Annotated in this window: 58 protein-coding genes, 2 pseudogenes and 2 CRISPR repeat arrays (1 of these 62 only partly in view); of the genes and pseudogenes, 42 read left to right on the forward strand and 18 right to left on the reverse strand. The window is 68.7% G+C overall.

Annotated features, from left to right (window positions below; all coding sequences use genetic code 11):
* Positions 1-11, forward strand: the 3' end of a protein-coding gene (locus ACF062_RS37640) for a helix-turn-helix domain-containing protein (RefSeq protein ID WP_392144494.1). It extends 841 nt beyond the left edge of the window; the window shows 11 of its 852 coding nt (coding positions 842-852); its start codon lies beyond the left edge, outside the window; the stop codon is at positions 9-11.
* A gap of 502 nt (positions 12-513) precedes the next feature.
* Positions 514-969: direct repeats of the CRISPR family, unit length 29 nt; unit sequence CTGCTCCCCGCGCGTGCGGGGATGGTCCC.
* Positions 970-2,516: 1,547 nt separating this feature from the next.
* A CRISPR array of direct repeats spans positions 2,517-3,155; the repeat unit is 29 nt; unit sequence CTGCTCCCCGCGCCCGCGGGGATGGTCCC.
* Between the two features lie 557 nt (positions 3,156-3,712).
* Here the strand turns inward: ACF062_RS37640 and ACF062_RS37645 are convergent.
* The 5 genes from ACF062_RS37645 to ACF062_RS37665 form a co-directional block, all read right to left on the reverse strand.
* Positions 3,713-5,398, reverse strand: coding sequence for a hypothetical protein (locus ACF062_RS37645; protein ID WP_392144639.1), 1,686 nt, complete (start codon positions 5,396-5,398; stop codon positions 3,713-3,715).
* 1,378 nt (positions 5,399-6,776) lie between these two features.
* Positions 6,777-7,244, reverse strand: a complete 468-nt coding sequence (locus ACF062_RS37650; RefSeq protein ID WP_392144496.1) for a deaminase — start codon at positions 7,242-7,244, stop codon at positions 6,777-6,779.
* On the reverse strand, positions 7,244-7,927 hold the full coding sequence (locus ACF062_RS37655; RefSeq protein WP_392144498.1) for a RibD family protein: 684 nt from the start codon (positions 7,925-7,927) through the stop codon (positions 7,244-7,246). The genes ACF062_RS37650 and ACF062_RS37655 overlap by 1 nt, the downstream gene beginning before the upstream one ends.
* A 21-nt stretch (positions 7,928-7,948) precedes the next feature.
* On the reverse strand, positions 7,949-9,376 hold the full coding sequence (locus tag ACF062_RS37660; protein WP_392144500.1) for a helix-turn-helix domain-containing protein: 1,428 nt from the start codon (positions 9,374-9,376) through the stop codon (positions 7,949-7,951).
* Positions 9,377-9,529: 153 nt separating this feature from the next.
* The gene (locus ACF062_RS37665; RefSeq protein ID WP_190175236.1) at positions 9,530-9,862 is read right to left on the reverse strand and encodes a GntR family transcriptional regulator; all 333 of its coding nucleotides are present in this window, start codon (positions 9,860-9,862) and stop codon (positions 9,530-9,532) included.
* A gap of 187 nt (positions 9,863-10,049) precedes the next feature.
* On the opposite strand from ACF062_RS37665, the gene ACF062_RS37670 reads away from it, so the two are divergent.
* The 12 genes from ACF062_RS37670 (at position 10,050) to ACF062_RS37725 (ending at position 21,208) form a co-directional block, all read left to right on the forward strand.
* Positions 10,050-10,433, forward strand: a complete 384-nt coding sequence (locus ACF062_RS37670) for a hypothetical protein (protein ID WP_392144502.1) — start codon at positions 10,050-10,052, stop codon at positions 10,431-10,433.
* A gap of 297 nt (positions 10,434-10,730) precedes the next feature.
* On the forward strand, positions 10,731-11,537 hold the full coding sequence (locus ACF062_RS37675; protein WP_392144504.1) for a hypothetical protein: 807 nt from the start codon (positions 10,731-10,733) through the stop codon (positions 11,535-11,537).
* A gap of 247 nt (positions 11,538-11,784) precedes the next feature.
* Entirely contained in the window at positions 11,785-12,042 is a 258-nt protein-coding gene (locus tag ACF062_RS37680) for a WhiB family transcriptional regulator (protein ID WP_392144505.1), read from the forward strand.
* A 75-nt stretch (positions 12,043-12,117) separates the two neighbouring features.
* Positions 12,118-12,291 carry a hypothetical protein gene (locus tag ACF062_RS37685; protein ID WP_392144507.1) on the forward strand — a complete coding sequence of 58 codons (174 nt, stop codon included), beginning with the start codon at positions 12,118-12,120 and terminating at the stop codon, positions 12,289-12,291.
* A 195-nt stretch (positions 12,292-12,486) separates the two neighbouring features.
* Positions 12,487-12,678: a DUF5999 family protein gene (locus tag ACF062_RS37690; RefSeq protein WP_392144641.1), complete on the forward strand. Its 192-nt coding sequence runs from the start codon at positions 12,487-12,489 to the stop codon at positions 12,676-12,678.
* A 522-nt stretch (positions 12,679-13,200) separates the two neighbouring features.
* On the forward strand, positions 13,201-15,024 hold the full coding sequence (locus tag ACF062_RS37695) for a DUF2637 domain-containing protein (RefSeq protein ID WP_392144509.1): 1,824 nt from the start codon (positions 13,201-13,203) through the stop codon (positions 15,022-15,024).
* A 115-nt stretch (positions 15,025-15,139) separates the two neighbouring features.
* Complete coding sequence (locus ACF062_RS37700) at positions 15,140-15,619, forward strand: hypothetical protein (RefSeq protein WP_392144511.1); 480 nt, start codon at positions 15,140-15,142, stop codon at positions 15,617-15,619.
* A complete protein-coding gene (locus tag ACF062_RS37705) occupies positions 15,616-15,924 on the forward strand; it encodes a hypothetical protein (protein WP_392144512.1) in 309 nt (102 codons plus the stop codon). Before ACF062_RS37700 ends, ACF062_RS37705 begins: the two co-directional genes overlap by 4 nt.
* Before the next feature lie 128 nt (positions 15,925-16,052).
* On the forward strand, positions 16,053-18,281 hold the full coding sequence (locus ACF062_RS37710) for an ATP/GTP-binding protein (RefSeq protein ID WP_392144514.1): 2,229 nt from the start codon (positions 16,053-16,055) through the stop codon (positions 18,279-18,281).
* 20 nt (positions 18,282-18,301) lie between these two features.
* Positions 18,302-18,718, forward strand: coding sequence for a conjugal transfer protein TraB (locus ACF062_RS37715; protein WP_392144515.1), 417 nt, complete (start codon positions 18,302-18,304; stop codon positions 18,716-18,718).
* Positions 18,719-18,800: 82 nt separating this feature from the next.
* On the forward strand, positions 18,801-20,942 hold the full coding sequence (locus tag ACF062_RS37720) for a chromosome segregation protein ParM (RefSeq protein ID WP_392144517.1): 2,142 nt from the start codon (positions 18,801-18,803) through the stop codon (positions 20,940-20,942).
* Positions 20,943-21,019: 77 nt separating this feature from the next.
* Positions 21,020-21,208 (forward strand): hypothetical protein, encoded by a 189-nt coding sequence (locus ACF062_RS37725; RefSeq protein WP_392144519.1) that lies wholly within the window; start codon positions 21,020-21,022, stop codon positions 21,206-21,208.
* Here the strand turns inward: ACF062_RS37725 and ACF062_RS37730 are convergent, their stop codons facing one another.
* Entirely contained in the window at positions 21,209-21,370 is a 162-nt protein-coding gene (locus ACF062_RS37730; RefSeq protein ID WP_392144521.1) for a hypothetical protein, read from the reverse strand. It abuts the gene before it with no gap.
* A 220-nt stretch (positions 21,371-21,590) separates the two neighbouring features.
* On the opposite strand from ACF062_RS37730, the gene ACF062_RS37735 reads away from it, so the two are divergent.
* The 5 genes from ACF062_RS37735 to ACF062_RS37755 all read left to right on the forward strand — a co-directional run bounded on the left by ACF062_RS37735 (position 21,591) and on the right by ACF062_RS37755 (position 25,001).
* Positions 21,591-22,082 carry a hypothetical protein gene (locus ACF062_RS37735; RefSeq protein WP_392144523.1) on the forward strand — a complete coding sequence of 164 codons (492 nt, stop codon included), beginning with the start codon at positions 21,591-21,593 and terminating at the stop codon, positions 22,080-22,082.
* 42 nt (positions 22,083-22,124) lie between these two features.
* Positions 22,125-22,916 (forward strand): hypothetical protein, encoded by a 792-nt coding sequence (locus ACF062_RS37740; RefSeq protein WP_392144525.1) that lies wholly within the window; start codon positions 22,125-22,127, stop codon positions 22,914-22,916.
* A gap of 142 nt (positions 22,917-23,058) precedes the next feature.
* Positions 23,059-23,298, forward strand: a complete 240-nt coding sequence (locus tag ACF062_RS37745; RefSeq protein ID WP_392144527.1) for a hypothetical protein — start codon at positions 23,059-23,061, stop codon at positions 23,296-23,298.
* A gap of 196 nt (positions 23,299-23,494) precedes the next feature.
* Complete coding sequence (locus ACF062_RS37750) at positions 23,495-23,899, forward strand: RRQRL motif-containing zinc-binding protein (protein WP_392144528.1); 405 nt, start codon at positions 23,495-23,497, stop codon at positions 23,897-23,899.
* Between the two features lie 664 nt (positions 23,900-24,563).
* Positions 24,564-25,001, forward strand: a complete 438-nt coding sequence (locus ACF062_RS37755; protein WP_392144530.1) for a hypothetical protein — start codon at positions 24,564-24,566, stop codon at positions 24,999-25,001.
* Between the two features lie 344 nt (positions 25,002-25,345).
* Here ACF062_RS37755 and murJ read toward each other — a convergent pair whose 3' ends face one another.
* A complete protein-coding gene (murJ, locus tag ACF062_RS37760) occupies positions 25,346-27,028 on the reverse strand; it encodes a murein biosynthesis integral membrane protein MurJ (protein WP_392144532.1) in 1,683 nt (560 codons plus the stop codon).
* A 266-nt stretch (positions 27,029-27,294) separates the two neighbouring features.
* Here murJ and ACF062_RS37765 point away from each other — a divergent pair, with 266 nt between their 5' ends.
* The 4 genes and pseudogenes from ACF062_RS37765 to ACF062_RS37780 form a co-directional block, all read left to right on the forward strand.
* A complete protein-coding gene (locus tag ACF062_RS37765) occupies positions 27,295-27,837 on the forward strand; it encodes a hypothetical protein (RefSeq protein ID WP_392144534.1) in 543 nt (180 codons plus the stop codon).
* A gap of 356 nt (positions 27,838-28,193) precedes the next feature.
* Positions 28,194-28,616 (forward strand): Pycsar system effector family protein, encoded by a 423-nt coding sequence (locus ACF062_RS37770; protein WP_392144643.1) that lies wholly within the window; start codon positions 28,194-28,196, stop codon positions 28,614-28,616.
* Between the two features lie 172 nt (positions 28,617-28,788).
* Positions 28,789-28,956, forward strand: coding sequence for a hypothetical protein (locus tag ACF062_RS37775; protein ID WP_392144536.1), 168 nt, complete (start codon positions 28,789-28,791; stop codon positions 28,954-28,956).
* Positions 28,957-28,980: 24 nt separating this feature from the next.
* Positions 28,981-29,124: pseudogene (locus tag ACF062_RS37780) on the forward strand (pRL2-8); the annotation flags it as partial.
* 351 nt (positions 29,125-29,475) lie between these two features.
* Here ACF062_RS37780 and ACF062_RS37785 read toward each other — a convergent pair.
* A complete protein-coding gene (locus ACF062_RS37785) occupies positions 29,476-29,943 on the reverse strand; it encodes a MarR family winged helix-turn-helix transcriptional regulator (RefSeq protein WP_392144538.1) in 468 nt (155 codons plus the stop codon).
* A gap of 88 nt (positions 29,944-30,031) precedes the next feature.
* Between ACF062_RS37785 and ACF062_RS37790 the strand changes: the two genes are divergently transcribed.
* The 3 genes from ACF062_RS37790 (at position 30,032) to ACF062_RS37800 (ending at position 32,046) form a co-directional block, all read left to right on the forward strand.
* A complete protein-coding gene (locus ACF062_RS37790) occupies positions 30,032-30,493 on the forward strand; it encodes an ester cyclase (RefSeq protein WP_392144540.1) in 462 nt (153 codons plus the stop codon).
* A 515-nt stretch (positions 30,494-31,008) separates the two neighbouring features.
* Positions 31,009-31,356 carry a hypothetical protein gene (locus tag ACF062_RS37795; protein WP_392144542.1) on the forward strand — a complete coding sequence of 116 codons (348 nt, stop codon included), beginning with the start codon at positions 31,009-31,011 and terminating at the stop codon, positions 31,354-31,356.
* Positions 31,357-31,635: 279 nt separating this feature from the next.
* Entirely contained in the window at positions 31,636-32,046 is a 411-nt protein-coding gene (locus tag ACF062_RS37800; protein ID WP_392144544.1) for an RRQRL motif-containing zinc-binding protein, read from the forward strand.
* Here ACF062_RS37800 and ACF062_RS37805 read toward each other — a convergent pair.
* Positions 32,025-32,729 carry a hypothetical protein gene (locus ACF062_RS37805; protein WP_392144546.1) on the reverse strand — a complete coding sequence of 235 codons (705 nt, stop codon included), beginning with the start codon at positions 32,727-32,729 and terminating at the stop codon, positions 32,025-32,027. The two genes, ACF062_RS37800 and ACF062_RS37805, sit on opposite strands and share 22 nt — an antisense overlap.
* Positions 32,730-33,112: 383 nt before the next feature.
* Here ACF062_RS37805 and ACF062_RS37810 point away from each other — a divergent pair, with 383 nt between their 5' ends.
* The 10 genes from ACF062_RS37810 to ACF062_RS37855 all read left to right on the forward strand — a co-directional run bounded on the left by ACF062_RS37810 (position 33,113) and on the right by ACF062_RS37855 (position 37,327).
* The gene (locus ACF062_RS37810; protein ID WP_392144548.1) at positions 33,113-33,262 is read left to right on the forward strand and encodes a hypothetical protein; all 150 of its coding nucleotides are present in this window, start codon (positions 33,113-33,115) and stop codon (positions 33,260-33,262) included.
* A 194-nt stretch (positions 33,263-33,456) separates the two neighbouring features.
* Positions 33,457-34,068 (forward strand): hypothetical protein, encoded by a 612-nt coding sequence (locus tag ACF062_RS37815; protein WP_392144550.1) that lies wholly within the window; start codon positions 33,457-33,459, stop codon positions 34,066-34,068.
* A gap of 83 nt (positions 34,069-34,151) precedes the next feature.
* The gene (locus ACF062_RS37820; RefSeq protein ID WP_392144552.1) at positions 34,152-34,622 is read left to right on the forward strand and encodes a Pycsar system effector family protein; all 471 of its coding nucleotides are present in this window, start codon (positions 34,152-34,154) and stop codon (positions 34,620-34,622) included.
* Entirely contained in the window at positions 34,619-34,750 is a 132-nt protein-coding gene (locus ACF062_RS37825) for a hypothetical protein (RefSeq protein WP_392144553.1), read from the forward strand. The genes ACF062_RS37820 and ACF062_RS37825 overlap by 4 nt, the downstream gene beginning before the upstream one ends.
* Positions 34,751-34,753: 3 nt before the next feature.
* Positions 34,754-35,188: a hypothetical protein gene (locus ACF062_RS37830; RefSeq protein WP_392144555.1), complete on the forward strand. Its 435-nt coding sequence runs from the start codon at positions 34,754-34,756 to the stop codon at positions 35,186-35,188.
* Positions 35,164-35,544 (forward strand): hypothetical protein, encoded by a 381-nt coding sequence (locus tag ACF062_RS37835; RefSeq protein WP_392144557.1) that lies wholly within the window; start codon positions 35,164-35,166, stop codon positions 35,542-35,544. The genes ACF062_RS37830 and ACF062_RS37835 overlap by 25 nt, the downstream gene beginning before the upstream one ends.
* A gap of 95 nt (positions 35,545-35,639) precedes the next feature.
* Positions 35,640-35,819 carry a hypothetical protein gene (locus ACF062_RS37840; RefSeq protein ID WP_392144559.1) on the forward strand — a complete coding sequence of 60 codons (180 nt, stop codon included), beginning with the start codon at positions 35,640-35,642 and terminating at the stop codon, positions 35,817-35,819.
* A gap of 102 nt (positions 35,820-35,921) precedes the next feature.
* Entirely contained in the window at positions 35,922-36,212 is a 291-nt protein-coding gene (locus ACF062_RS37845) for a hypothetical protein (protein WP_392144560.1), read from the forward strand.
* A 90-nt stretch (positions 36,213-36,302) separates the two neighbouring features.
* Positions 36,303-36,977 carry a GGDEF domain-containing protein gene (locus ACF062_RS37850; protein ID WP_392144562.1) on the forward strand — a complete coding sequence of 225 codons (675 nt, stop codon included), beginning with the start codon at positions 36,303-36,305 and terminating at the stop codon, positions 36,975-36,977.
* On the forward strand, positions 36,974-37,327 hold the full coding sequence (locus ACF062_RS37855) for a hypothetical protein (RefSeq protein ID WP_392144564.1): 354 nt from the start codon (positions 36,974-36,976) through the stop codon (positions 37,325-37,327). The genes ACF062_RS37850 and ACF062_RS37855 overlap by 4 nt, the downstream gene beginning before the upstream one ends.
* A 266-nt stretch (positions 37,328-37,593) precedes the next feature.
* Here ACF062_RS37855 and ACF062_RS37860 read toward each other — a convergent pair whose 3' ends face one another.
* A complete protein-coding gene (locus ACF062_RS37860) occupies positions 37,594-39,237 on the reverse strand; it encodes a caspase domain-containing protein (protein WP_392144565.1) in 1,644 nt (547 codons plus the stop codon).
* Entirely contained in the window at positions 39,230-39,577 is a 348-nt protein-coding gene (locus tag ACF062_RS37865; RefSeq protein ID WP_392144567.1) for a hypothetical protein, read from the reverse strand. The genes ACF062_RS37860 and ACF062_RS37865 overlap by 8 nt, the downstream gene beginning before the upstream one ends.
* A gap of 400 nt (positions 39,578-39,977) precedes the next feature.
* On the opposite strand from ACF062_RS37865, the gene ACF062_RS37870 reads away from it, so the two are divergent.
* The 3 genes from ACF062_RS37870 (at position 39,978) to ACF062_RS37880 (ending at position 42,608) form a co-directional block, all read left to right on the forward strand.
* On the forward strand, positions 39,978-40,619 hold the full coding sequence (locus ACF062_RS37870; protein WP_392144569.1) for a hypothetical protein: 642 nt from the start codon (positions 39,978-39,980) through the stop codon (positions 40,617-40,619).
* Between the two features lie 9 nt (positions 40,620-40,628).
* Positions 40,629-40,823 (forward strand): hypothetical protein, encoded by a 195-nt coding sequence (locus ACF062_RS37875; RefSeq protein ID WP_392144571.1) that lies wholly within the window; start codon positions 40,629-40,631, stop codon positions 40,821-40,823.
* Between the two features lie 906 nt (positions 40,824-41,729).
* Positions 41,730-42,608: an ATP-grasp domain-containing protein gene (locus tag ACF062_RS37880; protein WP_392144573.1), complete on the forward strand. Its 879-nt coding sequence runs from the start codon at positions 41,730-41,732 to the stop codon at positions 42,606-42,608.
* 26 nt (positions 42,609-42,634) lie between these two features.
* Here ACF062_RS37880 and ACF062_RS37885 read toward each other — a convergent pair whose 3' ends face one another.
* The 3 genes from ACF062_RS37885 to ACF062_RS37895 all read right to left on the reverse strand — a co-directional run bounded on the left by ACF062_RS37885 (position 42,635) and on the right by ACF062_RS37895 (position 44,891).
* Positions 42,635-43,138: a hypothetical protein gene (locus ACF062_RS37885; protein WP_392144575.1), complete on the reverse strand. Its 504-nt coding sequence runs from the start codon at positions 43,136-43,138 to the stop codon at positions 42,635-42,637.
* 4 nt (positions 43,139-43,142) lie between these two features.
* Positions 43,143-43,376, reverse strand: a complete 234-nt coding sequence (locus ACF062_RS37890; protein ID WP_392144577.1) for a recombinase — start codon at positions 43,374-43,376, stop codon at positions 43,143-43,145.
* 1,035 nt (positions 43,377-44,411) lie between these two features.
* A complete protein-coding gene (locus ACF062_RS37895; protein ID WP_392144579.1) occupies positions 44,412-44,891 on the reverse strand; it encodes an HIT family protein in 480 nt (159 codons plus the stop codon).
* A gap of 32 nt (positions 44,892-44,923) precedes the next feature.
* On the opposite strand from ACF062_RS37895, the gene ACF062_RS37900 reads away from it, so the two are divergent.
* Positions 44,924-45,469, forward strand: coding sequence for an HIT family protein (locus ACF062_RS37900; protein WP_392144581.1), 546 nt, complete (start codon positions 44,924-44,926; stop codon positions 45,467-45,469).
* A gap of 1,437 nt (positions 45,470-46,906) precedes the next feature.
* On the opposite strand, the gene ACF062_RS37905 is transcribed toward ACF062_RS37900, so the two are convergent.
* Together ACF062_RS37905 and ACF062_RS37910 are read right to left on the reverse strand one after the other, a co-directional pair.
* Positions 46,907-47,839, reverse strand: coding sequence for a hypothetical protein (locus ACF062_RS37905; RefSeq protein WP_392144582.1), 933 nt, complete (start codon positions 47,837-47,839; stop codon positions 46,907-46,909).
* Between the two features lie 493 nt (positions 47,840-48,332).
* The gene (locus tag ACF062_RS37910; RefSeq protein ID WP_392144584.1) at positions 48,333-49,199 is read right to left on the reverse strand and encodes a ParB/RepB/Spo0J family partition protein; all 867 of its coding nucleotides are present in this window, start codon (positions 49,197-49,199) and stop codon (positions 48,333-48,335) included.
* Positions 49,200-49,831: 632 nt separating this feature from the next.
* On the opposite strand from ACF062_RS37910, the gene ACF062_RS37915 reads away from it, so the two are divergent.
* On the forward strand, positions 49,832-50,284 hold the full coding sequence (locus ACF062_RS37915; RefSeq protein WP_392144586.1) for a DUF5959 family protein: 453 nt from the start codon (positions 49,832-49,834) through the stop codon (positions 50,282-50,284).
* Here ACF062_RS37915 and ACF062_RS37920 read toward each other — a convergent pair.
* Positions 50,266-51,023 (reverse strand): annotated as a pseudogene (locus tag ACF062_RS37920) (IS5 family transposase). The gene ACF062_RS37915 and the pseudogene ACF062_RS37920 sit on opposite strands and share 19 nt — an antisense overlap.
* A gap of 456 nt (positions 51,024-51,479) precedes the next feature.
* On the opposite strand from ACF062_RS37920, the gene ACF062_RS37925 reads away from it, so the two are divergent.
* Both ACF062_RS37925 and ACF062_RS37930 read left to right on the forward strand, forming a co-directional pair.
* Positions 51,480-52,745: a ParA family protein gene (locus ACF062_RS37925; protein ID WP_392144588.1), complete on the forward strand. Its 1,266-nt coding sequence runs from the start codon at positions 51,480-51,482 to the stop codon at positions 52,743-52,745.
* Complete coding sequence (locus ACF062_RS37930; protein ID WP_392144590.1) at positions 52,742-53,809, forward strand: ParB/RepB/Spo0J family partition protein; 1,068 nt, start codon at positions 52,742-52,744, stop codon at positions 53,807-53,809. The genes ACF062_RS37925 and ACF062_RS37930 overlap by 4 nt, the downstream gene beginning before the upstream one ends.
* 1,130 nt (positions 53,810-54,939) lie before the next feature.
* Here the strand turns inward: ACF062_RS37930 and ACF062_RS37935 are convergent.
* On the reverse strand, positions 54,940-55,395 hold the full coding sequence (locus tag ACF062_RS37935) for an endonuclease domain-containing protein (protein ID WP_392144592.1): 456 nt from the start codon (positions 55,393-55,395) through the stop codon (positions 54,940-54,942).
* Positions 55,396-55,554 lie beyond the last annotated feature (159 nt).

Genomic DNA, 55,554 nt, shown 5'->3' on the forward strand with positions numbered 1-55,554 from the left:
CGCTGCACTAAAGCGGCTGATGGCAGGCATGACGAAAGGTTCCCTCCCGCCCGAAGGCGAAAGGGGGCCTGTGTCACGGGTACTGGCGGCGGGCGGGTCGAGCGCGGCCTGAGGCGCCGGTGGGTCGCCCGGTTCCGGATCGACTGCTCCCCGCACCCGCGGGGATGGTCCCACCGAACGCCGCCGTGTGCTTGGCCGCGCCGGCTGCTCCCCGCGCCCGCGGGGGTGGTGCCCGGTGCGGCTGGCTCCCTGTGCCGAATTCGCCGCCCGGTTCGTCTCGTGCTCTTCGTGTCGCGCGGGGGAGAGAGACGCCTGGCGTGGGCTTGGCCGGGCCCTCCTGCTGGCCTGGCGATGGCATGCCATTACCCCTGCATGGATAGGGTGTTCAGGTGCCGCGCACATACTCGCTGCACGAACCCCCAGCTCCCTTTGCCCCTTATTGGCGTTATGGTCGAATCGATGAAACTGCTCGAAATCAGCTCTCGGCAGTAACAAACCTGCAGGTCGAGGAGTCTGCTCTCCGCGCGTGCGGGGATGGTCCCGCTCGCGTTCCGCCCGCCATCTGGCCCGGCGTCTGCTCCCCGCGCGTGCGGGGATGGTCCCGAATTCGCGGACATCTCCAAAGAATGGTGGGACTGCTCCCCGCGCGTGCGGGGATGGTCCCCACTCGATCTTCCCCCTGGCTCAATGTGCCGACTGCTCCCCGCGCGTGCGGGGATGGTCCCTGGCCGCGGCCTCGCTCGTAGATCCCGTTGACCTGCTCCCCGCGCGTGCGGGGATGGTCCCACGGTCCGGGCCTGGAGCAGGACCGAGTGACGCTGCTCCCCGCGCGTGCGGGGATGGTCCCTCCGCACCAGCTCGGAATCGAAAGAGGTCCGCCTGTTCCCCGCGCGTGCGGGGATGGTCCCGATGCCGGACCCAACCGTCGTAGCAGGTGCGGCTGCTCCCCGCGCCCGCGGGGATGGTCCCATCAGGTTGACCAGACCCAGGGGCAGGGCGATCTGCTCTCTGCGCCCGAATGCGTCGACCGGCTCGTCTCGTGCTCTTCGTGTCGCGGGGGAGGCGACGCCTTGCGCGGGCTTGGCCCGGGGCTCCCCTGCCGACCTGACGCGGCATGCCAGTACGCCCGCATGGATAGGGTGTTCAGGCACCACGCGTACTCGCTGCACGAACTCCCAGCCTCCCCTTTTGCCCCTTACAGGCGTTATGGCCGAATCGATGAAACTGCTCGAAACCAGCTCCCGGCAGTAACAAACCTGCAGGTCGAGGAGTCTGCTCCCCGCATGCGCGGGGATGGTCCCGCGGCCCGTCTCGGTTTCGTCACGTGACGAAACTGCTCCCCGCATGCGCGGGGATGGTCCCGGAGAGTTGGTCACGGTCTTCGTTCCGGAGACCTGCTCCCCGCATGCGCGGGGATGGTCCCCAGTGACCTCCGGGATTTCACTCCGGTGCTCTCTGCTCCCCGCATGCGCGGGGATGGTCCTATCTACTACGACGCGGGCGGCGCGGCTATCGACTGCTCCCCGCATGCGCGGGGATGGTCCCCACATGTGGGGCCCGCTGCCCAGCATGAACGGCTGCTCCCTGCATGCGCGGGGATGGTCCCGCACTCCAGGCTGTCGCCGGACGCCGCGTCGACTGCTCCCCGCATGCGCGGGGATGGTCCCAACTCGACCGCCTCAACGCTGCGCTGCCTGCCCTGCTCCCCGCATGCGCGGGGATGGTCCCAAGGTCATCGTCTACGACGACGCGGGCCGGGCCTGCTCCCCGCACGCGCGGGGATGGCCCCGGTACGCATTCGTGGAATCGACCAGAGGATCGCTGCTCCCCGCACGCGCGGGGATGGCCCCCACGCACTCACCCACCGGGTTGGTCCCGGCCGGCTGCTCCCCGCACGCGCGGGGATGGCCCCCTCATCCCGCTGATGCGCCGGAACTTTGACGCCTGCTCCCCGTACGCGCGGGGATGGCCCCAGCATCGCCACCGCCTGGCAGGAGTTCCTGCACTGCTCCCCGTACGCGCGGGGATGGCCCCACCGAACGCCGCCGTGTGGTTGCCGCGCCGGCTGCTCCCCGCGCCCGCGGGGATGGTCCCCCGGCAACGGGGTCATCACCTACGTACGGTCCACTGCTCCCGGCGCCCGCGGGGATGCCCCCGTCACCTCCGGCGGCTCCGAGGACCTCGCCCGCCGCTCCCCGCATGCGCGGGGGTGGCCCCGGCATCCAGTCCATGGGCGGCTGGCTGAAAGATGGTCCCCGCACGCGAAGCCGCCGCCCGGCTCGTCTCGTGCTCTTCGTGGCGCGGGGGGGCGACGCCTTGCGTGGGCTTGGCCCGGGGCTCCCCTGCCGACCTGGATGGCATGTTATTACGCCCGCATGGATAGGGTGTTCGGGCACCGCGCGCGTACTCGCTGCACGAACTCCAAGCCCTCTTTGCCCCTTACAGGCGTTATGGCCGAATCGATGAAACTGCTCGAAACCAGCTCCTTGCAGTGAAAAACCTGCAGGTCGAAGAGTCTGCTCCCCGCGCCCGCGGGGATGGTCCCCGCGTGCGCCCCAACGTCCGCTCTGAGCGGGACTGCTCCCCGCGCCCGCGGGGATGGTCCCAACAAGGGCGGAGCGAAGAAGACCACCACGGTCTGCTCCCCGCGCCCGCGGGGATGGTCCCTTGCGGTTCTGGGAATGGAACGACCTTTCCACCTGCTCCCCGCGCCCGCGGGGATGGTCCCTGCTCGGCGCCGGCGAGCTAGTGGCCGTGCGGCTGCTCCCCGCGCCCGCAGGGATGGTCCCTTGGGCCCGGATGAGGACGATGGCCACATCATCTGCTCCCCGCGCCCGCGGGGATGGTCCCGGGATCAAGTCCATGGGCGGGTGGATCAAAGACTGCTCCCCGCCCCCGCGGGGATGGTCCCGCTGTAGCTCACTGAGGGCGGCGAGCCATCGCCTGCTCCCCGCGCCCGCGGGGATGGTCCCGGCCCGCTGGCCTCGCCGCGGCTGATGAGGTCCTGCTCCCCGCGCGTGCGGGGATGGTCCCGTACTGAGCAAGCGCCGCAGTTGGGCCCGCACCTGCTCCCCGCGCGTGGGGGGATGGTCCCTCGACGAGCGACAACACCGCCAAGAGCGGGTCCTGCTCCCCGCGCCCGCGGGGATGGTCCCACCAGGTTGACCAGGCCCAGGGTCAGAGCGATCTGCTCCTTACGCCCGAATGCGTCGCCCGGCTCGCCTTGTGCTCTTCGTGTCGCGCGGGGGGGGGCGACGCCTTGCGCGGGCTCGGCCCGGGGCTCCCCTGCCGGCCTGACGATGGCATGCCATTACGCCTGCATGGATAGGGTGTTCAGGTACTGCGCGCATACTCGCTGCACGACCAGCCCCCTTTTGCCCCTTACAGGCGTTATGGCCGAATCGATGAAACTGCTCGAAACCAGCTCCCAGCAGTAAACAAACCTGCAGGTCGAGGAGCCTGCTCCCCGTGCCCGCGGGGATGGTCCCGGCTGGCTGCACTTGACGAGGGCCGGTTCATCCTGCTCCCCGTGCCCGCGGGGATGGTCCCAAGCTCACCGAGTGGCTCCAGGACTTCCATGCCTGTTCCCCGCGCTGCGGGGATGGTCCCGAATGCGGGGCCAACATGGACGTGCAAGACGTCTGCTCCCCGCACGCGCGGGGATGGCCCCATGCTGCATCAGGTGGCGTGGGGTGCTGTTGTTCCTGGGACCTCACGCCACCACTCCTGCGAGCGCCTGGACCCGGTGGCAGGCGCACACGCTGCGGCTCGGCAGGGCTTCACGGCCGCAGGGGATGTTCCCGTCCCGGCCTGAGCAGACCGGGGTCTCGGACACGCCGGAGGCTACGGGCGCATGGTCGGCAGCCAGGGCGCCAGCTTCCTCGCGGCACAGCTTGCACAGCCCGTCCTCGAGGGCCTGGCCGGTCAATATGATCCGCGCACCGCAGTCGCCGCAGGAACCGCGCGGCGGACCGCCCGGCATCCGCTGCTGCACCACCACGGCCAGGGTCGGCCGGGTGGTCGCGTCATCCAGCTCGCACGCCGTGCAACGCCCCGACGGGCCGAGACGGGTGCCGTGCTCGGGGCATAGGCCCCGGGCGAGGCACTGCTCACGCTGCCGGGCGGCGGCCTTGTCCTGGACGACCTCCGCGCAGATCTCGCACGCGGCGCCGGTCCGCCAGATCACCCCGGTCTCGCAGTCCTGGTACCCGCAGCCCCACCGGGGCAGAGCCACCCCCAGCAGCCAGCGGCCCGGGTCCTTGATGTCGGAGAGCATTACCTTGGCCAGCCGGGCGGTCAGCCGGTGCTGCAGCCGCTTGGGCGAGGTGCCTTCACGCAGCTGGCGGCCCACCTCACGGGCCACCTTCCGCGCCACGAAATCGTTCACCTGCTCCAGTAGCACGTGGACCGGCTCCAGCACGGCGTAGATCTGCGCGTTCATCGCCAGCCGTGGGCCGTCGTACGACCGGGCCGCGGCCCCGTTCCTGCTGCTGCGGTTCTTCGGCTTCGAGGGGGAGGACTGGGTCTGCCCACCCGCGCGAAGCGCGAGACCACCCTCGCCTGCAGCGGCCGCATCTTCACCACCGGCCGGGTTTTCCACAGGCCTAGCTGCCTTACCCACCTGTACCTCGCCTACGGCGGGCGACAAGAGCGCGCGCCCGTCATCAGGTGAGTCAGTCATAGGTACTTCCCTATTCGCGAGGGATCCCTCACCAACCGGGGAACCCGATCCCTCACCAACTTGGGAACTGGCCGTCTCCTCAAAACCACTGTCCACAGCCGCCTCAACGGCCTCCATAGCAGCGCCGCGACCGTCGGCCGGGACGTCCGCGCGGGCCTCCGGAGCAAGGTCGTGCGCGATGTACAGGTTCCGGCCCCGAGCCCCCGCACGCCGCTGCACCGTCATCCAGCGCGCCGCCTCCACTTCGTCCACGACCGCCGAGGCCGCCGTCACCGACAGCGCCTCGCCGGCCTTCTTGCCCGAGTGGTGCCGCAGGCACGAGGCGAGCTCCGCCTCCGTCAGCGCGATCCCCCGCGCCTGCGCGTACGCCACCAGCGCGTACACCCGAAGCTGCCGGGGCGTGAGGTCCTCCGCGGCTGCCACCGGCAGCCACACGAACGCCTCCTCCCGCGCCATCGGCCGCACCGTGCGCACCGCCGACTGCCCCGTCCCGCCAGGCATCGTGCGGCGCTCCGAACGCAGCTCCACCACACCGTCCGGACCCGGACGGCGCAGCTGGGTCATCCCCCGCTCCACCGACGCCGTCGACAGCCCCAGGTACGACGCGATCGTCTCCGTCCGCGCCTGGCAGCCCTCCGGCCGCGACGCCAGCGCCTTCACCTTCACGTACACCGACAGCGCCACGTCCTGATAGGCCGACGACCGGACCAGACTCATCGGCACACGAACACGCTGCCGACGAACCAGACCCGTCGACGCAACCACCGGCTCTATGACAGCACTCACCGGCCCACCGCCCCGGCAGGAGCGGCGGAGACCGCAAGGGCCGAACATCCCAACATCGTCTGTGTCGTCATCGGGCCGGTGTACACGCCAAAGCGGACACCCCCCGCAGCAGGCAAAACGCGCGCTTCGTGATCCATCCGCCGACCATGCACGGGACGGCCTGTGGCCAGAGGCCGTGCCACCGTGAATACCGTCGGCGCTCCCGCTCGACAGCTATTGATCTTGGTGTGGGTCCCGTCAGATGGAATGGAGTCGGCGAGCAGAGTGGTAGAGGTCGTCACATCCGCTACAGGTGTGAAGAACGAGTCCGGTGTGACAGAGCGGGGGGATATATCTGCTTCCGGTACGACTCCCATGGGACGAACCGGGTGAACCGACGTGTGATGTCCCGCTGGATAGGCCGCACGGCTCCGGCGAACCAGGGTGAAACGGGCATAGTTGGACTGGAAAACGGCGCGACGGTACGGCAAACTGGCTCCTGTTGTCGCGGCGGAGCCTCGATGGCATGACGAAGCCCCACCGTGGGCTTCGTGGTTCTGGCAGAACCGAAAATTGAATCGCTCGCAGCCGGCTGGCACCGGGGCGGGCAACTCCTCCGGAGGGCTGTGGCAGGCCGGAACCGGAGATCAGAAGGGGCGCCGTGCTCCGGTGAGTGGCATCACCGAGGGGCCGGGCCCAGCGGCAGGTAGGCCGCTTGTATCCGCTAACTCATTGCGACCCCCTTCAGGGGCGTCGTGTACCCGCAGCCGATCTGGCGCGGAAGGTCAGGAACAGCGCAGAAGCTGTGACGAGTCCGGCAGATCACCGCTGCCGGCGTGGAAGAGGTGACGGCGCGCATACGCGGGCGCCCTACCGGAGCGACGCTCGGGTGTCGCTGCAACAGCGGGGTGGTGTGTGTCCACGCGCGGGTACGGGTACCCTGCATCACGCGGCCGCCTTTCTCACGAAAAGGTGGGTCGCCGGGTCGGGAGTCTTCTCCCGGCCGAGAGCCCCCATGGACTTGCCTAAGGTCCCGGGGGCTTTTTCCTGTACTGCTTCGGATCAAGTCCGCAGCCACCCTACTCCCCTGACACCCCACAGAGTGACGACAGGTGACAACGTGTCGGACCACTACTTGACGCGCTGTCAGCCCCACGAGCCCCGCCAGCGCCCGCGCCCGGCGGACCGTCATGCTGGCCTCCGAACGGTGAACAGCTGATGGGGCCGATCACTTCGAATAGGCGGTCGTTGGCGGGCGCACCCCTTGGTGACCAACGAGTCCAGGTGACGGTCCAGTTGCTAGGCGACCCAATGGCGTACACCTGCTCCGTCATGCGAGGTCCCCCAAGTGCGCGTTGACAGCCTTCGCGGCCGCCGTCAGCTCGGGCAGTTCCACCACCGTCACCCCGCCCTCTACCAGCTGCTCGTAACCGACGCAGTTGTCGACGAACAGGCTCGGCTCGCGCCAGGCGATGACTACGCGCGGGATGCCGGCCTCGAGGATTCGCTGCGCGCACGGCGTACGGGAGGCGCTGCGCTGGGAGCAAGGCTCCAGCGTGCTGTAGATCGTCGCCCCCGCGAGGCGCGGCTCGCTCGGCGGGAGTTGGGCGAGGGCGACTTCCTCCGCATGCTCGCGGGGGCCGGTCGCCCGGGAGTAGCCGGACGCCAACTCGCTGCCGTCCTCGCCGACGATGACCGCTCCGACCGAGTAGGCGCCGGCGGCCGGAGGGCACAGCGCAGCGAGGTCGATCGCGCGCTGTATCCAGCGCAAGTCCTGGGCTCGGTCGGGTGCGTACATCAGGCGGTGCGCTCCTTCGGGGAGTAGCGGACGAAGATGACATCGTCGATCGCCCGGATCTCCATCACCTTCATCCGGGCTGTCGATCCGCCGGGGTAGTCGGCGGCGCCCAGGAATCGCGCCGCCTCCGGCTGGCCCACCAGCAAGGGCGCGATGGCCAGGTGTACTTCGTCGGCGAGGTTCGCGGCCATGAGCTGGGTGTGAATCGTGCCGCCGCCCTCCACCATGAGTCGGCCGACGCCCCGGCGACCGAGCTCATCGAGGACCAGGCCCCAGTCGAGGTCCGGGCCGACACTGACGACGTCGGCGAGGCCGTCGAGCGTGGTGCGCACTTTCTCCACTGCGCTGTCGACGGTGACGACCAGCTTCTCGCCGCCGTGGTGCCAGAAATTGAGGTCGGCGGAGAGGTCCCCGGTCCGGGTGACCGTGACCTTGAGCGGGTAGGCCGGCTTGCCCTCGGCAACGCGCTGAGCCCGGCGTTCCTCGCTGTTGACCAAGAGGCGCGGGTTGTCCTTCCGCATGGTCGTCGCGCCGATCAGGATGGCGTCGGCCTCCGCGCGGACCTGGTCGACGCGGTCGAAGTCGGCTGCGTTGGACAGACGCAGCCGCTCGGGGCTGGCGTCGTCCAGGTAGCCGTCGACCGACATGGCAGCGGAGAGGATGACGTACGGACGCGTGGTCATAGGTGATGTGATCCGTTCTGCTCAGGATTCGTGGGAGAGGGTGCCGTCGAAGTGCGCGCGGAACTCCGCGACCTCGGGCTGGCGCTGCCAGGGCACCAGCGCCTTGTCGAGACGCGCGAGCTCCTGGACGATCCGGCCCGAGCCCGTGTCGTTGGCGACGGTCAGGGCCTGGAGGCCGACCGCGGCGGCCTGGTCGGGTGCACCAGCACCGGCGTGTGCCACGGCGGCCCGAGCCATGTAGACACCTCGGTCGCGGTGGTAGCCGTCGGGCAGTGCCTCGATGGCGCTGGTGAAGATTTCGGCGGCCTCCGCGTGCTTGCCCAGCACCTCCAGGCTCTGTGCCCGGTGCACCTGGACATACTGCTCGTTCAGCCACACGCCCCACGGGGTCGTGTCGCCGGAGACGCGATCGAGAGCGTTGCGTACGTCGTCGATCGCACGCGCGCTGTCGGTCGATTCACCGCGCAACGCGCGCCCGTACGACTCGTAGGTCCGGGCGACGGCGGCGAGCCGGCTGCGGGGGCGGGCCATGCGCTGCGCCGCTTCGGCGAGGTCGACGACGTCGACCAGATCGCGCATTTCGCCGGCGAGCTGAGCCTTGCGGGCCATCACGTACGAGGTCAGGTCGCTGTCCCCGACGGTGTGGCTCCACTGGAACGCCCGATCGAGCCAGAATTGCGCGCTGTCGAAGTCGCCCAGGTCCTGGTAGAGCCAGGAGGCGAATTCCGCGTACTGCGTCTGGAGTTCCATGAGGGCGTGGCGGTCGGTGCCCTTCGCGTCCTGGCGCAGGGCCTTGATGTCCTCGATGTGCTGGCGGGCGGCCGCGATGGCTCGGCCGGGGCCGAGGAGGTTGTCGCTGTCGATCAGCAGGCGGCGCGCACGCTGGAAGTGTTCCACCGGTGTGCCGCTGTAGGCGGAAGTCAATCGGGCAGGCCGTGTCAGGCTCGGGAGGGAGCTGGCGGCTGCCGGTGTCCCCCCGCCCAGTGCAGCTGCTGCGCCAAGCCCCATCCCGCCACGCAGCATCGCGCGTCGATCGAGCGCCACGAAAACCACCGATCCATCCCGTAGACGAGCGGGGACAAAGATCCCCTCATCGTCCGACGTTGCCTGCTGGGATGCGGCCATGGCCAGGTTCACCGATGATTCGGACACATGGAGCCCTGAAACGGACACATGGCCCCGCGGGGAATCATCCGCGCCGATGCGCTCCCACAGCTCGATCAGCAGGCCTTGGGCGTTGAGTACGCGGTCCAGCTCTTCGACCTCGGAGCGGTACCTCGGAGCGCGCTTCGCGTTCTCCCATTTCCACAGCTTGGAGTATGAGCAGAAGGTGGCTTCCGCAAGCCCCCGCAGGCTGAGGCCGCGGCGCTCGCGGAGGTCTCGAACCGTGTAGCCGAAGCGGTCCAGGGGCGATGCCTCCGGGGTCAGAACGTTCGGCTTCTGCCCCACGCTGATCCCCCTCCATGTCTCCTATCGGTGTGTCCAGCGGCTGGACACATGTCAGACCTAGAACCAGCTCCGTGGTCGGGCCTACAACTTTGCTAATGAAGTTGGACCGGCCAGGGAGGGACGAACATGCGCAACGGGACGCGAGGAAGGACGTCAGTCGCTTCGGCCCTTCTCGATCCTTTCGAGGCGTGCGGCGAGGTCGGCGACCTGCTCCTCAAGTGCTCGGAGAGCGCGGGCAGTCGAGTCCTCGCTGGACTCGGAGGCGGTCTCCGTGACGAAGGAGCCGCGCCCTTGGTGCGAGTAGATGAGCCCAGCCGTGCGCAGCTCGGTCAGGGCTCGCTGGACGGTGCCGGCCGCGACGCCGTACTCCTCTGCCAGCTCGCCGATGCTCGGCAGTTTCGTCCCGGCGGTCCAGCGGCCGGAGCGGATCTTGTCGCGGACATCCTGAACGATTCGCTGGTACGGCTGCACGGCCTCGTTGCTCATGAGCGACATCGTAGGTCGACCCCCTCGCCTTAGCTAGCTTCCTTAGCTTCCTCAATCAAGTGCTTGACACGCCCCCAACTCTATCAGCTAAGTTGGCTATGCCGACAAGGCGAGCGGGGCGGTAAAGGCCCCCACCTACCACTTCCTGGGATCACGTAGAGCCCGAACTCGAAGGGAGCACCACCTCATGAACACCACCCGCCGCCCCGCCGTCGGCCTCGCCACCGAGAAGTTTGACGCTGAGACGCTCGCGCTCCTGGAAGCGGTGGAGGTGTCGCTGCCCGACTTCGCCGGCCTGGACCTGGACGTCGCCTTCGGTACACCGCTGGAGATGTTCGAGGTCGGCGCCCTTCCCCACGAGCGGCTGAATGGCCTGGACATCACCGCCGCCGTCGCCGCGATCGAGGCACGCGAGAACCGAATGCTCGCCGCCCGCGACATCCTCGCCACCGACCCGACCGCCACCGAGCTGGTGCGCGAGCGCCTGGTCGACGTGCTCCTCCCCTACGCCGCGCAGCTGCGCATCCCGCGACGGCCGGCCGTCGCGGCGCCTCTGCCGCTCGCGGCCTGACCTCAGCCTCGGCTCTGTCGGCTCCTATCGTCGCCACCTCCGGTGGCGGCGGTTGAAGCGGCCAGATACCGACCGCTTGACCGCAAAACAGCAGGAGCCACTGCCTCTTCGGAGGTGGCGGCAGTGGGGTGAGCCGAGCTCCCCCGGCCTAGGCGCCTGTACTGAATAGCTCCACCTGATCTACCGCGAACAGTGCTTGCTGCGCTGTCTGTCCGCCAGGACTACCCGTGTCGAAAGGCTGGCCTGGCGCGGCAGAGAAGGCAGCACCCGCACCCGAACCCATGTCAGGAGGATTCGATGCCCCGCAAGCGTCCCGGCCGCGTCCGGACCAAGAACACCAACCGCCGTGAGCCACTGCTGCTCAGCAGCATGGCCCCGGAGGACTACAATGTCCGGCCCGGCGAGACGAAGTCGATCGCCTGCCCCGACTGCCGCACTTGGCGCCGGATCATGGGCGACACGGTCCTCAAGATCCGCGAACACTGCATCAGCGACAAGCTGGCGGAAGGCCAGAAGCACACCACCTGCCCCGGCAGCGACCAGCTCGTGGTCGTCGACATCGACGTCCAGTGCTGGCAGGCCAAGCAGGACCGCCTGCTGCGCGACGCGATGCCGCAGGACAACCGCCGCGCCGCCCGCCAGTTCTACAAGCCGCTCCCGGCCCCGGCCGCCCCAGTCTCCCGGATCACCGCGGAGGTCACGCTGGAGACGACCCGCCAGTCCTACCTCGCCCACCGTAAGGGCTGCATCCGGTGCGTCGACGGCCAGCACTGCACGGACGGCGGCGTCCTGGCTCGCCGGTACGTCCTCGCCCTCCAGGAGGAGCCAGCCCGCCGCGAGGCCCGCGAGCAGCTGAAACGCCAGGAGCAGCGCGCCGCACGGAAGCAGTTGGCACCGACCGTCCGCAAGGCGCAGTGGGCCCGGCACGGCGGCGAGGAAGTCGAGAAGGCGAACAACATCTGCACGGCGCGGACTCCGGGACACTCCGAGTTCCGCGGCCCCGGCCTCCCGATGCTGCCGCAGGACGTGGAGGCGCACGACCAACGGCAGTCAGAACTGGGCAGGCAGTACGCCTGGAAGAGCACGGTGACGTCGCCGTCCTGAGCCGCATTCTGGCACGAACGACCACGGCCCTGGCCGCCCCGAGGTACAGGGGCGGCCAGGGCCGTGGCTGCTCGTACGACCAGCCACCAAGGCGACAGCCCCGGCGACTTGGAACCCCCCGGGGCTGTCCAGGACCTGAACTGGAGGACCTGATGCCCACCAGCATCGCACGCCCGATCGCCACCACCGACTCGGACCCGGACATGGACGAGGCCCTGCGCCGCGCCCGGGGCGGGAAGTGACGGAAATGGACTGGCGACACAACGCGGTCTGCCGCGAAGAAGACCCGGACTTGTTCTTCCCCATCGGCAACACGGGCCCGGCCCTGCTGCAGATTGCGGAGGCCAAGGCGGTCTGCCGCCGCTGCCCGGTCATGGAGCAGTGCCTGCAGTGGGCTCTCGAGGCCGGGCAGGACGAGGGTGTCTGGGGTGGCCTGTCCGAGGACGAGCGGAGGTCGCTGAGGCGCCGGGCCGCCCGGAAGCGGGCGGCCCGGCGGCTGGCGTGAGTGATACCGAGCGTCAGCAGCTCGCCGACAAGCTGCACCGCATCAACCGGCGGTACGACTTTGGGCGCCGCTCTCGTGGCTGACGACCTGTACGCCCGCTACATGAAGGCTGCGGCCGCCAGCCGCGCGCACCGCCGGGACTGCACGCAGTGCTCGCCAGACGCGCTGTGCACGACCGGCCGGCGCCTGCATGAGTCGTTCACCCGGCTTCAGGACGCCTACCTCACCCAGCAGAAGAAGAAGCGCTGACCGCCGGACGGGAGAGCACACCAACTCCCGTCCCGTGCAGTGCTGCTTCACCATTCCGGTCGCCCGCATGACGGGCGGCCGGCCTTTCGCACTCCTCCAGCCCGGGAGACCATCCCGGGCTTCCCCCTAGGAGAGCCCATGCGTAGCAGCATCCCGCTCGACACCGCGACGACCGGCGCCATGTTGCCTGACTCGCTGTGCACGCACACCCCGAAGTGCCCGTCGGCCGCCAGCCCGGACCGGGAGGCCGCCGTCGTCGTGGCCGCGCGCCCGGAGCAGGGCTGGAGCCTGCTGTGCAACGCCGTCCTGCTCTTTGAGGACACCGGTGAGCTCCTGCCCGACGGGCAGGTCGTCGCTCCGCACCGCCCCATCGCCGCCTTGGTCTGACGGCTGCCTGGCACCGCCCGCACCGGCTGCCGCTGCCCTTCGCGGTGGGCGGTGCGGGCGATGTCAGGGAGTCGGACAGTCCGGCCCGCAGACAGTAAGGACGATGACCATGCTCTTCTTCCTCACCCGCTTTTCGCGTCGTATGGCTCGCTCCTTCACCCTTGGATGGACGTGCGAGGGCAACGGCGGGTGCGGCGCCACGGACAACGCCGACACCGCGAGCAACTGTGGCGGCTGCGGCCGCTCCTGGGGATGACATCCCGACCTGCCCGGCCTCACTAGGTGACTGTCACTTGCCCGCCCCGCGGCTGTCGTATCCCGGCGGCCAGTGGGGGCGGTGGCGGAGAGCTGGACCTCCGTCGACACGCCCCGCGGTTCCCCGAGAGCTAACTTCGCGCCTGCCCGGCGGGAGCCGCATCGAGTTTCGAGCCCGCCCCGTGACGCTTCGAGAGCACGGCCGCCCGCCCCGCGGGCCGCCGTGCATTTCGTGCGCGCGGGGCGGGCAGAGCCGGTGCCAGTTTCGTGATCAACCGACCGTACCGACCCGCCGCTTCGGGAACGCGTCGCCGCGTTTCGGGAGCAGCCCCCGCCGTTTCGCGGACGTCCGGACGACCCTTCTCGGAGGCCCTCATGACGATCACTGATATGCCGCAGACTGCGGCTCCTGACACCCCCGTTTCGCGCCCGCTGGGCCGCGCTTCGGACACACCGGAGAAGGTTTCGGGTACGGCTCGGGGCGTTTCGGGCCCGGACAAGCGGAAGATGATCAAACCCACCCGCGATCGGCTGATGACCGCGCTGTCGCTCGTCGCCGCGGTCGGCGGCACGCTGGTCGGTGTCATCGGCTTTGCGATGTCCTACAGCACCCTGGCCAAGGTTGCCCTGAGCTGGGGGTTCAGCAAGGAACTGGCCCCCTGGTTCCCGGTCGGCGTCGACGCCAGCATCATCGCGTTCCTCGCGCTCGACCTGTACTTGATTCGCAAGAGCACCCCCTGGCCGCTCCTGCGGATGGCCGCGCACGCCATGACGGGTGCGACGATTTGGTTCAACGCCAGCTCACAGGGCCGGATCGGCACCGACCCGGTGCAGGCCGCCAGTCATGGCGTCATGCCGATCCTGTTCGTGATCGGCGTCGAGGCCGCCCGCCGCCTGATCATCCAGAAGGCCAGGCTGGAGGCGGGGACGGTCACCGACCGGATCCCGCTGCACCGCTGGATCCTCTCCCCCATCGCCACGCCGCGGTTCTACCGTCGAATGCGGCTGCACAACGTCGCCTCGTACCCGGAGATGATCCGGCGCCAGCAGGAGCTCATCGGCTACGAGCAGTGGCTCAAGCGCAAGTACGACGGCGACCTCGGCAAGGCCACTGAAGACGAACTGCTGCCGATGAAGATGGCCGCCCACGGCTACACGGTCGCGCAGGCCCTCGCGATGCCTGAGCAGCAGGAACGTGCTGCTGCGGCCCGCGCGGAGGAGGCGGAGCGCCGGCGCCTGGACGCGGAGACGCGCCGGGAGCTCGCGCGCAAGAAGGCCGAAGCCGACCGGCTGGAGGCGGAGGGCCAGCTCGAGGCCGTCCGCGCCAGGGTGGAGGGCGAGACCGGCCAGGCCCGTGCGCACGCCCGAGCGCAGGTCAGTGCCGCTGAGCGGGCTGCTGAGCTGGAGGAGGCCGCGCTGGAGACGGTTGTCATCGCCGAAGCCCGCGCCCGCGAGGCGGAGGCGGAGCGCAAGGAGGCCCAGGAGTGGGAGGCCAAGGCCGCTGCGGACGTCCGCGCGGCGGAGCTGGAGCGCCAGGCGGCGGAGAAGCGGAGGCTCGCGGCGGAGGCCGACCGGGTCACCGCGGTGGAGGCTCAGGCCATCGAGACGGCGGAGATCGCGGAGGCCCGGCAGCGTGCTGCCGAAGCCGACCGGGTCGCCGCCGAAACGGAGCGGGCTGCTGCCGAAACCCGCCGCCGCGCCGCCGAAGCCGACCGGCTCACGGCACAGGAGAACGAGCGCAAGGCGACCGCCGACGCGAACACGCAGGCGGCCCGCATGCGTGAAGCCGAAACCGAGTACGCCGCTGCCGAAAGGCGGCTCGCCGCCGCCGAAGTCGAGCGGCGTGCGGTCGAAATCGAGGACGCCGCGAAGCTGACGCCGCGCGAGCGGGCGGTCCGCAGGGTCGCGCGCATGGCGTTTGCGGCCGGCGCGGTGTTCGTCGGCCTGGACACCGACGGGATCCACCGCGAGCTGTGCCGGGTCGTCACGATCGCCGACATCCAGCGCGAGTTCGACGTGTCGTCCACCGACACCGCCTCCAAGTACCGCCAGGAGGCCGTCGCGCTCCTCGCCGGCGGCTACCGCCCCTGAACCATCGTCCGGCACACACCAGTGAGGGCCAGCCCGAAGGAAGCGGGCTGGCCCCCGCTGCGACTGCCGGAAGCAGTCCACAGCCCCACCAGTACACCAGGAGGGAATCCCCGCCGTGAACAGCAACAACGACCCGAACTACTCCCCTCTGCGCGACGTCGCGCAGAGCCCGGAGGCAACCGCCCGGTACCTGGCCGACGTTCAGCGGGTCCTGCTGGACATCGGCAGGAACCTGGAGACCCTCGCGCACGAGACCCGCGTGCACCTGCGTGACACGCACGTGGAGGGCGACCGCTGGTACCACGCCAGGCTGCGCGCGATGCCCGTGGAAAAGGCCCTGGGGCAGGTTCTCAAGAACCTCAACAACCTGACCGAGGGCCTGGAAAAGAGCGCCTACAAGCGCCGCGCCCACGACGAGGCCGTTGTGAATACGGCCAAGGGAAGGAAGGAAAAGGAGCTGGAAAGGCGGCGGAATAAGAATCCGCAGACCCTCCAGGCCGCCCCCAATTCGCCACAGGATGGTGCGCGGAGCCGGAATTCCGGCTATGGTGGCCCTACGTCGATTTACGACCTCGGTAAGAGGGAGTCGGCGTGACGCGTCCCCTCAGCAGCGTCGAACGCTCGGTTCAAGGGCGGATCGGATGGCTGCGGGAAGAAGAGCGCAAGGCGATCGAAAGTCGCGGGGAAATCGGCCGGATGGAATTCTGGCTCCGCGTTACTCGGTCTGAAATCGCCAAGGAAGTCAAAGCCGGTCGCGGCGATGTCATCACCGCATTCACGCTGGTCTGCCGCCTCTTCAGGCTGGTTCTGGAGAAGCGGCAGGCGGGCGATGCGCGGCTGTTCGACCACCTCATGCAGTACGCGGACACCGTCCTGAAGCAGCACGGCCCGCGTAGCTGAGCGTCACCCACGAAGGCCCCGCCGGGCTCCGGCGGGGCCTCGCGCGCGTAAAGCGTGCACATGTGCACGTGCACGCGCGTGCACACGAGACCCCACTGTTTGTCAAGTCCCCAGGAGGGGGGGTGCCCGTGTCCGACGACCCCGACGACACCGGCGGCGGAACCCTGGTACACGGTCCCTGGAGCGGTGATTCCACCTACACGCTGCCGCCGACCCCGGATTTCATCGACACCATTCCGCCGCCGGAAGACATTCCGGAAGCTCCTCCGGAGAGCCCGGAGGAGACGACGGCGGAACTTCCCGTGATCCCGGCTGCTCCGGACCCGGAAACGGCGTTGCGTTCCGAAGGAATTACCGCGCCGGAAACCGGTGAAGACGAAGACGAATATGAGGAAGGTGAATACGAGCAGCCTCGTTCTCTCGCTGACCGTCTCGGTGACTGGCTGGAATTCCGGCTGGAGAAGGCGCGGGCGCTTCATGAGGGTGAAGCGCCTTTCCGTGAGGCTGAAATAGCGCGGAAGGCTGCGCTGCTGGAGGGGCGCACCGCGCAGGAAGTCGCGATGATGGAGCAGAACGGAAAGCTCCACGCCGCGATGATGAAAGCGAAAGGTGACAAGGCGGCGGCACGCGGAAAGGCCGATGCCGACCGTACGAAGTCGTCCGCCTCCGGCCTGGGGGCGGACAAGGGCCGCTCGAAGGCCAGCGGCGGGGGCGGGTCCTCGCGCGGTGGTGGCGGCAGCGGGCCGTCCCGCACCAACTCCGGCTCGGCGAACCGGCCCGGCGGCTCACGCGGTCCCAACTCCCGCGGCCCCGGGGTGCGTTCCGGGTCGGGATCGACCGGGGGGAGCGGGGGCGGCAAGGGCGGCGCGAAGAGCTCTCCGTCAGGCTCTGGCGGCCGTGCAGCCGGTTCCGGGCGCAGCGGTCCGTCCGGGGGGCCGAAAGGCTCTCAGACGGGCTCTGGCAGCTCCGGCCGGGGCGGCGGTTCGAAGGGTGACGGCGGCGGCCGGACGCAGAACGGTCCGGCTGCCGGTGCCCGTGTCGAGCGGGCCCGCGGCCGCCAGGAGCGCGCCGGGGCCAGGCAGGCCGGGCGGCAGGAACGGCGCAGCGCCGGGCACGCGGCCGGTGTCGCGGACCGGTCCAAGGACCGTGACCAGGCCCGCGCCCAGAAGCAGCAGGCGTGGGAGGACCGCCGGGCCAAGAAGGCGCAGCGGGCGGAGGCACGGAAGGCGAAGCGGGAAGCCGCGGCGTCGGCCGGTGCCGGTCGCACCACGCTGGGCCAGGCCGTCGGTGAGGAAGCCCAGCGTCGCTTCGACAAGCGCCGCGCCGACGCGAAGGCCGCCCAGCAGGACGCCAAGGACGCTAAGGACGCCAAGGCGGCCGGCACCGAGAAGGTGAACCTGACCAACGACAAGGATTCCAAGGCCAAGGGCACCGCCGGCGGGGACGCCAAGACCGCCAAGGACGCCCCTGATGGAGCCTCCAGCGCCGCGAAGGACGGCACGGCGGGCGATGAACCGGGCAAGGACTCCACAGCCGGTGACGGGGCGTCTGGCGGCGCGAAGAAGCGGCGCCGGTTCCGGCGCCGGCGCACCGGCAGCACGGGCCGGGCCGGTCGGCGCGGACGAACCCGGCGCACCGGTCGCACCGGCCGGGCGGGACGCGGTCGTACAGGGCGTGCCGGTCGGCGCGGCCGTGCGGCGGACAGCCCGTTCGGCGCGGAGGACTCCACCCCGACGGTGGAGTGGCCTGAGCACGATGCCCGCCCGCCCAAGCGCGCCGCCGCAGGCGAGGACGACATCGTCGACGCGGACATCGTCCCCGAACCGGCCGCGGCCGTGACGAGCGGTGTCAAGAGCCTGCCGGCCGCGCCGGAGAAGCACACCGCACGGCCCGGCACCAGCCGGGCTACCAGCACGGAAGGGAGCAGCGTGAGCAGCACGCAGGTCAACAGGTCGTCCAGGCGGAACAATCTCAGCGCCCGGCACCGTACAGACACCACGTTCGACCAGTACCTGATGGCCATGGCGAACACCGCCATCAAGGCCGCCTCGGACCAAGAACGCGCCGAAGCCTTGACCGAGGCCCTCGGCAAGATCGCCGAAGCGTTGCGGGAGATGGCCAGCGACCTCGTCGCCGACCACAACATCGACACGAAAGTCACCGACCTGATCACCGACCTCGCCGACTCCGCGGCCCGGATGAAGCTGCAGGCCGAACGGTGCGCCGAGCAGTGCGACCTCGCCAAGGAGGCCGCCAAGCTCGCCGCCTCGATGGTCGCCCGTGTCTACGGACTGGACATGGCCGCCAAGGAAGACGCCGGGCTCACGCATACCTCGGCCGCCGCTCACCACGACTAACAGCCGGAGGAAACCCGCTGATGAGCAGCGCACCCGCACCCCGCAGCCACACGGTCCCTGCCGTGGCCGACAACGACAACCGGTACAAGGCCGTCCAGGCCAAGCTGGACAAACTCGGCAAGGCGATGGACGACGCCACCATCGAGCTGGAGTCGCTGCGCCGCAGCATGGAGCGCAACGCCGAACAGACCGACAGTCTCGCCATCGATATCGAGAACGCTGACCTGGACCCGAAGTTCGTCGAGCTGACCTACAACGTCGCCACCGCCCTGGACGGTGCTGTACGGGAGGTCCGCAAGCTGTGCGACACCGCGCATGAGACGACCGACCTGACGTACCGGGCCCGGCGCACCCACTCCAAGCTGTACGGCGCGCTGGATGACATCCGCTCCAACCGGCGGGAGAAGACCCCCAAACCCGGGTTCTTCAACCGCTGACCCCACTCCCCCACTCACCCCCGCCACGGGCGGTCCCGCGATCTGCGGGGCCGCCCGTGCTCATTCGCCGAAGGAGAAGCCGGTGGCCGCGCCGCGCAGTGTCGCGCTCGAACGCCTCGCCTACACCCTCGCCGCGCCCGTGCTGGCCGTGGCCCCGAACGTCTACCCCGACAGTCCCGTCAACCAGGTCGTGCAGCTCGCCGGCGCGGCCGGGATCGGCGCCTGGTTCCTCGCCGCCAAGAGCGACGAGCCCGGCGCCGGGCGCAAGATCCTGCGCTGGTCCCCGCTGGTCCTGGCCGCCGCTGTCGACGTCGCCGCCGGGCACACCGGCGGCTTCGGCCCGTACTGGATGGACGGGCTGCTCGCCGCCGGATGGGCGGCGGCCGGCTACCTGGTGATGCCGTTCTCCCGGCACACCCGCCGCCGCCACCGTCCCGCGCTCGCCGCCCCGGCCCCGCGGCCGGCGCCCGCCGAAGTCCTCGAGGAGTCGGTGGTGCCGGACGACGGAGCCGACCTGCTCACCTGCGACGCCCGGGCGCTGTGGGAGCAGGCCGGGATGCCCGGCCGCACCCACATCGTCAAGGCCACCCGGCACCCCGGCATGCAGCACGACATGACGATCCTGCTGCGCGCCTCGGAGACCGGACGGCCGATCACCGGCCTGACCGAGGCTGCGGTCGCCGCGCCGTTCGGCGTCCACTCCAGCGACGTGGTCCTGGCGGAGGTCGCCATCCAGCCCGGCCGCCAGGGCGGCCCCGGCTGGATGGAGGCCCGCATCACCCCCGATGCCAACCAGCGCCGCCGCACCAAGCCGACCGACCAGGAACGCTGGACGGACCGGATCGGCAGCCCGAAGGGCGGCGCCCCCGGCTCCGAGCTGGTCCACAAGACCCGCGACGACGCCCGCGGCGTGACCTTCTACCGGGCGAAGATGGCCGACTCCACCGAGACCCCGCGCATCGACCTGGCCAAGGTGTGCCGCGCGCTCGGGCTGCCCGAGGACGACTCTTGCGTGTTCGTCCTCATCGACGGCGCGGAGTTCCTGATCAGTGCGTTCGACGAGCCGCCGCTCAGCGCGATCTTCCCCGCCACCCGCGAGCTGCTCACCCCGGACGCCAAGGGCATGTACGTGTGCGGGTTCACCATCACAGGCCAGCCGGTGAAGACGATGGTGTACCAGCACGACAAGAATGCCCCGGCACACGGCCTCACCCTCGGGGTCAGCCGGTCCGGCAAGACGCAGTTCTTCGCGGTCAACATGGCCGCCCAGTCCCTGAACGGCCAGGTCGTGTGGCTGTCCACCGTCCGCAAGGACGAGAAGACCACCGTGCTCGGCCGGTACATCGACCGGCAGGGCTCGAACGCGCTGTGGATGGCCCGCTCTCTGCGGGCGGCGAAGGCGCTGTGTGAGATCCGGGCGGAGATGCCCTGGCCGCACGACGGCCAGCCGCACGACTACAAGCCGGGGGACACCCGCTGCCCCTACCGGCAGCTCAATGTGTACGCGGATGAGTTCATGACCGCCGCCCAGGACGGGGACTTCGGCGAGTTCATTCAGAAGGACGGCGAAGACCTCACGGTCACCGGCCTGAAGTACGGCATCGGGTTCAACCCGGCCGGCCAGTCGCCGTTCGCGCACAACGGCTTCTCCACGGAGATGAAGGACAACCTGCGCCAGAACTCCAGGCCGGTCATCTTCAACATGGGTTCGCCCGGCGCCACCCGCAAGGCGGCGGAGGGCACCATGGAGAACGCCTACGACGTGCCGACCATCCCGGCACGCTACTCCCGCAGCGAGGGTTCCGCGATCGAGCGGGCCATGCGCGGCGAGGCCGACCCGGAGAACGGCGTCAGCACGGGCGGCGTCGCGGTCATCGTCCTCGACAACGGCCGCGCCGTGCTGATGCGGTCGCTGTACGCGGATTTCGACACCGACCTCGCGCACCTCTTCCCCGATGAGGTCAACCGGCTCACTGACTACGAGGTCAGCGAGCTGGAGAAGCGTGGCCTGTGGTTCGACTGGAACGAGCCCGTGCGGCCTGGTGAGTTCTGGCCCGAGCCCGACGAGGACGACGAGGGCGAGGACCGCTCCCGTCGCCGCGGCGCAGGCGCCGGCAGCGGCGGCGGTGGCGGCCGCAGCTCCAAGGGCGGCGGCCGCCGCCCTGCGGAGGTCGCTTCTCCCCGCCAGGCACTGGAGGCCATCAAGAGCCTCACCGACGCCTGATCACCTCACCCATCCCCGGGCCGGCCTGCCGAGCGCGGCCGGCCCCACCCGACCCCGTGTGAAGGAGCACCCCCACCGTGGCCCTCTCGATCTCCACCGCCGTGCTGCTGGGCATCATCGTCTTCGTCCTGGTCAAGGGCGGCTACGTCCGCGTCGGCTCCGCGCTGGCCTGCACGCTGTTCGGCTTCACCCTCGCCGCGACCGGCCTGGCCCCGGCCATCAACAGCGCCCTCACCTCGGCCGCCGGACTGATCTCCAGCTTCTGACTACGCCTCGGTCCACGGCGGATCGGGCGTGTAGTTGAGTCCGCCGCAGAAGCGGCAGTCCCACTCCGAGGGCACCTCCCACTTGTCGACCCAGAAGCCGACCTGCTTGCCCACGAAGAAGTTCTCACCCCCGCACCACCCGCACTCGAAGACGAACTCCACCCCAGCCCCTTCCCCGCGCCAGCTTGGTCCGAGGATGCCCCGGGCGCGTGTGCGGTGACTACCCACCCGCCAGCCCCAACCCCCCTGCACGCAACGCCGAAGGGCGCCGCCGGACACACACTCCGGCGACGCCCTTCGCCGTCGCGCGCCCCTCCCCCACGCGCCCTCCCGGCCACCACGGCCAGGAGGGTGCTCCCCTTCGCGTGATCGGAGACGACCGATGGACCCCCTGCCCACCCAGCACGGCATGCCCGAGTCCGAGGCCGCGGCTGAAGCCCGGCGCCTGCTCGACGACTGGGCGGCTCGGCCCGTACGCCACCACCCCACCTCGTTCCGCGACGACACCGAGCCGCCGGCCTTCGGCCCCACCCCGCCCGTGAAGCAGGAGGACCACAGGATCATCCCGGCCTGGGCGGCCGGGATCGCGATGGCCTCCATCGGCGTCGGCGCCGGGGTCACCGGCATCGGCTGCGGTGCCTGGCTCGTGCTCCAGGGCCTGTCCTCCGTCACGTTGAACGGCGTCCTTATGGTCACCCTGCCGTTCACGGGCCTGGCCATGGCCGCCACCGCCATCGGCGGCGCGATCAGCAAGGTCCGCGCGGCGGTCACCAAGAACGTCTTCGAGGGTCCGGTCACCCACCACACCGAGATCCACAACACCAGCACCACGCGCGGGGCGTTCTTCGCCCGCACCCGCAACGAGATCCGCTGACCCGCCCACCACAACCCTCCGGACAGAAGGAGCAGCCACGCCATGGCCCACCACGACAAGCCGGTCAACGGTCAGGAAAACCCGTCCTTCCTCGACGTGCTCAACCAGTTGCCGCCCGTGCCGCCGGGCCCCGAACTGGACGGCAAGCCCGGCACCCAGCGGCTCGCGCGGCTGCGTGCCGCGTGGAAGGAGTCGTGGGAGGAGGGCGGCTTCCTCCACCAGCGGTGGGAGGATGTCGGCCAGGCCCGACACGCCAGCTGGCACGAGGTCGCCAACTGGATCAAGGCGGGCGCGCTGTTCGGCGGACTCATCCTCATCGTGCTGATGCTGGACGCCGCCGGTGACATCGCCTCCGCCACGCTCAAGGGCCTGTCCTCCGTCCCGGCCACCAGCGCCAGCGACGCCAGCGGACTGTGGGCCACGGTCGACCACCCCATCCGCGTCTTCCTCGGCGACCAGGCCGCGCACCTCGCCGTCGCCCCGGCCGCCCTGTACGCGTTCTGGCAACTGACCGGGCTGATCGGGCTGGTCGGCGGGTTCTTCGGCAACGCCGGCGCCCGCATCGCCTGGGTGCTGTTCGGCATCGGCAGCCTCGCCATGATCTGGTCCGCCGCCCCGGCCGGAGGCCGCACCGCCGCCACTGGGCTCGCCGCCCTCATGTGGGCCCTGGTCAGCATCTTCGCCCTGCGCGGGCTGACCCTGCGGCCCATCGTCCACAACCACCCGCCGCAGTACCAGTTCAGCCCCGCGCTCCACCTGCACGCCACGATCCCCGCCCCCACCCCGGCGGGCGACGACTACGGCCCCGACAACGTCCACCCGCTCCAGCGCTGACCGTGGGTCACCCGCCTGATCACCGCCCGCTGACCTGACGCTCTGCCTGGCCCTCGCCCGCCCCGCACCCGGGGCCGGCGAGGACCGGACAGGCCGCCCGGCCGCACGCACCATCCCGCCCACGAGAGAAGGAGACCCCGTCTTGGCGAAAGCCCCGACCGTCATAGGAGTGCTCACCGAGCCCCCGGCCCCGACCTGGTGGAAGGGCAACCGCCACAAGGTCTTCGGCGTCACTGGGCTGCTGATCGGCTACCTGATCGGCACCCACCTGCACGGCGCCCCCGAGCAGCAGCCGGACACGCCCCGGCCGGGTCACACCGCGCCCGCGTCGACCGCGCCCGGTGAGCACCCCACGCGCACGGCCCACGGCCTCGCCGCATAACTCAGCAGCACCACCCGCTGCGCCCCGCCGACACCAGCACGACGTCGGCGGGGCGCAGCGCTGTCCACCGACGACTGGAGGAACTGCTCGTGTTCATCCCCAGCCCCCGCCGCCGGATCGGCCAGCCCCGCCTGCAGCGTCCCGGCCCCCGCTACCCGCACCGCCCGGACCGGCTGCCCGGCGCCTGGAGCAGGTGATGCCGCGCCCGAGGAAGAAGCGCCGCCGTGAGGTGAAACGGGTGCCGCGCAGCGACACGACGCTGCCGGAGTTCGACCGGCGCGCTTGTCCCGAGGGCCTGGTCACCCGGCGGCAGTTACGCGCGCGCGGACTGAGCCCCGGCGGGCACGGCCCGGTCGCGGTGCTGCGCTGCAAGGCGTGCGCCTACCGCCCCGACCAGTCGTGCATCCATCCCACCCGGGCCTGGCTCTACAGCGTGGAGCTCGCCCGGCCGAAGCGGGTGCCGACGCTCGCACAGGAAGAGGCGCTGGACCGGGCGATGGCCGCGAGGTCCACGTGCCTGGAATGCAGGCGCCGGTACTACTTCTGCCTCCAGGCTGCCGTATTGCATCCCTACGGGGCCATGCGCACGCTGTCTCCGTGACCGTCCTGTTCACGCCTACTGGCCGATGGGCCCGGTCTGCACAAGCTGCTACGCGGCAGTGCGTAAACACCCCGGTGCCTGCGTTTAATGCGAACAGCAACGTCCGCTCATCGGTTTCTCCGAAGCGGGGAACGGGATCTGCGGACCCTGCGCCGGGGTCGATCTCACCTACGCGTGCCAGCGTTGCGGCACGAGCGAGAGGACCTTCCGCGAGCGATTGTGCACCCGCTGCTTTGCCACGAAGCAACTGGCCGAGGCGCTCGGTGGAGATGGCACAACAGTCCCCAGACAGCGGCAAGACTTTTACTCGGCTCTTTCCGCCGCCGGACATCCCCGCCGAGTGGCGTATTGGCTGACCTGCGACGGCGTGTCGACTCTTTTGCCCCAACTAGGCGCTTCTCATGCGGAGTTCACCCAGTAACAGCTCGACGGCCTGCCCAACACGCCGACCACTCGCTACATCCGCGACGTCCTCGTCGCCGCTGCGGTGCTGCCACCGAGGGACGACCGACTGGAGGCCCTGCCCCGCTGGGCAGACGCCCTCTTGTCCCAGGCACCACTCCCCCGGCGCAAGTTCCTCACCCCCTTCACCCACTGGTACCTGCTGCACCGCATCCGCCGGGCCCACCGGCACTGCCCGCTACGCGCCAGCACGCAGCACCAGATGCGATCACGGCTGCGCCGAGCCCTGGAACTGCTCGACTGGCTCGACGAACACTGCATCCCTCTCGGGAAGCTCACACAACCAGAACTCGAGACGTGGCTGGAAGAAGGGCCTGAGAAACGTCGTGAAGTGCGTTCCTTCATCACCTGGGCGACAGGCCGGGGCCTGGCCGGCGAGCTCGCAGTCCCCAGGACCCCCGTCGCCGCACCCAGTGTCTTCAGCACGGACGAGGACCAGGCCGAACAACTGCACCGGCGTCTCGACGACGATGCACTGCCTCTCGATGTCCGCACGGCCGGCGCCCTGACACTCCTCTTCGGGCTGCAGCACACCCGACTGCTCGAACTCACCGGCACGACATCATCGACGACGACACGGTGGTGGCGCTCAACCTCAACGGTCATCGTCTTCCGCTGCCACCCGAAGTTGCCCAGCTAGTCCGCGCACTGCGCGACCAGCGCCAGAAACGCTGGCCCCTCGACCAGACGGCCAGCACCACACCATGGGTGTTCCCCGGGCAGGAGCCCGCCCGCCCTCTCGGAGCTACCTACCTCTACTTGAAGCTCCGCCGACACGGCATCGCACCCCTCGCCAGCCGGAACAGTGCTCGTCTCGCGCTTGCCACCGATCTACCAGCATCTGTCCTCGCCGCCTTCACCGGCACCAGCATCAGCAACTCCACTCGCTGGACCGGATATGCCAAGCGGGACTGGCTCGACTACATCGCCAGGCGCGCGCAGGACCGTCCATGAAGCACGCCTGCTTCCATCGTCTGCCTGGACTCAGCGCATCCCGGGCAGGCGACGCAACTCGTTGACCTTCATCAGTCGGGCGAGAAGGAGGTACCCCACGGCTGTTGCCAGCGCCCCAGTAGCCAGCGCGACGGCCGTGGGCCACGTTCCACTTCCCAGGCCCGCACACCCACGCGCTGCAGCCCAGCCCAGCCCAGCCGCCGGGCCCGCGGCGCAGAACAGTTTCACGTAGGTGCGGCGCAGGTCGCCGTCGTCGATGCGGCCCCCAAGCCTCCTGCGCAGCAGATGCGCGGTGAGCGCGAGACCGGCCACGTAGGAGAGGGTGTAGGCGCCGGCCATCCCGACGACCGCCCAGCGGGCCGGCAGCAGCAAATGACACGCGGTGGCCAGGGCGATGTTCACGCCCGCGATCCAGGCCGCCATGAAGAACGGAGTGCGGGTGTCCTCGAAGGCGTAGAAGCCACGCAACAGCAGGTACTGGGCGGAGAACGGGATAAGCCCGAGTCCGAACGCCTGCAGCATGTACCCCAGCGGTCGGACCGAGTTGGCGTCCGCCGCCCCGTGGGCGAACAGCAGCGCGGAGATCTGCGGCCCCAGAGCGAGGAAGAGGAACGCGGCGGGCACGATGACTACGCCACTGATCCGCAGCACCCGGGACAGGTCCGCGCGTAGATCCGGGATGCGCCCCTCAGCGACGGCCCGGCTCATACGCGGCAGCAACGCCGTCACCAGGGACACCGTCACGATCGATTGCGGCAGCATCCAGATGGTCTGCGCGTAGGTGTAGGCCGAGTAGCCTGCGCCGGCCTGCGGCAGCTCTTGGTCGGCGGCATTGGCGTAGTTCGTGACCACCGTCAGAGCGACCTGGTTGGCCAGGACGAACAGCAGCGTCCACTTCGCCGCATGGACGCTCTTGCCCAAGCCGGTGCCCAGCCAGTCGAAGCGCGGGCGGAAACGGAAACCGGCCGCCCGCGCGAACGGGATCAGCGCCAAGGCCTGCACGGCGATGCCTGCCGTCGTCCCGATCCCCAGCAACTGCACCTGGTCGGCGGCGATGTCCTCCACCCGGTCGGGAACCGTCATGAGCCCCAAATAGGCGGCGAACATGCCGACCAGCACCACGTTGTTCAGCACTGGGGTCCACATCATCGCCCCGAACTTCTCGCGGGCGTTCAACACCTGCCCGTAAATGCTGAACAGCCCATAGAAGAAGATCTGCGGTAACAGGAACCGCGCGAACGTCACCGTCAGCTCGAACGCCTCATGACTGCCCGGGGTGTCCCGCATGTACAGGCCCACGATCTGCGGCGCCGCCCATACCGCCAGCGCCGTCCCCACACCCAGCACGCACACCACGAGCGTGACCAGACGCTGCTCGTAGGCACGTCCGCCATCAGGCTGCGTCGTCCTGGCCCGCACCAGCTGCGGCACGAGCACTGCGTTGAGCGCGCCACCGATCAACAGCGTGTACAGGCTCGTCGGCACGGTGTTCGCCGTGTTGTACGTACTGGCCAGCAAGCCTGTGCCCAGCGCCGCGGCCTGCAACACCTGACGGATCAGCCCCGTCGCCCGCGACACCACCGTGCCAACAGCCATCAGCAAAGACGAACGAGCCAGCCCGCCCTTGTCCTTCTTCCGCCGGGCGGCATGCCGCCCCCTCGTCTGCTGCTCCTGCGGCATGGTCTGCGCCGCGGAGTTCGCCCCCTCCACCATGCCGTCAACCTATGCCCCAAGGTTCCTCGGCCCCAATTCCGCCGTCTCGCCGCAGAGTTCAGCGAACGTTCCCCAGCCGTGACCGTGGCCAGGAATACGACAGCAGCGGAACAAGTGCTCTGCGCCAGTACCGCTGCGCACCCAGGGCCGCTGCGACCCCTGCGCGCGGGGCTACGAGCCCAGCCCCGACACGTACTTCGCCTCCACGGCCCCGGTCATCCACCGGCTGGCCGCCTGATCAACGAACCCCTCGAAGGAGAGTCACCGTGGCTCTGTTCACGCACCCCACCTCCGCCCCCGCCCCCGTTCTCGTGGCCGAGACCTGGACGCCGGAGGGCACGCTCGTCTCCCAGCGCTACTGGGCGCTGGAGGGAGCGATCGTGCTCGTCTACATCGCCGACGCCGACCGGGCCTTGGCCAAGCACGCCGTCGCGTGCCTCGGCTGCACCTACGGCGCCGCGACGAACGCCGTGCACAACCCGATGTCCGAGACGGACGCCGCCAAGGCCGCCAACGCGCACGCGGCCGGATGCCGGGCGATCCCGCGCGGCGTGCCCGCCCGGCCCGATGACACCGAGGCCGCCGACATGATCCGCACCCGGCTGTGGGCCCGCCGCTACGGCAAGACTCCGCACCCGGTGCGCATCTGCGACTTCAACGCGATCCGCGTCGACCTCCAGCGCCCCACCGACTGGATCAAGGCGCTGCTGACCGATCTCACGCAGTCCGACGCCGGCTTCCTCACCGCGACGCCCACCAGCTCCGGCCAGGGCATCCGCTTCACCGTCCAGCCCTTCGCCCGGCACTGAGTCGTGCGCGCCCGAACCGCCGCCCTGGTCGCGGCCGCCCTCGCAGCCGACCACTGGCAGCTGTACGCCGAGCCGACCGGCACCGCATCGAGCTGACGCCCCAGCCCCGATGCTCCTGCCCCAACTGCCAGGGTGCCGGCGGCTGGTGGGTGGATGGCGCGAATCCGGAGATGGAGGCGTGCGGCTGCTGGGCGAACCGGCCCGAGCTGCGTATCCGCCTTCTGCCCGTCCCGGCCCGGCCGGACGAGCCACCGTTCTGACCACCCGCCGGGCGGGCCGCGTGGCCCGCCCGGGACCGACAAGGAGATGCAACGTCCGTGACTTCGACGGTCCCCTTTCCCGGCATCGACAAGAACATGGACACTGCCTGCGCCTCGGTCGCAGGTGAGATCAGCCGCACGGACAGCAAGTCCTCGCTCCTGCTCGCCTTCAACGGCGCCGTCCTCGCGGGCCTCGCGTCCGTCGCCGACAAGGACCTGCCCCTGTCCACCAAGGTGTGCGGCGCGGCAGCAGTCCTCGCCCTGGGCGCAGCCGCCGTGCTGCTGCTCCTGGTCGTCCGGCCCCGCCTCAGCGGCGCCGACCGCGCCTCCTTTCCGTACTGGGCAGGTCTGACCGAAGACGAGATCCGCGCCTGCATGGACGGCGACACCCGAGCCGCCCGCATCCGGGTCCTGTCCGCCCTGGCTGTACGGAAGTTCACCCACCTGCGGCGCGCGGTGGATCTGTCACTCGCCGCCCTGGTCCTGCTCGCGCTGGCCGCCGCTGGGCTCGCGCTATGACCGCCGCGGCCCGCACGCGCCTGGACCGCGTACACGCCTCGGCAGCGCCTCGCTGGCCCTCCAGCAGATCGAGGACGACCTGAGCAGCGACGACATCGACCAGGAGGAGCTCGCCGCGATCCTGCGCGAGCTCATCAAGGACACCGACCCGCCCGGCGGGTTCATGGCGGCGGTGGCGCAGCTGCTCACCGCCGTCGCGCGCCATACCGAGCGGATCGAGCCCGACCGCGACGGCGACACTTCCTGCCCGCAGCACGAGGCTGCCGCACTGATCACCGACGACGCCGGGCGGCGCCTCATCTGGGCTGCCCGCACTCTTCATCCACAAGGAGACAGCTGAGATGGCGAATACGAAGGCAACGGACCGCCCCCGGGGCAGTGCACGCAGTGCTGGTTCCACGCCTACGCCAGCCGCGAGGCCTACGCCGGACTCGGTCCGCGTGAGGACTGCCCGCAGTGCGTGGACCACATGAAGAATGGCCACCCCGCCCACATGATCGTCCGCTGACAGCGCTGCACGACGCCGCCCGCTCCCCTCACTGACCACGCCGGGCAGCGCCCATCCGGGTTGCCCGGCCCCCTCACTCTCAAGGAGATCTCGCATGACAGAGCTGATCTGCTGCCCGCCGGTGCCCGAGCACAGCCTGGTGGGGGCGGATCGCGCGCACCTAGCCCGCCTCGCAGGTCCTGTCCCTGGACGCGCTGCGCGAGACCCTCGCGCGAGAGCGGTGCGATTCGCGGACGCCACACCGTCTGGGAAATCCGCTCGGCAGCAACAGTGATGGAGCCCTTGGAATTCGGCCACCCCTGATCGGCTTCGCCTCGGAGATGCTCTGCTTGATTCCCCGGCTGCCCTCTCTCAGCCCCTGTGCATGCGTTCGGTCTGCTCGCTGCCGACTGCGGTGATGCGCTGCAGATACCGCTCGATCACAGTGAGTTCCTCGTCGGTGAAATCGTCGAGAGCCCGGGCGAAGGCCCGGCCGGGTGCCTCCCAGGCGGCTTCGACCTCCGGGGTCCGAGGGGCCGTGAGGGATACGAGCATCTTGCGCCGGTCACCGGGGTCGGGCTGCCGCTCGACGAGCCCGGCCCGTTCCAGCCGGTCCACCAGGCGGCTGGCCGACCCTGAGGTCAGCCCGGTCAGCTCTGCGATTTCGCCGGTAGGCCGCGGCCGGGGCTCCAGCCCGAGCAGGCTCACACACTGCAGATCGGTCGGGTGCAGGCCTAGCCGTTCGGCCATTGCCTGGTTGAACAGGGTGTAGGCAGCGTGGTGCCGCCGGGCGGCCACATTGACGGCGGCCACTATCTCCGCGCGGGTGCGGTTTGACATGAGCTTATCCTCTAGAGGCAAATGTGTGCGTCAAACAGATTATGCGTGACGCAGGGGCATTCATGTTCACGACACACGGGAGACCGTCATGACCTATCAGGCCTCGGAATACTTACGAGCCCTCTACGACCGCTGGAGCGCGATGTGGCGCGGTGACTTCAGCCACGCCGAGGACATCCTCGACCCCGGCTTCGTCGTCCATCAGGCACGCCCCGACGGGAGCGACTCCGAGGCGATCACCGGCCCAGCGCGGCTGCTGCCCGAGATCGAGCAGACCATGGCCGCGTTCGGCGACATCGCCATCACCGTCGACCTCGGCCCCATCGTCGACGGCGACCTGATCGCCGCACGCTGGACCATGCGCGCCACTTACACCGGCGGCATCCCCCACGCCACCGCCCCTGCCGGCACGAGAATCGCTTTCAGCGGCCACGACATCCTGCGCGTGGACAACGGCAAGTTCGTCGAGTACTGGACCTGCACCGACATCCTGGACGGGCTCGCCCAGCTCGGAGCCGTCTCCGGCCCAAACGGCCCCGCCCAGCACTGACGCCCCCGTAAACCGACAGACTTCAACTGACCCGGTCGAGAACGTCAGGCCGCCTCGCGCCGGCTTTGCCACCGGAGCCGGTCGGGCATCCACGCACCGCGCCGGATGCAGGCGGGGCACCGCCTCCGTCGCGGCTGCCGCCTGAGCCGGAACTCCAGGACCCTGATCAGCGGTCTGCCCAGGGGTGTCCGGCCGCCCAGGGTGTCTGGCCACCCAGGGTGCGCGCAGCCATCGCGGGAGCGACGCCGTGAATGGGCTTCCGCGCTGCCCACCGCCTTCGCCCTGGAGGCCCTCGCCAACGGCGTGTCCTACCGGGCCGGCCCGGCCCTGGTGAGCGTCCTCGGTGCGGTGGGCCGCCCGGGCGCCGGGGTGCTGCTCGCCGCCGCGCTCGTCATCGGCGGCGGGCTCGCCCTCGCCGCCCAGCGCCGCACCATGCCGCCCACCTCGCCGACGCCTGCGGCCTATGAACCCCTGCTCCGGACCACCTGCCTCGCACCCGAACCTCTCACGGTCGGGTGCGGGCCGGGCCGTCCGGCCTGCCGATCAGCGCCTCCACCGTCTACACCCTGTGGCAGGTCACCGGCCTGTTCTCCCTGATCGCCGGGTTCATCACCCGCAGCAACGGGATCCGGCTGACGTGGCTGGCATGGGGCTGCGCGGGCGTTGCGATGGTCTGGACGACGACCCCGGATACCTCGTGCACCGTCGCCTCCGCCTTCGCCCTGCGCGGACTGAACCTGCGCCCGCGGGTCTTCTCCACCGTGCACACCGCCGCCCCGCAGATCACGGTCCAGTCGCAGATCCACATCGCGGCCCAGCCCGACGGCCCCGCCCCGGACAACGTCCGCCAGCTGGGCCGCTGATCCGGTCGCTCCGCCTGGCCACCGGCCGCCGCCCCGCCCGCACCCGGCGGGCCGGCTGCCGGTGACCGGACAGGCCGACGGGCTGAGCTTCGCCCGCGCCCGACCGTCCCGCCATCAGGGGCGGCGGGCGCTTGAACGTCCACGCCACCGACGACATGGAAGGTTCATCGTGCTCATCCCCCGGCCCCGCCGCAGGATCGGCCGCCCCCGCCCCACCATCCCCGGCCCCCGCCGCTACCCCGCGCCCCAGCGCCGACTTCCCGGTACCTGGAGCAGGTGATGGCCGGCCAGGACCAGGACCTGGTCGACGTCGACCCGTACGACCCTGGCGACGGCTCCTTACCGGTCTTCCGGTGGAAGCAAGCCGGGCGGGAGAACCTCGCGACCCGCCGCCAGCTGCGGGAGATGGGACTGCGCCCCGGCGGCCACGAGCCCGTCGCCCGGATCGAATGCCGCGGCGGGAAGCGGTGGGCCTGGCTGTACCGGATCGACCTGGCGAAGCCGAAGTTCGCGATGACGCTGGCGAAGGAGGCCGCGCTCGACAAGGCGATGGCTGCTCGCCAGACGTGTCCTGGCCCGTGTGGCCGGCGCTATTTCCACTGCCTTCCCTTGAAGACCTTGGGGTCGTGCTTGGAGTGCTATGACGGCACGCCAGCGTCGCGCGACAGCTACACACTTTCCGCGGTGTAGATCCACACGGGAATGTTGCCGACCTTCGTAGCCGCGTGCGCCCTGCGGAAATCTGGGCGGAATCCGTGAGGCTCGAGGATCCGGAGGCCGTCATAAACCTGCTCAGCCATGGCTACCGCGATACAGACAGTGGGGTCATGCACGGCCTGGCGAAGCGTGTCCAGCAGTCTCACCGCAGTGTTCAAGTCTGCGCCGTACCAGCCCTCGTTCGGCGAGACGGTAACAGCGCCCTGAGAGACCGCGAGGCGCATTATCATTCTCGCCTCATCGAGGGGTTGGTCGGCCGCAAGTCTCTGCACATGCAGCAAGAATCCGAGCAGAGCACCAAGCGTGGCCTGCTCGACGGGGTGAAGAATGAAGAGACTGTCCCCACGATCAGCAATCTGAGCGGCGCCCCTGAGGCCTGCGAAGTCCAGTGCTTCCTCAACATAGGTGTACAGCCTCTGATGCAAGCCCGCTTGTGCCCAGTCTGATGCCCCGCTGAAGCCAGCGATGTCGACGACGACGATCCAGTGTGCGGCTTTCGTAGCAGCATCTGCACCACCCTCATGCGCACTCTCGATCAGACCAGAGGCAATAACAGAGCGGGCGGCGTCGACCCATAACCGGTGAAACCTGTCAACTTCCCGTTCCGGCGAAGTACGCGGTGAGCGGGTGGCCAAGATCTCGACGAGGGCCTCCACGGTCTCCCACGGGGGCCGAGCCGTTCCCGTCAGAGCGTCGTGCAGACTGCTCCGACTAATCGTCTTGCCTACATCCCGGTGCATCAAGGACAGCGACGGCAGCCCTGCGTCCAAGTGCAGCGCGTGCAGAGCCTCGTTGAGGTCCCTCAGCGGCCCGGCGCCAAGCACTGGTCGCTTCAGCTCGCCTGATCGTCCCACCAATCCCCCCTGTGTCCAAAACCGTCCAGGACCGTCCGCCAAGCATGGCAGACCGTCCGCGTCTGTGGCGATCTATGGCTGGCCGTTCGGACAGTCGGAGCCCGGATTGAAGGTGGCTCAAGGCGCTCAATCCGAGACGCCAACTTCGACGGCTGAGGCCCAGCCGGAAAAGAGAAGAGGACACCTTGGAAGGCATCGATCTGCGCACCGCGTTTGTCTTCACCTTGGTTGCAGCCGTTGGCTACATCACCTACCGAAATCCGGAGATCGGCACAGCTGCCGCAGTCGCCCTGGCGTTCGGGCTTTTTGCTGATCACTTCTTGCGCCGTCACTGAAATCCTCGCTGGCCCCGTACATGCGCCCGCCCGGCGAGCACCTCGCTGCCGCGGCCTGAACCCCTCTCCCGCGTCTGCCGGTTGCCTGATCCACCCGCCCGCCGGCGGGTGGTGAAGGGGAGTCGGTGAGCCGGCCCGCCCACGTACAGCACCACCTCATCCCGCAGCCGTCGACCACCGTGAAGGAGAACCCCGTGAGCGAACCCGACAAGCACGAGCCCGACAAATCAGATCCCGTCATCCCGCCGCTGAACACCATCGACGACAACGACCGCATCCCGCCGCCCCGGCGGCCCGCCCCGCCCCGGCCACGCCCTATCAAAGCCGCCGACGACATTCCGGCCGGCGCCATCGCGGTTGCTGCGGTCATTGGCGTGGCCGCCCTGCTGATCGTTTTTACGAAGACGATTCCCCAGGGAATCGACTGGCACCACCACCAGGACTGGGCGTGGTTCACGCAGTGGACCGCCACCGTCGCCGACCCCGTCCACGACTACCTGAGCGCGCACACGGTCGGCTTGCCGCTCACGGCGAGCAGCGCGTTCGTCATCTGGCAGGGCGTCGGCGCCGCCTCCCTGATCCTGTCCTGGATCACCGGCGCCGTCGGTGCCCGGGCTGACCTGGACCGCACACGGCGCCAGCTCGGTGTTCATGGTGTGGAACGCCGCCCCCGCCGCCGGCCGCCCCGGCGCCGCCGCCCTCGCGGTCCTGGCCTGGACAATCGGCAGCTTCTTCGCCCTGCGCGGCCTGTCCCTTCACCCGCTGATCCACCTGCACAACCACAACCATCCGGCTCGCTGATCTGACGGCTGCCTGATCCACCCGCCCCGCCCACGCGGGCCGGGTGGTGACGGGGAGCCGGACAGCCCGGCCCGGATGGGAGTCGCACGTGACCACCGCCCCCCTCACCATCAGCGGCGACCGGAATCTGGACGCCGCCTGCGCCACCGTGAGCGGCGAGATCGCCCGCACCGACAGCAAGGCCAGCCTGCTGCTCGCCTTCGACGGCGCGGTCCTCGCGGGTCTGGCCAGCGTCGCCAACAAGGACCTGCCCGTGTTCACGAAGGCCGTCGGCGGCCTGGCCGTCCTCGCCCTCGCCACCGCGGCGGTCTTACTCCTCCTGGTCGTCCGGCCCTGCCTGAGCGTCCCCGGCCGCCCCGCGCCGGGCACCTTCCCGCAGTGGGCGCACCTGGAGGAGAGCGAGCTCCAGGAGGCGATGGGCCAAGACCACCGCCCCGCCCGGGTGAAGGCGCTGTCGATCCTCGCGGTCCGCAAGTTCCGGCGCCTGGCCCTCGCGGTCGACGTCATCCTCGCCGCGCTCGCCCTGCTGACCGTCACCGTGATCGGAGTGCTGGTGTGAGCACCGCCGCCAGCTACGTCATCAGCTACGCCAGCCTCGCCGGCGCGCTCGCCATCCCGTTCGTGATCGCCGCCGCCCGCCGCACCGCCGCCCGCATCCACGCCCAGGCCGACCAGAAGGAGAAGTAACCCATGGCACTCACCCTGTTCGCCCGCCGCCCCGAGCCCGTCGAAGCGCCGGCCCCCGAGCCGTGGCCCGAGACCGGCGAGACCTGGAAGCCCGAGGGCGTCACCATCGCCCAGCGGTACTACAACCAGGCGCACGCGGTCGTCCTCGTCTACACCACCGACGACGGCCCGTCCGGCACCTACTACTCCGTCGCCTGCCTCGGCTGCCACTACGCCACCCGCGAGAACGGGAAGCGCACCTACAGCACGCGCTACAGCCTCGCCGACGCCGCGACGGTGGCCAACGAGCACGCCACGACCTGCCGGGCGCTGCCCCGCGACATCCCCGCCCGCCGCACGTCGGCGGCCGGGGACGACGCGGTGTCCGCCCGGTCAGCCGAGACCGGACGACCGGCCCTCCCCCGGAGGTCACCGTGTCCCTCGCCCGCCGCTCCCTGATGGAAGCCGCCGCCGCCCGCTTCGGATGGCGCCGCGCCTACGGCACCACCACACAGGTCGACGCGCTGCTCACCGAGCAGACCAAGAGCGTGTACACCGAGGCCGCCGACCACGCGGCCCTGGCGACCGCGAAGAACGCCGACGTCCTGGCCGTGCAGCCCGGCGTCCTGGACGTCCGCGGCCGCGTCCTGGCCGACGTCCTCTACCTCGAGGGCGTCCTGACCGGCGCCCGCAACCGCGGCCTGTCCCTGGAACTCATCGAGCGCCTGGAGGACGCCGTCGACCACGGCCACGAGCTGACCGTGCTGCTCGCGGACACCGTCCGCACCACCGCCGCGCTCCACGCGGCCAGTTGAGTGCCCGGGGCGGCAGCAGGCATCGAACCCGGCCGCCCCGGAGCAACGCCCCCTCCCTCCCAGAGCGCACTGACAGAAGAAGGAGCCCCCACATCATGACCGCAACCCTGCGCCAGAGGGCCAACACCGTCGCCAACTCGATGATCGAAGGTGCCAGCATGTCGTCCGCGCTGATCGGCGGCGCGGCCGGTGCCTACCTCGGCTACCAGCTGGACGCGCTCCCCGACCTCGCGTTCGACCACGCCGAGATCGTGGCGGCGGCCGCGAACCGCTGATCCCTCCCGCGCGAGCGCGGCGTGCCTCCGTGCCGTCCCGGCTCACCGGCCGGGGCGGTCGCGGTGTTCCGCCACGACCAGCGACAGGAAGGAGAGGGCGTCATGCCGCTTCGCTACTTCGAGGTTGACGTCCCGACCAAGCACAACGACCAGCCGGGCATCCACATCTTCGTCGGCCTGGCCGACGACCCCCTCGCTGCCCGCAACGCCGCGCACGACGCGTACGACAAGGCGCGCCTGTTGCACCAGGCCGGGCAGGAGATCCCGCACGAGTTCGTCAGTGGTTGGGGTGCCCGGGGGCTGCGGCCCGACTGGGACCTCGACTGGAACAAGGCGACGGCCGCGCCCTGGGTGATCCCCCACGGCCTGTTCGGCACGCGCCGCACGTTCTGAATCCGCCCCGGGACGGCCGCCAAAGGCCAGAAAACCAGTCGGCCGCCCCGGGCCTACCCATCCCGTACAAGACGAGAGGGAGAGACCAGTATGGCCTCCACCGCGCGCGTACAGGCCCCTTCGGGAAATCGCGCCCTGTTCATCACCACCCTCGCCATACCGTTGACCGGCTGGACCGTGCACGCGCTCGCGCTGCACCGCAAGCTCGCCGCCGCCCGGAAGGACCCGCTCACCGGGCTGCTCGGGCGCGACGGCTTCACCACCCGGGCCCGGCAGATCACCGACCGGTACGGCGACGCCGCCCTGGTCGTCCTGGTGGACCTGGACCACTTCAAGCAGATCAACGACGGGCCCGGCGGGCACGCCGCCGGCGACCGCGTCCTGGCCGCGACCGCGACCCGGCTCACCGCGTGGGCGGGCAGCCGCGGGGCGGTCGGCAGGCTCGGAGGGGATGAGTTCGCCGTCGCGATCGGACCCGCCCGCCGCGAGCTCCGCCTCGCCCAGCTCACGCAGCTGCTCGCGCGGCCGGTGGAGGTCGAGGACGGCGTCCTGGTCGACATCGCCGCGTCGGTGGGCGCAGCCTCCCCCGACGCCCTCGGCACGACGGACCTGGGTCTGCTCCAGCGGGCCGCCGACGCCGCGATGTACGCGGGCAAGCACACCGGCCGCGCGGTCCTGGCCGGACCGCAGCATGCCACGGTGCCGTCCATCAACGGCCGCCGCGCCGGACGGCCGGGCACCAGCATCCTGGGGCGGGCGGCATGAGCGAGACCCCCACCGTCGACCCGGGCACCTGGATCCGGGGCATCACGATCCGCCAGCCCTGGACGACCTGCATCCTCGCCGGGAAGGACGTGGAGAACAGGTCGGCCTCCTGGTCCTGGCGTGGCCTGGTGCTGCTGCACGCCGGGCAGGCCACCGAGCGGGCCCCGATGCGCGACCCGCTGGTCGCCGCCGCGATCCGCGGCCGCGCCCTGCACACCCGGGCCGTCATCGGCGTCGCTCGCCTCACCGACTGTCATCAGGACGCCGCCGGCACTACTGGTAGTTCCGGCTATCAGAAGTTGTGCAATGACCGCCTCGGTGACGCTGTGGGCCACCTGGGCGTGAGGTAGAGATCAGTGGCTGCGCGGTGCGTACATGATCACGGCCATGCTGGCGAGGCAGACGAGGGGCCGAGGCCACCGGCGGCGACCCCCGTCGCATCTGCGACCTGTTCGGACTGTCCGTCGGCGCAGCCCTGCGCTACACCGGCACCATCGACCAGCCCGGCCTCATCGAACACAGCCTCCGCAACGCCGGATCGCCGAGACCAGGGCCCGAGTAGAAGCGGACGAAAGGACCGTCCACTAGGCCGAATAGCACTGACAGGCTTGGCGTGTCACCCGCCTGAGGCAGCTATCCGGCGCATGAGTTCGACCAAGGGTTGGAGCGGCCGGTGTTCGAGGCGGTGTGGCTCGATGGTGAAGAGCGTTGCCAGGTCTTCGTCCTGCGGCTTCTGCAGGGCGATCCGCAGCATGGCTTCCCGAATTTCGTCCTGCAGGCTCACGCGGCTTCCAAGCATGGCGGCGGCCACGCGAGAGAACTCCTCGGCCGTTTCAGGAGGAATGTCCTTCCATCCGACGTCGGCGGGTAGAAGGAGCGGCGGGGGCGGCTCTGGCTTCGAGAGAAGGAATGCCTGGGGCTTCTTCGATCTGGCGTCCTTGGGCAAGAGGAGGCTCAGCCTGGTCCAGTCGGAGTGCCTGCCCGTCATGCCCAGCGCGTAGATCAGGCGGGCCAGTACGGGCACGTCTTCCTGAACACCCTCGAGGGTGATGCGGCCAGCGTAGGCCGCCATGCCGTTGCGGCGCAGCGACTCCTCGGCCAGATGCCGGGAATGTTCTGGCGCCAAGGCCAAGAAGGCCAGCAGCAGCCCGGCCGCCTTGTCCCACCGGAGGTTCCGCATGTCTCCAAGGAATTCAGGGATCCGACTGGGGGAACCCCAGGCCATCTCTGCGAACAGGGCGTAGGAGATATCGGCACCGTTGCGGGACTGGCAGTGCATGGCCACTCGTACCGCATTGAGCGAAGGGCTCTCGATGACGTAACGGATCGCCTTCGCAAGTGCTTCAGCGTGGCCGTTGGTTCGGAGGCTGATCAGCCTCTTGGCCGTGGCGGCCGGGGCCGTCTTCAGCTGGCGTGCAAGAGGTGCGGTGTCCTCCAGCTTCTCCAGGACGTCGCTGCGTACGAGTCCCAGCCCCTTTCCCTGGGGCTTCTTCCTGCTGGTGTCGGTCTTACGCGCGTGTGCTCTATTCCGTGCCAGCGCGATGTTGCCTGCGAAGTTGAAGGTGCGCTGCTGGGGCAGTGGTCGCGACTTCGCGCGCAGGCGTCTGACGAGCTGGTTGAAGCAAGTGGTGAGGTCCAGGATCGGGGGACCTTGCTCCACACCCGTCTCGAACAGTCGCAGCAGTTCCCCTGTGAACCCAGTGTGTCCGTGGCCATCGTCCGCCATGGCTAGCTCCGTTTCGCCGGCGGCTGCGATCAGGAACGTCCCCTCGGCTTCGGCCTGATCTGCCACGCTGGAGCTGGAAGCCGCCATTGCCGGAAAGGCCCGTGCGCCGAAACAGCAGTCGAGGATCACAATCTTCCTCGGCGCCCCCGACCGCAGGATCGGGCTCTTCAGCCAGTCGTAGTACACCGCCGTATAGCCGAGACCTGACTTGGACTCCTGAAGGCTCAGGCAGAGTGCGCCGTTGTCGAAGTCCTTGAAACCGTGGCCCGCGTAGTAGACGAGAAGAGCGTCCTTGGCGGCAGCAGCCGCTGCTTCGATCGGCTCGATGACGTCGGCGGGGCGGGCTGGATTCTGGACGATGATGCAGTTCTCTGACGGCAGTCCCCAGGAGTCCTTGTCAGTCAGCATGCGCTGCATGCTGGCGAGGTTGTTCTGCACCAGAGGCAGGGGGTCCAGCGTCCCGTAGTCGCTCACGCCGACTAACACGGCCATCGATCGCGACGGGTCTGGGAGTGACGCAGCGGTCTTACCCATTGCTGCTGAGCGCCTGGGAGATACGGGCGGTCACTTCCGCGTCAGCCCCTTCGATCGAGACCCTGACCCCGTTCGTCTCGATGACCGCTGTGCGCGGGTTCCTGCGGGTCCTCCTCCAGGTGATGTAGGCGACGGTGAAGTTGGCGGCGCTCCACGCGTTGTCCGTGATGAACTGCAGCCACTCCATCGCGCCACCCGACATGTGACCGGGCGTCGTGGGCTCCGTGTGCCAGGCGATGGTGGCGTGCTGCCGCATAGCGGGGCTTGCTTCCAGCCACTCGCGCAGTGAGCGAATCTCGTCCTCAGCGTCGGCGCCGTCGATCTTGATCCGGAAGATCACTCAACTCCCCCAACTGGCAGTCGTGTTACATGCTGCGAACCTGGGTGAGCGTACACGGACGGGCCCGCTCTCCAGGCCCTCGACGTCCGGGGCCTCATCCCCGCTCGCGTGCGCCCTGCGTGTCATGGCCTGCCCCTCGGTTCGGCGAGCTCGGACGAACCCGAGCCGGATCCGGTACCGCTTTGGACGCACCACCCTCGAGCTCGGCTACGAGCCCTCTTCGGAAAACTCGAACCCACGGCCTTTGGCCATCTCGCTCATCGTGCTCACTCCCGTCGTCACGTCCCCGAGGGCGGGGACACCTCCGACGGTAAACCTGTACCTGAGTACCGGATGCAAGTCCGGCAGTCTGTGGCCAGGACGGAGTGTCCCGTGCTGCGGTGGCCGTGGACTGCTGGCGGTGGGTGATCTCCGTGGCGTAGATGAGGTCCTGGCCGGCGAGGCGGTGCCAGGTGTCGGCGGTGTTCTGGTGGATGCCGAGGAGGCGGCTGACGACGACCGCGGGCAGCTCGGAGGCCAGTTCGATCAGGGCGGTGTTGCGGGCCATACGCGGGCGGATGCCGAGCAACCGGAGGCGGCTGGTGAGCCGGCCGGAGCTGAGGTGCTGGGCGGGGAATCGGCCGGGGAACAGCCACCGCTCTGCTGCGGTGTCCCGGGCCATCGCCTCGGCATGGAGTGTTCGCAGGTAGCCGTCGAGGGGCGGGGGCATCAGGACCGGGACCTTTCCAAGACGGAGGGATACCTCGTCGCCGCGGAACTCTATGTGGGCGGCGGTGAGGGCGGTGATACGGAAAGGACCCTGGGCGAACAACAGGGCAAGCAGGCCAGCCGCCTTGTCGGCGACGGTGATCTCGTCGTCGTGGATGAGACGGTCGACCAGGCGCCACCGGGTGTCCTGGGCGATGAGCTGCCCGGTGAAGGCCGATGCGGGGACACCGACGGTCAGCGCCCAGGCGGGTACACACGAACGTGCTCAGCGAGATGTCGGGCGCCCGGCTTCTCGACCACGCCGACTCAACTTCAGTCTCCCCACGAGACGTAGCCTTACTGCATGAGTGATCTTTACGAGCTCCAGCTTGCTCTTGACTTCCCCGACTCCCTGTCGGCCGCTGATCTCGACTTGCTGCGCTGGCACTTGGGCGAGGACGGGGATGCCGTGCTGGATGGGGCGGGGGATGCGGAGGAGTATCCTCTGCTGTCCTCAAGAGGCCCGGCGAAGTACATCGGCGGGGCAATGGTCGGGTGACCTCTGTCGCAGCCCCCGAGGCTGGGCACTGATCGCTCGGCAAGAAGTGCACCCTGACGAATTCGGTGATCTCCATCGCCTCTTGGCGTGGCTTGCCGCACGAGCGATGACAGTTGGCGCCATCGGTCATCTGCGCTTCTACGAGGCCGAAGTCCCTGACGTACTGATCGCTGATGCGGGGAGTGTCCGTCGAGTGGTCCTACAGCCCACAGGAACAGTTGAAGAACGACTGTTCCCGGCCGATCTGGAGTGAGCACGTTCACCTGTACCTGGCTGTGCGCACCCTGGCCCGGAGGTGGTCCGGACCGGGGTGGGTTGTCAGGTCGGGCGCAGTGCGCGGACTACTCCGTCGCTGGAATCGGAGAGCTGTGACCTGAGCTTTCCGGCGTCTTCTTCTAGTTCGGCATTGCGTAAGGCCAGGATCTGGATCTGGTTGGCGTAGGTCGCTCTGGTGTCCTTCAACTCCCTGACCACGCCGACATCCTCCGCGCCGCCACCGCTCCCACCCTCTGAGAGACCACCAGCGACGCCAGAGCGCCGCCCCGCACGACTTCGAGCCTGGAGGCTCCATGACGCGTTGCGCATCCAAACAAGCAAGGAGCGCAACGGATTTGGACGAGTACTCGCGTGATGTCCGATCGATTCGCCTGCCACGGTGGGGGCATGTGGCCGCGAACCCGGGCGTGGTGCCGTGGCTGGTCTTCGATGAGGAGAGGCGGGCTGTCGAGCCGGTACGCAGGTAACTGATCGATTTCGTCGCCCGGTACAACCGGCCCGGCAGCGTACGCAGCTACGCATTCGACCTGCTGCGGTGGTGGCGGTGGCTTCTCTGCACTTGGCAAGCTGCCGTGCCTGGCAGCGCGAAACCCGTGGCCCGAGGGCTGGAGGTTCCGTAGCGTGTCGGTCATGCCGATGCCCGTCCTGTACTGCCGTGATTCGTTGAACCCTCGACGCGTAGACGAACACTTCGCGCTGGAAGCTCGGGAGGTCCGCGCCTGTGGCGGGGCAGTAGGGCTGATCGACCACGACGCGCTGTTGCAGGGCGACGCGCAGCAGGCAGTTGCACAAGTTCCAGCTGGGCTGGGAAGTGCGTGGTACCGAGGCTGGATGATTCCCAGCGATCGATACACCGCGTTGGCTGGGGCCCTGAGCCGACGTGGCACCGAGCTGCTCGTGACACCGGAGCAGTACCGCACCGCTCACGAACTGCCAGGGTGGCATGCAATGTTCGTCGACGTCACGCCCGCGAGCGTGTGGCGTCCCACGAAGCCCGGTGAGATGCTGACCGCCGACGACCTGGCTGCTCTCTCCGAGCCTCTGTTGCCAGGCTCGGGAATCGTGAAGGACTACGTCAAATCGCGCAAGCACGAGTGGGAGCAGGCGTGCTTCATTCCCGATCTCGCCGACGCCGTGGGTCTGACACGGGTCGTGCAGCGCTTTGTGGAGTTGCAGGAGGAGTTCCTGGCTGGTGGGATCGTTCTCCGCGCCTTCGAGACGTTCTCGCGGCTTGAGTCCGTCGCGGCTGAAGTGCGCGTCTGGTGGCTGGATGGTGAACCCAGGCTGCTGACGCCCCATCCGGATAGCCCGTTTGAGCGCGGGCTGGTGCCCGACCTTGATCACATCGGGCCTGCAGTGCGGCGCCTAGGATGCCGGTTCGTCACAACCGACGTGGCCCTTCGCTCGGACGGGGTGTGGCGGGTCGTCGAAGTCGGTGACGGCCAAGTCAGTGATCTGCACCAGTCGAGCAGCCGAGGCGAATTGGCCGCACTGCTGGTCGGTCCGTAGCACTTGCGCCCCTTCCCCGTACCAAGTCAAGTGATGTGCTTGTCGGAGCTCGACCGGTTCCTGGGCGAGAGCCAGTCGTCTGTGTCGCGGTGGCGGCCGAGTCCGACTGCGGCGAACTCGTCAACGTGATTGCCCTTGGTCGCGCCGAGTCGCCGCAGCGCCTGAGAGATCGGAGTGCCGGTCGTCGGCGACGGCTCCCCTTCGGCCAGGTGCAAGGGTCCGAGAGCTATCTTCCCTCCATCCCAGACCTGTGCGGTCTGAGTCCCTACCCCGCCGAAGTAGTCGGCCTCGATGTAGGCCACCGGTCCTGTCTCCGAGCACGCGGTCAGCAAGCGGTCATAGCCCGCTGGAGCCTTCCAGAACCCATTGAGTTCGGGTGCTCCGGCGGCGGTGACGACATCGAACAGCGCGTCGGTCATCGGCAGGAGCCAGAGGTGTTGGCCGAGAGGAATGATGCACGCCTCTGTGGTGGAGCCGGCCAACTCGCGAAGCACGGATTCGGCGGCGATGACCACCTGCAGGCAATACATCCCCTCATTCTCGCCTGGCCGCTGATCGCGGTGCGATGCCGGGTATGCCGAGGTCGACCGGCGCGACCCTGGCGAGCCGACGGGTCTGGTCTCGTTTCTGGCGTAGGAAGGACAGGGTGAGATCGATCCCTTCGATCTCACCGAGCCACCCCTCTGCTTCGGCCCGGGCCCGGCGGGCCAGAAGGTCGGCTTCGATCTTGTCGAGGCGGGGCAGCATCTTCGGATTGATGTTGGACATGGGACATCTCAGACAGGCGTGCTCATGCTGGCAAGGTGTCGAGTAGGGGCGTGCGCATCCTCTATCAGGGCACGTCTTACGTCCTCCACCACACCACGCTCCTGGAAAGACCAGGCGATCCGCCTGGCTCACGATTGAGACATGGTGCAGTTAACAGGTCTGCGAGTGGTGGATGTTCCGTGGAACCAGGCCACTCCTGCCGAAGGGCGGGACTTCGCGTTGTGGCTGGGGGCGACGGTCAAGGTCCCCAATGCTGCGCGGACGGTATCCACAGCCCGTATGCACCAGCGGGTGCGTGACCGACTCCCCCACCTCCCCCTGCTGGTCCAGACAGCAGAACGAGTCCACCGCGAGGCCGCAGCGCTCCTCGAGGCCGCTCGCGCCACCCCGTTCGCGCTCCCCGCTATCCGGCAGTTCGTCAGCCGGAGTGCGCCGTCGACACGAAGGGACGTGGCAGCCAGAGCGGGAAGGCAGGATCCGCTGAAGTCGAGCTGGCGAGCCTGCGTCCCGTCGAGCTCCAAGCGGTGCTGGAAGTGGCAAGCGGTCAGACGGATCGGATGGCGTATCTCTGCGTGCTGGAGGTCGAGGACGCCGGTGATCGCTGCCCCGGCAACGCGTAGAGCGGGCGCCTCGCCGGATTCGGATGAACCACCCAGGATGAGGGTCCGGATGACCTCAGCGCGCACAGTCCGTTCCGCGTCCTGAATAGTCGCGGGGTCCTCAAACTCGTCTCGGCGAACGTCGATGGCTACACCAAGCGAGAACGCCTGCCAGATGCGACGTTCCAGAGGCGTCAGGTCTGTGATGTCCATCCGCAGGACCCTATCCATTGAGGCACTGCGGTACAGGAGGGGACGGCTCCCCTGGTCTCACAAGGGCCCCAGGGTGAGTCCCCTTAGTCCGGAAAAGGGCCAGCGGTCTCGTCGAAATCCTTGCGCGGGCACTTCGCGAACGCGGCCACGACGTTGAAGTCGAGCACCTCCACGTCCACCTTCCCCGCGTGCTGAAGAGGACCGCCTCATGACCTGCTCGCCGTCAGCTTGCCGAGCGCAGAAGGTCCAGCTCGTCCCCGATCGCCTTGCGCAGCGGATCGTGCTGCGGACCGAGTACGAACTCCTTGTCGGACCAGTTGTCACGGGGATAGAGCCACACCGGCATACGCACCAACTCGGCTGGCTCCCACTCGAAGCGCGGCCATACGTGCGCATGCAAGAACCCGTCAGTGTTGCCCAGGATCTCCAGGTTCACCCGCCGGAAGGCCGGATCCATACGACAGGACGCTCGCTCGACTGCTTCTCCGAGCTGGTCCATGTCGGACAGGAAGGCCAGCCGCTTGGCCTTGGGCAGGTCCGACAGCCTCTCCACCTTGGGATCGTCCACCAAGAGGACCGAATAACCCGGCAGGAACTGCACATCACCGATCACCGCGAACCCCGCCTCCAAGCGCCGCAACACCGCAGGGTTTTCGCCTCGAAGAGCACTTCCGATCCGGTCCATTCGCCAGCCATCAACCATGGCCAGAACCTACCCTCCGTGCTCACCTCCCCGTGAGAGGGCACGGGGGAGCATCACAGTCGACCTGCAATTCCTTAGTCCGGAAAAGCGCCCCCGCCATCGCGGATGCCATCGCCCACCGGATACGGGAGTCCGGCACCCAGGTCCAGGTCACCCACCACCACATCAACCGGCCGCCGGTCCCCCGCAAACACCCGCGCGCCGACTGCCCGTTCTGCCGGATCATCCACGACGACGCACCGGCCACGATCGTCCGCGAATGGGCCGACGCCCTAGCGATCCTGCCGCGCGCCGACGAGCACGGCCGCCGCGGCTGCACCGACGGCCACCTCCTGGTCCTCCCGCGCGGCCACGTCGCCGACTTCACGACCGACCCCGTCGTATCCGCCACCGTGCAGCTGCGCGCCGCCGAACTCGCCCAGGAGCTGGGCGGCCAGTGGAACTACCTCACCTCCTGCGGACCGGACGCCACCCAGTCCGTCTTCCATCTGCACGGTCACCTGATTCCTCGCCACGTCGGTGACGGCCTCGCCCTCCCCTGGACCCACTCCATCCGTGAACTGGAGCCTGCCCGATGAAACGCCCCTTCTTCCGCCGCTGCGGTCACGCCCCCGGCGCCCTCTCCCCCGAGGATCAGGCCGTCGTCGACCAGTTCCGCGCGATGCTCACCGCCCTGCGCAACCCCGAGCCCTGGACGCCCGGCAGCGCCCGGGACATCGCCGTCATAGTGGGCCCGTTCACCGAGCGCGCGCACCCCCGACCTGGCGACGACCACGGCTCCGACATGATCGCCATCGCCCTGGTCCACCCCGAAACCGGCCACGCCTCCGCCTACCTCCACGGCCACCAGCTCGGCTATGCCGAACGCGGCTGGCTGCGCTGCGAGACGACCGCGATCCTCGGCTTCTGGCAGCACGGCTACGCGATGCTCACCCACGCCGCCGCGAACCTGCCCCTGCCCGATGACGTCGGCATGGAGCTTGCGCACTACGCCCTCTACATCGAGGCCCGCAAGCGCGACGACAGCCTCGACGGCTTCACCCTGCTGCGCGTCGGCCCGTACACCCACCCGGCACACCCAGCAGGACTACGACCGGCTCACCGCCGCACTGGACGGACGCGAGACCACCCTCGTGCCCGACCACCGCATCACCGCGCGCTACGGGCCGTTCGACGTCAGCGACCACCAGCGGTTCGCCGACCCGTACGAGGCCGACGCCGTGGCGCTCCTGGACGCCGCCGTCGCGGGCATCCACGCGGACGACGGCGCATGCACCCGAGCTCCGCAACGTGCAACCCCTGCGCGAACCGGTCCACGCCACCGACTCCCAGCTCCGGTGGAAGCCCAGCCGCCTGCTCCTGGATCGGATCACGGCCGCTAATCCGGCACTCACGACGCAGCTCGCCGGATAACACCCATCACACGCGCCCGGCCGCCACCGCGGGGTCCGGCTGTTTGCCCCTCGCCAGATGCGCCCCTCGATCCCCGACGAGATAGGAACCCGTTCGTGAAGTTCGACGAAGGCCCGTACTCCCTACAGGATGGAGGGAAGTACGGGCCTTCTTGCATTTCAGGGCCTGTCCCGCGCAGGATCCCCCGCCATACACGAGCACCGTCAGCCAAGACCGACGGCTCCAACTTCACGTGCAGGTAGGTGACCACGGAGGAGGCGTGCCGTACGACAGCTGGTCCGGCTGTTCCGCCTTAGACGGCGCCGCGCTCGCCGGAGCATGAGCCGCCTGGGTATTAACGCCGTTAACGGTCGACGGCACGGAGGATCCTGCCCGGCACCCCGCCCTCGGGATATTAACGGCGTTAACGGTCGAGGCCTCGCCCCCTGTTCCAACGCAGGCTGCGCCGCTGGTGTCCGTTCTCAGTGAAGGTAGTCGCTGATTCGAAGCGAGTCGACGCCTCGGCGTCGCTGTGACTGAGCGGCCCAGTTGGCCATTCTGAGCATCACAGTGGGCCATGTCTCCGCGCCACAGGTGCAAGCTCGTGGGAGCGTCAGACGGTCTTAGGCAGCCGGGATGCGCGGGCGTGAGCGTAGGAGTGTTCTCAGCATGCCGGCCCCCGCTGCGATGGCGGCGAGGTGCAGCACCGCGGCGACGGCTGGGTTCTCCGGCGGGGTGACATCGCTTGAGTGGGTCAGCGCCACGAGCAGCGTGAGGGGCAGTTTCCAGCTGCTCCAGGCGAAGAGCGAGCCCGACCCGAGCCAGCCGAGCGCCAGGAGAAGCCAGTGGGGCCGCCGGGCTGGCCGTGCCCGGGTGAGTGTCCAGATGGCGGCGGCGCCGACCAGCGCCCAGAGCGCGCCCAGGCCAGTAAGCAGCTCTCCGTTGTTGTGCCGCTCTTCGGGGTGGGCGATTCCCAGGGTGCCGCCCACTGCCCAGTACAGCCAGACCAGGCCGACGACGACAGCGAGGACAGCTGCCCATGGCGCACCGGCACCGGCGCTGTCCCGGCCTCGTCCGGTGAACGCCTGCGGCCAGCGTCGACGCAGGTAGGCGGGGAGTGCGAGGGCAAGCCCCAGCCCCATCCCCATAAAGCTGAACTGGAGCAGGGCGCCCATCCAGCCGGGCATGGCGGTACTGTCGCCGCCGTTGTCGGACGAGTTGCCGCGCGCGGCATCCAGCAGCGTACTGAGTACGGCGTACGGCAGGATCGACACAAGGAATCCCGACCCCGTCCAGGCGCAGAATGCCACCAGCCACCCCGGTATCCGCATGCCCCAGGGCCGCACCAGGGCGAGCGCCAGGGCGATACCGATTCCCGCCATGCCGATAGTCACCGTATTGAGCAGAACCCAACCGGCTTGGCTGTAACCCTCGCCGATCGGCACCACTCCCAGGAGCGAGCCGACGACCCACAACACTTTGATCAACGGATACGGCGCCAGCGACAGAGCAGCCCCATACCCCGCGCACCGACCGACCTGGTCCCAGCGTTCCACCTGGATGTTCCCTTCTTGGCAGGAACCCCAGCCTTGGGCATCTCACTGCGACGCGCGTCCACCACGAGGGGTGCCCACCTCCACCACCCGACGGGGACGCTCTCGTCATCAGGGCTCACCGAACGCGCGAGCTGCTTGTTGTGCGGTCACAGCAGGTGACGCCCGATTCGGTTGGGCGAGAAATAACTCCCTTCAGTGAGAACGGACAGCTGGCGAGGGGCTTTCGCGGCCTCGATGGCCTTCTTCGCCTCGCCGGCCTGCTGCGTCTCGGGCACTGAGTGCGAGCCCGAGGGACCATCGCTGGCAACAATTGTTTCCAAGACGTTCGGCCAGATCGAACAGAGGGGCTGCTGCGTGTGGGTAGGCCGCCCTCAAGATCGTTCTTGCCCAATTGGGCAAGAACGATCTTGAGGGCCTTGGCGCTGTGAGGACCCGCTGCGCTCTGTGGCGGGCCGGGAGCTGCACCATTAACGCCGTTAACGGTGGCAGGCGATCAGTCCGCAGTGGTGGTGAGTGACTCCATGAGCAACTCCGCCACTGCCGTCAGATCGTGAGGCGACAGCTTCTCCGTCAACGCGGCCACGATGCCCTGAGGGGAGGTGTCAGAGATGACCACAGCAGCGCCAGGAGCGGGCTCCGCCGCTGCCGGGGTATTAACGGCGTTAACGGTCCGGGGCGGAACCGCAGGATCAGTACCGGGGGAGTCGGGGGTGTTAACGCCGTTAACGGCTGGCGCAGCGCTTCCGGTGGCCAGTTGACGACGCGGTGTGCGCTGGCGAGGCTTCTTCGGCGCGGCCATGGCCTTCTGTACGGCGGGGGCTTGCTGCTCCTTGGGTAGACGCCCGATGCGCTGTGCGGGCTCTACCTTCAGTTGCCCGGTCACCACGGCGTCCTGCAAGTCCGGAGTGAGTTCCAACAGTGCCAGCCGCTGCGACACCCATGCCGGTGTTTTACCCAGCTGCTTGGCCACCTTGCCCTGTGAGCCGTGGACCTCCACCAGTTGCTGAATGGCTTTGGCCTGGTCCAAGGGAGGTACGTCCACCCGGTGCACGTTGGCGATCAGTGCCGATTCGAGAATGTCGGCGGCGCTGGCCGACAGTTCGTCGTTGACGTCGATACGCAGCTCGACCAGGCCGGCATGAGTGGCGGCCTTGAGGCGGCGGTTGCCGTCGACGACGACATACTCAGCTGCCCCGATCTGCTCCTCCTGATCAGGATGCGCGCTCAAGAAAGCGGCACGCCGCGCGACGGTGATCGGCTGGATATGCCCTCGGACGCGAAGTGACTCCGCCGTCTCTTCGATGTCGGTGTACTCATCGCGCGGATTGAACGGATTGTGCGCCAGCTCCGTCAACGGCACGGAGGCCGGCGGGCGTTTCCCCTCACCGTTGATGATCTGCTGACGCGTCCGTACACGCCGCGGCGTTCCCTCTCGGGGTCCGCGCAGGTCCCGGATGGGCGAGGCGTCTTCCGCTGATGGGCCCTTGGCTCGCCACGAAGTCAGACGGTCTCAGAGGAGCTGCTCGCCGCTCTCAATGCGCTCGTACGGGACCCCCTGCAGGTGAAGCGCTGATGCTGGTTTGCCCGTAGAGGAAGGTGCCATCGGTTATTACGCCGTAATAGCCGACTGTCTGGCATTGCAGCGCTGGTTGGTACCTCGTTGGCGACGTGCAGGAGCACGGGTGCCATTGCTGCGCAGTGTGGCCTGTGCCCGTCCTTTGGCGTGAAGGGCCACACTGTTGAGGCCAGGGAGTGCTTTGAGGGCTCGGCAAGTCTGTGTGCCCGGCGCTTCGCTGAGGCTGAGACGGCCTGTACGACGGCTCACTGGCCATTCACACTCTGGCTGCAGCACGTGTGCGTCTCTGATCTGCGTCGCCGCACCGTCTAAGAACTCCTAACGGAATGAGGCCGGGACAACCTGGTTGTGGCTGAAGGGCTGGTTCAGCACCATGAGCTGTGACAGGCGGTGGGCGGGCAGAGCGAGGGTGCACGGTGGAACTGATTAGCCTCTCGGATGGCGACAACAGCTTCCGGGTACGTGTGCTCGGACGTCGGTTGCCGGGCGTGTTGCACCTTCACGATCTGCTCGACGCAGAGGTCCTCATCACGAGTAGCTTCGTCAATGGTCGACTCGACACGTCCCTGAGCCCTTCCGACCTGGACGCCTGGTCTCGGGCTCTCAACTTGCTCGCTGCCGGTCAGGACATCTGCTGGAAGGACAACGACCACAGCCCTGAGATCAGGATCCAGCCGTACAACGAAGAGCATGAGACTCCCGCCGTCCGTGTAGAAGATCTAGGCAGCTCGCGCGTCTCCGTGTTCCTTCCCATCTGCCTTGAAGAGGGATGGATCGACCAGCAGCGGAGGCTGCTTGGGCTGGTGCGGAAGGAGTGGCCGAGCGAGGTCCTGCAGTCTTCACCGGGTGTCTATGAGTGGCGGCGCTGAACTGCTGCCAGGCGGCGCCAGCAGATGAGTGCGCATTCGAGCGTAAAAAAGGCTTCATGGATGTCCTCGCGGATCTCCCAGCGGATCCGCAGGCGGCGGAACCAGTGCAAGTGGGCGAAGGAGCGCTCGACGACCCAGCGTTGGGTTCCGAGCCCGGAGCCGTGTTCGGTGCCGCGTCGGGCGATCAGCGGCTTCACGCCGAGAGCGCGGACCAGGCGGCGGTACTTGTCGTGGTCGTAGCCGCGGTCGCCGAGCACGACGTCGGGGCAGCGCCGTGGCCGGCCGCGCTTGCCCCGGACCGGCGGAATCGCTACGAGTAGCGGGATGAGCTGGTGACGTCGTTGCGGTTGCCGCCGGTCAGGGTGACGGCGAGCGGGATGCCGGTGGCATCGGTGATCAAGTGATGCTTGCTGCCTGTCCTGCCCCGATCAACAGGGCTTCGGCCCGTCTTGGAGCCCCCTTTAACGCCCGGATGTGGGAGCCGTCGACCGCCGCCCGGGAGAAGTCCTGGGCGTCCGCGCTGCGGAGCTTCGCGAGGAGACCTCGTGCAGCCGCAGCCACACACATGCCTTGGTCCACTCGGCCAAGCGGCGCCAGCACGTCATGTCCGAGCCGAAGCCGAGCTCCTGCGGGAGGTGTTCCCGGGCGATCCCGGTGTGCAGCACGAACAGGATGCCCTGGAACACCAGCCGGTCCCGCTTACGCCAGGATGCCGATGTTGGCGCTCCACCTTCGGCATCAACGGTTCGATCACCGAGCACAGTTCATCGTCGACATCCCACAGCTTCGGCCGAGCCACCCCACACCCCCAGATCGCCAGCCCCGGAGCGATCCAACCATCTCGAAGATCATTTCGGTGGGAGTTCTAAGCCAACTCATCGCGGGCTGCCGGCTCTGACAGAGACTGGCCTCGGGCCGCGACCAAGACGGTCTGGGCCGCAGGGGCATCACCCACGGGGCGGGGGCTGAGATGGTCGTCGCTTCCGATGGGTGAGCGCCTTCCCCACCCACTGCTGCACGAGCGGCTACGCGTCATTACGTCGTAATAGCTCCAGTCGTGGGAGGGCAAATCCAGCCCCCGGACCCGCTATTACGACGTAATAGCCAGGTGGAGGAGGTCGGGCGCCATCACCAGCATAGGCTAACTAGCGCGTCGTTGCAGAAAACGATCTATGACGTTAGTAAGGTGTCCTCCATGAGTTCGCCAGCCACCTCCAGCGACCGCGAGAAGGTCGTCTCCAAACTGCCGGGATCGCTCCGGCAGGCCCTCAAAATCAGAGCCGCCCAGCACCGCGTCGAGATCCAAGTCGCCGTGGAACAGGGCATCCACGCCTGGACCCGCCTGGCCTCCAGTCCGCCAACGATCGACACCGCCGGCGCCGACTCCTTCTCCACTTTCCTGCCGGAAGGCCAGTGGGAGACGTTCCGGGCAACTGCCGCCGAGCGCGGTGTCTCCCTCATCCAGGGACTCGCACAGTCCGTGCAATTGTGGCTGGACACCAACCCGGCACCGCATGTCGAGCGGCCCGACATCCCCCAGCGCGTCGTCGTCTGCAACCAGAAGGGGGGAGTGGGCAAGACAGCCATCACGGCGGGCACCGGCGAGGCGCTCGCGGAAGACTCCAACACTCTCTACCCGGTACGCGTCGCCAAGCAGCTCACCAAGGCCCTCCGCGCGAGCAACGGCGAATCCGCGGACGATCGTCCAGCCGACGATCCGCTGGACGTCGAGAACCTCCCGGGGCTCGGGCTGCGTGTCCTCCTCGTCGACTTCGACCCCCAGGGACACCTCACCAACCAGCTCGGCGCCACTCCTTTGCCCATGAATGGCGACAGCCTCACCAACCACATGGCCGGAGACCCCAAGGGCGACCTGCGCGACCTTATTGTGTCCGTTGAGGAAGAGTCTTTCGGTGGGCGCCTGCACTTGCTGCCTGCCTGCACCGACGCTTTCCTCCTCGACGTGCGGCTTTCGGCCGTACGCGCCCGAGAAGCCGCCCTGGAACGGGCTTTGGCCCCCCTGGAAGGCGACTACGACGTCATCCTGGTCGACTGTCCCCCCAGCCTTGGCCTCAGCATGGACGCCGCTGCCTACTACGGCCGTCGCCGCGACGGTGAACGCCCCGGCCGCTCGGGAGTCCTCATCGTCGTTCAGGCAGAAGACAGCTCTGCCGACGCCTACGGCCTGCTCACCACACAGATCGACGACCTGAGCAACGACCTCGCCCTGGACATCGACTACCTCGGCATCGCAGTCAATCTCTACGACGGGCGGCGTGGATACATCGCCACGTCCTCCCTCGAGGGGTGGGTCGAGATCAAGGACCCACGAGTCGTCGGCCTCATCGGAGACCTCAAGGAACAAAAGGAGGCCGTCCGAATGAAGCGGCCCTTGCTGACATACGCCCCCAGATCGCAGCAAGCCATCGGCATGCGTGCACTGGCCCGGGAGATCGCATGAGCAAGGCAGACCAGCTCGGAGCCGGCCGCTTCGGCGCCACCCACAGCATCAGCAGCCGACGTGCCGCGATCAGCGCAGCGACGGGCGTACCGACCGAGGGCATCGCCCCGCCAACCAGCCTCCCTGTCGGGCGTATCAGCCTCAACCCTGACAACCCGCGGACCAGCCTCGGAGACCTGACCGAGCTCGCAGGAAGCCTGAAAGAGCACGGCCAGAAGCAGGCCATCACGGTCATGAACCGGGATGCTTATGTGGCAGCCAACCCGGAACGGGAGAAGGAGCTGGAGCCGGACACGACGCACGTCGTCGTCGACGGCAGCAGCCGTCTCGCAGCCGCAAGGGAAGCCGGAGTCACCCACCTGAAAGTCATGGTCGACGATGACCAGGGCAGTGACCCGGAAGCAATTCTTGAGTCAGCACTCGTCGCAAACGTCCACCGCCAAGCCCTCGAACCGCTCGACGAAGCCCACGCCCTGCAGCGACTGCTTACCATCCACGGCACCCAAACCGCTCTGGCTAAACGCCTGCACAAATCCCAGGGCTGGGTGTCTCAGCGCCTGGCACTGCTTAACTTGACACCTGAGCTGAAGCAACGCATCGGCCGGGAACCGGTCGACCTGCTGCGCGCTGTGGGTAACAAGCCAGCCGAGCAGCAGGAAGCGGCGCTGGTCAAGCTGAAGCAGCAACAGGCGTTGGAACAGCAGGAGAAGGCAGCACGGAGGAAGAAGAAGGGCCAGCAACGAGCTCCGACGCCCCCGAAGCACTCGGTGCAAAACTCCGAGGCCAACCCCGGCGCGGCCGGCGACGCGCGCGAGCGCGCCGAACCGTATCGAAACGGCGGTGTCAACCGCGTCACCAGCGGGGGAGAGGGCGAGGGCGTTCCAGAGCCTCGCCAGTCGCCCACTGACGGAGGTCATATCCTCCAGAAGTTCCCGTACCACGACGGTAAGGAAGCCGCGCTTTACCTGGACCAGCGGATGGACGACACCCAGTTCTTCGCCATGGTCGATGAGGTGACTGAGCGAGCGCAGCATCGGCGTGCGGAGACAGCCAAGACGAGCTGATGCTCACCAGCCAGTGAAGCCCCCGGATCGAAAAGTCCGGGGGCTTCGTGCTGTCGCGAGTATGTACGACGAGGCTCGTGTTCCAGCCAGGGTGCCTGGTTCATAGGTCTGCTTCGTCTGCGTTGAGTGGTCCCGGATCGTGAGCGAAGACGAGATCGAGAGCGTACCGTCTTGCTGAGGAGCACGGCGTGACGTAGCCCAGCACTTGGAGAGGGCCGATGACTGGGTGACTTGGCGGATCCTCCTTACCCACCTGGCCCTCAAGCTCCAGTAGCTGGTGCTGAAGAAGAACATGCCGCTCGACCCCACGCGGTCATTGGGGAAGCTGGCCAGGGATAACGAGTGGAGCGACACGGAGCAGCTGGCATGGTGGCAAGACGAGCAACAGCGGCGAGCATCCGCATCCACCGAGCGGTCGGCAGCCAAGAGAAAAGGGCAGCCCAGCCACCGGCCGTACAGAAGGTCCCTGTCTCCCTGGCCAAGGCGTTGGACTAACCACCAGGTGAGCCTGCTCAGCCGCGAGCCGACCCGTTTTACGGCCGTAAAGCGGCTTCGAGCGTTACGGCGCCGGACCCAGCCGATACGGAGCAGGAGCCAGCCGTGCCCGACGACCCGCGGGCCCACAACGGCGTACCCCTGGACCAGCAGCCTACGGTTGACAGTTCATCGGTAGTAGGGCTGCCATACGCTGACCCGGTTCATCGCCACACACCTCGACCGATGGAAGGAGGCGACCTCTTCGAGTTGGTCCGCCTGCTGATCAGACATGCGCGGAACCGCAATCCCGAAAGGCTGGCGGCGCTCCACAGGCAGGTCGCCGAAACGAGATGATCCTCTAGTGCGCTGTCTCTCCCACAGGAGGGGCCGGGGCCCTTCCGTTCGCGTCATCCCGGTGCCAAGTACGCTCGTAGGGCGTGGAATCGACAGGGCGGGCGTTGGTAAGTGCGGGCGAACCGGCTTATCCGGAACCAGGCGACCAGATACCACCGAAGCCGTGATCGAAGATGGTGGCGTTCGAAAACCGTCGAATGTGCCGTGAACCGGACTTGACGCTCAGTCAGAAAGTTCGTCAGGAGCGATTCTCCGGCCAGGCGCTCGCCCCTCGCGTTTCGGTCGCTTGGGCGCGTACCTCATAGCGGCCGGGTCCCGCTGCGAGTGCCGCTCCAGGTAGTCGGCCATAGCTCGGAGGGTGCCGGGTTCTCTCGTGCGTTTCCCAGCGCGTGGTTGCAATGAGTACAGAGCAGGTCGCGTAGCGCATTCGTCTCATGGTCGTGGTCGACACACAGCCGCGTCTCGGGCTGTTCGCCGCAGATGGCGCATCGGTCTCTCTGCGCCCAGCATCGGTGGTTGTACTCATCCAGCGTCAACCCGTAGTGGTATCGAAGGCTACGGTCGTACGCGGTGTCCGTGCCTCCTAACCGCACATACCGATCCTTGTTTCGCAGGCTGATGCACTCCTGACAACAGAAGGCTAAAGGCCGCGTGAACTGGTCGATCGGCTTCGTCTTGTCGCACTCACGACACCATCTGTGCGTCTGCTGCAGCGCCTTCTCTCTGCGACGCTTCCGCTCTGCTGCCCTCTGCACGGCTTTGAGCAGTAGAGGGGAACGCGTCCATTGAGTTGGCTAGGGCGTGGCTGCTGATCGCACTCGTCGTTCCCGCATCGTCGGCCCTGCTCGGGTGCCAGCGCTTCCTGCATCGTTTCCCTTTCCCCCATACAAGTAGTTCAGCCGGTCGCCTACGAC

This window comes from Streptomyces sp. NPDC015345 (assembly GCF_043078805.1).
Taxonomy (GTDB): domain Bacteria; phylum Actinomycetota; class Actinomycetes; order Streptomycetales; family Streptomycetaceae; genus Streptomyces.

What these genes read in the sequence shown, in the direction of transcription:
- ACF062_RS37645 (WP_392144639.1), bottom strand. Translation starts at nt 5,398, where the DNA reads ATGAGTCTGGTCCGGTCGTCGGCCTATCAGGACGTGGCGCTGTCGGTG.
- ACF062_RS37650 (WP_392144496.1), bottom strand. Translation starts at nt 7,244, where the DNA reads ATGTACGCACCCGACCGAGCCCAGGACTTGCGCTGGATACAGCGCGCG.
- ACF062_RS37655 (WP_392144498.1), bottom strand. Translation starts at nt 7,927, where the DNA reads ATGACCACGCGTCCGTACGTCATCCTCTCCGCTGCCATGTCGGTCGAC.
- ACF062_RS37665 (WP_190175236.1), bottom strand. Translation starts at nt 9,862, where the DNA reads ATGAGCAACGAGGCCGTGCAGCCGTACCAGCGAATCGTTCAGGATGTC.
- ACF062_RS37670 (WP_392144502.1), top strand. Translation starts at nt 10,050, where the DNA reads ATGAACACCACCCGCCGCCCCGCCGTCGGCCTCGCCACCGAGAAGTTT.
- ACF062_RS37675 (WP_392144504.1), top strand. Translation starts at nt 10,731, where the DNA reads ATGCCCCGCAAGCGTCCCGGCCGCGTCCGGACCAAGAACACCAACCGC.
- ACF062_RS37680 (WP_392144505.1), top strand. Translation starts at nt 11,785, where the DNA reads ATGGACTGGCGACACAACGCGGTCTGCCGCGAAGAAGACCCGGACTTG.
- ACF062_RS37715 (WP_392144515.1), top strand. Translation starts at nt 18,302, where the DNA reads ATGAGCAGCGCACCCGCACCCCGCAGCCACACGGTCCCTGCCGTGGCC.
- ACF062_RS37735 (WP_392144523.1), top strand. Translation starts at nt 21,591, where the DNA reads ATGGACCCCCTGCCCACCCAGCACGGCATGCCCGAGTCCGAGGCCGCG.
- ACF062_RS37740 (WP_392144525.1), top strand. Translation starts at nt 22,125, where the DNA reads ATGGCCCACCACGACAAGCCGGTCAACGGTCAGGAAAACCCGTCCTTC.
- ACF062_RS37750 (WP_392144528.1), top strand. Translation starts at nt 23,495, where the DNA reads ATGCCGCGCCCGAGGAAGAAGCGCCGCCGTGAGGTGAAACGGGTGCCG.
- ACF062_RS37755 (WP_392144530.1), top strand. Translation starts at nt 24,564, where the DNA reads ATGCGATCACGGCTGCGCCGAGCCCTGGAACTGCTCGACTGGCTCGAC.
- murJ (WP_392144532.1), bottom strand. Translation starts at nt 27,028, where the DNA reads ATGGTGGAGGGGGCGAACTCCGCGGCGCAGACCATGCCGCAGGAGCAG.
- ACF062_RS37770 (WP_392144643.1), top strand. Translation starts at nt 28,194, where the DNA reads ATGGACACTGCCTGCGCCTCGGTCGCAGGTGAGATCAGCCGCACGGAC.
- ACF062_RS37785 (WP_392144538.1), bottom strand. Translation starts at nt 29,943, where the DNA reads ATGTCAAACCGCACCCGCGCGGAGATAGTGGCCGCCGTCAATGTGGCC.
- ACF062_RS37790 (WP_392144540.1), top strand. Translation starts at nt 30,032, where the DNA reads ATGACCTATCAGGCCTCGGAATACTTACGAGCCCTCTACGACCGCTGG.
- ACF062_RS37800 (WP_392144544.1), top strand. Translation starts at nt 31,636, where the DNA reads ATGGCCGGCCAGGACCAGGACCTGGTCGACGTCGACCCGTACGACCCT.
- ACF062_RS37830 (WP_392144555.1), top strand. Translation starts at nt 34,754, where the DNA reads ATGGCACTCACCCTGTTCGCCCGCCGCCCCGAGCCCGTCGAAGCGCCG.
- ACF062_RS37840 (WP_392144559.1), top strand. Translation starts at nt 35,640, where the DNA reads ATGACCGCAACCCTGCGCCAGAGGGCCAACACCGTCGCCAACTCGATG.
- ACF062_RS37845 (WP_392144560.1), top strand. Translation starts at nt 35,922, where the DNA reads ATGCCGCTTCGCTACTTCGAGGTTGACGTCCCGACCAAGCACAACGAC.
- ACF062_RS37850 (WP_392144562.1), top strand. Translation starts at nt 36,303, where the DNA reads ATGGCCTCCACCGCGCGCGTACAGGCCCCTTCGGGAAATCGCGCCCTG.
- ACF062_RS37855 (WP_392144564.1), top strand. Translation starts at nt 36,974, where the DNA reads ATGAGCGAGACCCCCACCGTCGACCCGGGCACCTGGATCCGGGGCATC.
- ACF062_RS37860 (WP_392144565.1), bottom strand. Translation starts at nt 39,237, where the DNA reads ATGGGTAAGACCGCTGCGTCACTCCCAGACCCGTCGCGATCGATGGCC.
- ACF062_RS37875 (WP_392144571.1), top strand. Translation starts at nt 40,629, where the DNA reads ATGAGTGATCTTTACGAGCTCCAGCTTGCTCTTGACTTCCCCGACTCC.
- ACF062_RS37880 (WP_392144573.1), top strand. Translation starts at nt 41,730, where the DNA reads ATGCCGATGCCCGTCCTGTACTGCCGTGATTCGTTGAACCCTCGACGC.
- ACF062_RS37885 (WP_392144575.1), bottom strand. Translation starts at nt 43,138, where the DNA reads ATGTATTGCCTGCAGGTGGTCATCGCCGCCGAATCCGTGCTTCGCGAG.
- ACF062_RS37890 (WP_392144577.1), bottom strand. Translation starts at nt 43,376, where the DNA reads ATGTCCAACATCAATCCGAAGATGCTGCCCCGCCTCGACAAGATCGAA.
- ACF062_RS37895 (WP_392144579.1), bottom strand. Translation starts at nt 44,891, where the DNA reads ATGGTTGATGGCTGGCGAATGGACCGGATCGGAAGTGCTCTTCGAGGC.
- ACF062_RS37925 (WP_392144588.1), top strand. Translation starts at nt 51,480, where the DNA reads ATGAGTTCGCCAGCCACCTCCAGCGACCGCGAGAAGGTCGTCTCCAAA.
- ACF062_RS37930 (WP_392144590.1), top strand. Translation starts at nt 52,742, where the DNA reads ATGAGCAAGGCAGACCAGCTCGGAGCCGGCCGCTTCGGCGCCACCCAC.